Origin of the sequence: Arthrobacter sp. CAN_A1 (assembly GCF_015751665.1) — a bacterium.
In the GTDB taxonomy this organism is placed as follows: Bacteria; Actinomycetota; Actinomycetes; order Actinomycetales; family Micrococcaceae; genus Arthrobacter_D.
On record NZ_JADOUR010000008.1, the window covers coordinates 54,936 to 112,216 of the forward strand.

The 57,281-nt window shown below is 65.4% G+C and carries 54 protein-coding genes (2 of these 54 cut by a window edge); 32 read left to right on the forward strand and 22 right to left on the reverse strand.

The genetic code is table 11. The features are described from left to right. Positions 1 to 1,365 carry the 3' portion of a 30S ribosomal protein S1 gene (rpsA, locus tag IWX62_RS10760; protein WP_196841417.1) on the forward strand. It extends 138 nt beyond the left edge of the window, so only the last 1,365 of its 1,503 coding nucleotides appear in the window; its start codon lies beyond the left edge, outside the window; the stop codon is at positions 1,363 to 1,365. Between the two features lie 96 nt (positions 1,366 to 1,461). On the opposite strand, the gene IWX62_RS10765 is transcribed toward rpsA, so the two are convergent. Continuing rightward, positions 1,462 to 2,589 (reverse strand): class I SAM-dependent methyltransferase, encoded by a 1,128-nt coding sequence (locus IWX62_RS10765; protein WP_196841418.1) that lies wholly within the window; start codon positions 2,587 to 2,589, stop codon positions 1,462 to 1,464. Then, a complete protein-coding gene (locus tag IWX62_RS10770; RefSeq protein ID WP_196841419.1) occupies positions 2,582 to 3,253 on the reverse strand; it encodes an IMPACT family protein in 672 nt (223 codons plus the stop codon). The genes IWX62_RS10765 and IWX62_RS10770 overlap by 8 nt, the downstream gene beginning before the upstream one ends. Positions 3,254 to 3,316: 63 nt before the next feature. Between IWX62_RS10770 and coaE the strand changes: the two genes are divergently transcribed. The 3 genes from coaE to IWX62_RS10785 all read left to right on the forward strand — a co-directional run bounded on the left by coaE (position 3,317) and on the right by IWX62_RS10785 (position 7,952). Further along, a complete protein-coding gene (gene coaE / locus IWX62_RS10775) occupies positions 3,317 to 4,534 on the forward strand; it encodes a dephospho-CoA kinase (RefSeq protein ID WP_196841420.1) in 1,218 nt (405 codons plus the stop codon). A gap of 51 nt (positions 4,535 to 4,585) precedes the next feature. Continuing rightward, positions 4,586 to 6,664, forward strand: coding sequence for an excinuclease ABC subunit UvrB (gene uvrB / locus IWX62_RS10780; protein WP_196841421.1), 2,079 nt, complete (start codon positions 4,586 to 4,588; stop codon positions 6,662 to 6,664). Between the two features lie 238 nt (positions 6,665 to 6,902). Beyond that, complete coding sequence (locus IWX62_RS10785) at positions 6,903 to 7,952, forward strand: TerC family protein (protein WP_196841422.1); 1,050 nt, start codon at positions 6,903 to 6,905, stop codon at positions 7,950 to 7,952. A 78-nt stretch (positions 7,953 to 8,030) separates the two neighbouring features. Here IWX62_RS10785 and IWX62_RS10790 read toward each other — a convergent pair whose 3' ends face one another. The 3 genes from IWX62_RS10790 to IWX62_RS10800 form a co-directional block, all read right to left on the reverse strand. Next, positions 8,031 to 9,362, reverse strand: coding sequence for an alpha/beta fold hydrolase (locus tag IWX62_RS10790; protein WP_196841423.1), 1,332 nt, complete (start codon positions 9,360 to 9,362; stop codon positions 8,031 to 8,033). Next, positions 9,359 to 9,841, reverse strand: coding sequence for a GNAT family N-acetyltransferase (locus IWX62_RS10795; protein WP_196841424.1), 483 nt, complete (start codon positions 9,839 to 9,841; stop codon positions 9,359 to 9,361). The genes IWX62_RS10790 and IWX62_RS10795 overlap by 4 nt, the downstream gene beginning before the upstream one ends. A gap of 160 nt (positions 9,842 to 10,001) precedes the next feature. After that, positions 10,002 to 12,524, reverse strand: coding sequence for a DEAD/DEAH box helicase (locus IWX62_RS10800; RefSeq protein WP_196841425.1), 2,523 nt, complete (start codon positions 12,522 to 12,524; stop codon positions 10,002 to 10,004). A 49-nt stretch (positions 12,525 to 12,573) separates the two neighbouring features. Here IWX62_RS10800 and IWX62_RS10805 point away from each other — a divergent pair, with 49 nt between their 5' ends. After that, positions 12,574 to 13,359, forward strand: coding sequence for a trans-aconitate 2-methyltransferase (locus IWX62_RS10805; RefSeq protein ID WP_196841426.1), 786 nt, complete (start codon positions 12,574 to 12,576; stop codon positions 13,357 to 13,359). Positions 13,360 to 13,599: 240 nt separating this feature from the next. Here IWX62_RS10805 and IWX62_RS10810 read toward each other — a convergent pair whose 3' ends face one another. Next, on the reverse strand, positions 13,600 to 14,238 hold the full coding sequence (locus tag IWX62_RS10810; RefSeq protein WP_196841427.1) for an MBL fold metallo-hydrolase: 639 nt from the start codon (positions 14,236 to 14,238) through the stop codon (positions 13,600 to 13,602). Between the two features lie 135 nt (positions 14,239 to 14,373). Here IWX62_RS10810 and IWX62_RS10815 point away from each other — a divergent pair, with 135 nt between their 5' ends. From IWX62_RS10815 to IWX62_RS10880, 14 genes are all read left to right on the forward strand, one after another. Beyond that, complete coding sequence (locus IWX62_RS10815) at positions 14,374 to 14,769, forward strand: GntR family transcriptional regulator (protein ID WP_196841428.1); 396 nt, start codon at positions 14,374 to 14,376, stop codon at positions 14,767 to 14,769. An 85-nt stretch (positions 14,770 to 14,854) separates the two neighbouring features. Continuing rightward, positions 14,855 to 17,755, forward strand: a complete 2,901-nt coding sequence (gene uvrA, locus IWX62_RS10820; protein ID WP_196841429.1) for an excinuclease ABC subunit UvrA — start codon at positions 14,855 to 14,857, stop codon at positions 17,753 to 17,755. Positions 17,756 to 17,846: 91 nt separating this feature from the next. Beyond that, positions 17,847 to 18,521, forward strand: coding sequence for an HAD hydrolase-like protein (locus tag IWX62_RS10825; protein WP_196841430.1), 675 nt, complete (start codon positions 17,847 to 17,849; stop codon positions 18,519 to 18,521). Continuing rightward, entirely contained in the window at positions 18,508 to 19,176 is a 669-nt protein-coding gene (locus tag IWX62_RS10830) for a lysophospholipid acyltransferase family protein (RefSeq protein WP_196841431.1), read from the forward strand. Before IWX62_RS10825 ends, IWX62_RS10830 begins: the two co-directional genes overlap by 14 nt. Continuing rightward, positions 19,176 to 21,191, forward strand: coding sequence for an excinuclease ABC subunit UvrC (gene uvrC, locus IWX62_RS10835; protein ID WP_196841432.1), 2,016 nt, complete (start codon positions 19,176 to 19,178; stop codon positions 21,189 to 21,191). Before IWX62_RS10830 ends, uvrC begins: the two co-directional genes overlap by 1 nt. Before the next feature lie 64 nt (positions 21,192 to 21,255). Further along, positions 21,256 to 22,158 carry an RNase adapter RapZ gene (rapZ, locus tag IWX62_RS10840; protein ID WP_196841433.1) on the forward strand — a complete coding sequence of 301 codons (903 nt, stop codon included), beginning with the start codon at positions 21,256 to 21,258 and terminating at the stop codon, positions 22,156 to 22,158. Next, positions 22,158 to 23,192 carry a gluconeogenesis factor YvcK family protein gene (locus IWX62_RS10845; RefSeq protein ID WP_196841434.1) on the forward strand — a complete coding sequence of 345 codons (1,035 nt, stop codon included), beginning with the start codon at positions 22,158 to 22,160 and terminating at the stop codon, positions 23,190 to 23,192. The genes rapZ and IWX62_RS10845 overlap by 1 nt, the downstream gene beginning before the upstream one ends. A 19-nt stretch (positions 23,193 to 23,211) precedes the next feature. Then, on the forward strand, positions 23,212 to 24,192 hold the full coding sequence (whiA, locus tag IWX62_RS10850; protein ID WP_196841435.1) for a DNA-binding protein WhiA: 981 nt from the start codon (positions 23,212 to 23,214) through the stop codon (positions 24,190 to 24,192). Positions 24,193 to 24,328: 136 nt separating this feature from the next. After that, a complete protein-coding gene (locus IWX62_RS10855) occupies positions 24,329 to 24,955 on the forward strand; it encodes a superoxide dismutase (RefSeq protein ID WP_171585115.1) in 627 nt (208 codons plus the stop codon). 96 nt (positions 24,956 to 25,051) lie between these two features. Beyond that, on the forward strand, positions 25,052 to 26,062 hold the full coding sequence (gene gap, locus IWX62_RS10860; protein WP_196841436.1) for a type I glyceraldehyde-3-phosphate dehydrogenase: 1,011 nt from the start codon (positions 25,052 to 25,054) through the stop codon (positions 26,060 to 26,062). Positions 26,063 to 26,078: 16 nt separating this feature from the next. Next, entirely contained in the window at positions 26,079 to 27,323 is a 1,245-nt protein-coding gene (locus tag IWX62_RS10865) for a phosphoglycerate kinase (RefSeq protein WP_196841437.1), read from the forward strand. Positions 27,324 to 27,332: 9 nt separating this feature from the next. Further along, complete coding sequence (tpiA, locus tag IWX62_RS10870; RefSeq protein ID WP_196841438.1) at positions 27,333 to 28,148, forward strand: triose-phosphate isomerase; 816 nt, start codon at positions 27,333 to 27,335, stop codon at positions 28,146 to 28,148. 54 nt (positions 28,149 to 28,202) lie between these two features. Continuing rightward, on the forward strand, positions 28,203 to 28,448 hold the full coding sequence (gene secG, locus IWX62_RS10875) for a preprotein translocase subunit SecG (protein ID WP_196841439.1): 246 nt from the start codon (positions 28,203 to 28,205) through the stop codon (positions 28,446 to 28,448). A gap of 97 nt (positions 28,449 to 28,545) precedes the next feature. Next, positions 28,546 to 28,941 (forward strand): RNA polymerase-binding protein RbpA, encoded by a 396-nt coding sequence (locus tag IWX62_RS10880; RefSeq protein ID WP_196841440.1) that lies wholly within the window; start codon positions 28,546 to 28,548, stop codon positions 28,939 to 28,941. A 42-nt stretch (positions 28,942 to 28,983) separates the two neighbouring features. Here the strand turns inward: IWX62_RS10880 and pgl are convergent, their stop codons facing one another. From pgl to tkt, 6 genes are read right to left on the reverse strand one after another with little or no spacing between them, the layout of a single operon-like run. Further along, the gene (gene pgl / locus IWX62_RS10885) at positions 28,984 to 29,817 is read right to left on the reverse strand and encodes a 6-phosphogluconolactonase (RefSeq protein WP_196841441.1); all 834 of its coding nucleotides are present in this window, start codon (positions 29,815 to 29,817) and stop codon (positions 28,984 to 28,986) included. Further along, positions 29,807 to 30,748: a glucose-6-phosphate dehydrogenase assembly protein OpcA gene (locus tag IWX62_RS10890; protein WP_196841442.1), complete on the reverse strand. Its 942-nt coding sequence runs from the start codon at positions 30,746 to 30,748 to the stop codon at positions 29,807 to 29,809. The genes pgl and IWX62_RS10890 overlap by 11 nt, the downstream gene beginning before the upstream one ends. Next, the gene (gene zwf, locus IWX62_RS10895) at positions 30,745 to 32,289 is read right to left on the reverse strand and encodes a glucose-6-phosphate dehydrogenase (RefSeq protein ID WP_196841443.1); all 1,545 of its coding nucleotides are present in this window, start codon (positions 32,287 to 32,289) and stop codon (positions 30,745 to 30,747) included. Before zwf ends, IWX62_RS10890 begins: the two co-directional genes overlap by 4 nt. Further along, positions 32,289 to 33,944, reverse strand: a complete 1,656-nt coding sequence (locus tag IWX62_RS10900) for a glucose-6-phosphate isomerase (RefSeq protein WP_196841444.1) — start codon at positions 33,942 to 33,944, stop codon at positions 32,289 to 32,291. Before IWX62_RS10900 ends, zwf begins: the two co-directional genes overlap by 1 nt. Before the next feature lie 6 nt (positions 33,945 to 33,950). Continuing rightward, positions 33,951 to 35,063, reverse strand: coding sequence for a transaldolase (gene tal, locus IWX62_RS10905; protein WP_196841445.1), 1,113 nt, complete (start codon positions 35,061 to 35,063; stop codon positions 33,951 to 33,953). A gap of 26 nt (positions 35,064 to 35,089) precedes the next feature. After that, complete coding sequence (gene tkt / locus IWX62_RS10910) at positions 35,090 to 37,270, reverse strand: transketolase (RefSeq protein ID WP_196841446.1); 2,181 nt, start codon at positions 37,268 to 37,270, stop codon at positions 35,090 to 35,092. Positions 37,271 to 37,616: 346 nt separating this feature from the next. On the opposite strand from tkt, the gene IWX62_RS10915 reads away from it, so the two are divergent. Both IWX62_RS10915 and IWX62_RS10920 read left to right on the forward strand, forming a co-directional pair. Then, positions 37,617 to 38,561 carry a heme o synthase gene (locus IWX62_RS10915; protein ID WP_196841447.1) on the forward strand — a complete coding sequence of 315 codons (945 nt, stop codon included), beginning with the start codon at positions 37,617 to 37,619 and terminating at the stop codon, positions 38,559 to 38,561. Positions 38,562 to 38,627: 66 nt separating this feature from the next. Then, positions 38,628 to 39,533, forward strand: coding sequence for a dihydrodipicolinate synthase family protein (locus tag IWX62_RS10920; protein WP_196841448.1), 906 nt, complete (start codon positions 38,628 to 38,630; stop codon positions 39,531 to 39,533). Here the strand turns inward: IWX62_RS10920 and IWX62_RS10925 are convergent. The 3 genes from IWX62_RS10925 to IWX62_RS10935 are packed head-to-tail and all read right to left on the reverse strand — an operon-like array spanning position 39,517 to position 42,217. Further along, entirely contained in the window at positions 39,517 to 40,521 is a 1,005-nt protein-coding gene (locus IWX62_RS10925; protein ID WP_196841449.1) for a COX15/CtaA family protein, read from the reverse strand. The two genes, IWX62_RS10920 and IWX62_RS10925, sit on opposite strands and share 17 nt — an antisense overlap. Positions 40,522 to 40,526: 5 nt before the next feature. Continuing rightward, on the reverse strand, positions 40,527 to 41,270 hold the full coding sequence (locus IWX62_RS10930) for an ABC transporter permease (RefSeq protein WP_196841450.1): 744 nt from the start codon (positions 41,268 to 41,270) through the stop codon (positions 40,527 to 40,529). Beyond that, the gene (locus tag IWX62_RS10935; RefSeq protein WP_196841451.1) at positions 41,267 to 42,217 is read right to left on the reverse strand and encodes an ABC transporter ATP-binding protein; all 951 of its coding nucleotides are present in this window, start codon (positions 42,215 to 42,217) and stop codon (positions 41,267 to 41,269) included. The genes IWX62_RS10930 and IWX62_RS10935 overlap by 4 nt, the downstream gene beginning before the upstream one ends. A 171-nt stretch (positions 42,218 to 42,388) precedes the next feature. On the opposite strand from IWX62_RS10935, the gene IWX62_RS10940 reads away from it, so the two are divergent. From IWX62_RS10940 to IWX62_RS10965, 6 genes are all read left to right on the forward strand, one after another. Then, entirely contained in the window at positions 42,389 to 43,180 is a 792-nt protein-coding gene (locus tag IWX62_RS10940; RefSeq protein WP_196841452.1) for a helix-turn-helix transcriptional regulator, read from the forward strand. A gap of 11 nt (positions 43,181 to 43,191) precedes the next feature. Then, complete coding sequence (sufB, locus tag IWX62_RS10945) at positions 43,192 to 44,667, forward strand: Fe-S cluster assembly protein SufB (RefSeq protein ID WP_196841453.1); 1,476 nt, start codon at positions 43,192 to 43,194, stop codon at positions 44,665 to 44,667. 2 nt (positions 44,668 to 44,669) lie between these two features. After that, positions 44,670 to 45,935: a Fe-S cluster assembly protein SufD gene (sufD, locus tag IWX62_RS10950; RefSeq protein ID WP_196841454.1), complete on the forward strand. Its 1,266-nt coding sequence runs from the start codon at positions 44,670 to 44,672 to the stop codon at positions 45,933 to 45,935. Beyond that, on the forward strand, positions 45,935 to 46,294 hold the full coding sequence (locus IWX62_RS10955) for a non-heme iron oxygenase ferredoxin subunit (protein WP_019483810.1): 360 nt from the start codon (positions 45,935 to 45,937) through the stop codon (positions 46,292 to 46,294). The genes sufD and IWX62_RS10955 overlap by 1 nt, the downstream gene beginning before the upstream one ends. A gap of 80 nt (positions 46,295 to 46,374) precedes the next feature. Next, positions 46,375 to 47,163, forward strand: a complete 789-nt coding sequence (gene sufC / locus IWX62_RS10960) for a Fe-S cluster assembly ATPase SufC (protein ID WP_196841455.1) — start codon at positions 46,375 to 46,377, stop codon at positions 47,161 to 47,163. 47 nt (positions 47,164 to 47,210) lie between these two features. Next, a complete protein-coding gene (locus tag IWX62_RS10965; RefSeq protein WP_196841456.1) occupies positions 47,211 to 47,540 on the forward strand; it encodes a metal-sulfur cluster assembly factor in 330 nt (109 codons plus the stop codon). 101 nt (positions 47,541 to 47,641) lie between these two features. Here the strand turns inward: IWX62_RS10965 and IWX62_RS10970 are convergent, their stop codons facing one another. Genes IWX62_RS10970 through IWX62_RS10980 form a run of 3 tightly spaced genes read right to left on the reverse strand, consistent with a single transcriptional unit; the run spans position 47,642 to position 49,690 of the window. Further along, positions 47,642 to 48,298, reverse strand: a complete 657-nt coding sequence (locus IWX62_RS10970) for an energy-coupling factor transporter transmembrane component T family protein (protein ID WP_196841457.1) — start codon at positions 48,296 to 48,298, stop codon at positions 47,642 to 47,644. Next, positions 48,295 to 49,008 carry an energy-coupling factor ABC transporter ATP-binding protein gene (locus tag IWX62_RS10975; RefSeq protein WP_196841458.1) on the reverse strand — a complete coding sequence of 238 codons (714 nt, stop codon included), beginning with the start codon at positions 49,006 to 49,008 and terminating at the stop codon, positions 48,295 to 48,297. Before IWX62_RS10975 ends, IWX62_RS10970 begins: the two co-directional genes overlap by 4 nt. A 22-nt stretch (positions 49,009 to 49,030) precedes the next feature. Further along, the gene (locus tag IWX62_RS10980; RefSeq protein WP_196841459.1) at positions 49,031 to 49,690 is read right to left on the reverse strand and encodes a biotin transporter BioY; all 660 of its coding nucleotides are present in this window, start codon (positions 49,688 to 49,690) and stop codon (positions 49,031 to 49,033) included. A gap of 152 nt (positions 49,691 to 49,842) precedes the next feature. Here IWX62_RS10980 and IWX62_RS10985 point away from each other — a divergent pair, with 152 nt between their 5' ends. Continuing rightward, positions 49,843 to 51,441, forward strand: a complete 1,599-nt coding sequence (locus IWX62_RS10985; RefSeq protein ID WP_196841460.1) for an ABC-F family ATP-binding cassette domain-containing protein — start codon at positions 49,843 to 49,845, stop codon at positions 51,439 to 51,441. On the opposite strand, the gene IWX62_RS10990 is transcribed toward IWX62_RS10985, so the two are convergent. From IWX62_RS10990 to IWX62_RS11000, 3 genes are read right to left on the reverse strand one after another with little or no spacing between them, the layout of a single operon-like run. Next, positions 51,438 to 52,274, reverse strand: a complete 837-nt coding sequence (locus tag IWX62_RS10990; RefSeq protein WP_196841461.1) for an SURF1 family cytochrome oxidase biogenesis protein — start codon at positions 52,272 to 52,274, stop codon at positions 51,438 to 51,440. The genes IWX62_RS10985 and IWX62_RS10990 overlap by 4 nt on opposite strands. After that, positions 52,275 to 52,547 (reverse strand): hypothetical protein, encoded by a 273-nt coding sequence (locus IWX62_RS10995; RefSeq protein ID WP_333483369.1) that lies wholly within the window; start codon positions 52,545 to 52,547, stop codon positions 52,275 to 52,277. Continuing rightward, entirely contained in the window at positions 52,544 to 53,017 is a 474-nt protein-coding gene (locus tag IWX62_RS11000; RefSeq protein ID WP_196841462.1) for a DUF3099 domain-containing protein, read from the reverse strand. The genes IWX62_RS10995 and IWX62_RS11000 overlap by 4 nt, the downstream gene beginning before the upstream one ends. Positions 53,018 to 53,151: 134 nt before the next feature. On the opposite strand from IWX62_RS11000, the gene IWX62_RS11005 reads away from it, so the two are divergent. Then, the gene (locus IWX62_RS11005; protein ID WP_196841463.1) at positions 53,152 to 53,889 is read left to right on the forward strand and encodes a beta-ketoacyl-ACP reductase; all 738 of its coding nucleotides are present in this window, start codon (positions 53,152 to 53,154) and stop codon (positions 53,887 to 53,889) included. A 64-nt stretch (positions 53,890 to 53,953) separates the two neighbouring features. After that, positions 53,954 to 54,697, forward strand: a complete 744-nt coding sequence (locus IWX62_RS11010; protein ID WP_196841464.1) for an SDR family oxidoreductase — start codon at positions 53,954 to 53,956, stop codon at positions 54,695 to 54,697. 161 nt (positions 54,698 to 54,858) lie between these two features. On the opposite strand, the gene serB is transcribed toward IWX62_RS11010, so the two are convergent. Further along, positions 54,859 to 55,740, reverse strand: coding sequence for a phosphoserine phosphatase SerB (gene serB, locus IWX62_RS11015; RefSeq protein WP_196841465.1), 882 nt, complete (start codon positions 55,738 to 55,740; stop codon positions 54,859 to 54,861). A gap of 175 nt (positions 55,741 to 55,915) precedes the next feature. Between serB and IWX62_RS11020 the strand changes: the two genes are divergently transcribed. Beyond that, positions 55,916 to 56,707, forward strand: a complete 792-nt coding sequence (locus IWX62_RS11020) for an ABC transporter ATP-binding protein (protein WP_196841466.1) — start codon at positions 55,916 to 55,918, stop codon at positions 56,705 to 56,707. A gap of 18 nt (positions 56,708 to 56,725) precedes the next feature. Next, positions 56,726 to 57,281: the 5' portion of a sulfite exporter TauE/SafE family protein gene (locus IWX62_RS11025; protein ID WP_196841467.1), read on the forward strand. The gene runs 224 nt beyond the window's last position; the window shows 556 of its 780 coding nt (coding positions 1–556); the start codon lies at positions 56,726 to 56,728; its stop codon lies beyond the right edge, outside the window.

Consider the following 57,281-nt stretch of genomic DNA (forward strand, 5'->3'; position numbering starts at 1 on the left):
GTCAAGGTTGACCGCGACGAAGTTCTGCTCGACATCGGTTACAAGACCGAGGGTGTCATCCCTTCCCGTGAGCTCTCCATCAAGCACGACGTTGATCCCGGAGACGTTGTCTCCGTTGGCGATCTCGTCGAAGCCCTGGTGCTCACCAAGGAGGACAAAGAAGGCCGACTGATCCTGTCCAAGAAGCGCGCTCAGTACGAGCGTGCCTGGGGCGATATCGAGAAGGTCAAGGAAGAAGACGGCGTCGTCACCGGTACGGTCATCGAAGTTGTCAAGGGTGGACTCATCCTTGACATCGGCCTCCGCGGCTTCCTGCCTGCGTCCTTGGTTGAGATGCGTCGTGTACGCGATCTTGCTCCATACATCGGTCAGAAGATCGAAGCGAAAATTATTGAGCTGGACAAGAACCGCAACAACGTGGTTCTGTCCCGCCGTGCCTGGCTTGAGCAGACCCAGTCCGAGGTGCGTTCCACGTTCCTCAACAAGCTGGAAAAGGGCCAGGTTCGTCCCGGCGTTGTCTCCTCGATCGTCAACTTCGGTGCCTTCGTGGACCTGGGCGGCGTCGACGGCCTCGTTCACGTCTCCGAGCTGTCCTGGAAGCACATCGACCACCCATCCGAGGTTGTCGAAGTTGGCCAGGAAGTCACCGTTGAGGTCCTCGAGGTTGACCTGGACCGCGAGCGGGTTTCACTGTCACTCAAGGCCACCCAGGAAGATCCATGGCAGACCTTCGCCCGCACCCACGCCCTCGGGCAGGTTGTTCCGGGTAAGGTCACCAAGCTGGTTCCTTTCGGTGCGTTCGTTCGCGTCGAAGACGGCATCGAAGGCCTGGTTCACATCTCCGAGCTGGCGGTCCGCCACGTGGAGCTGGCAGAGCAGGTTGTCTCGGTTGGAGACGAGCTGTTCGTCAAGGTCATCGACATCGACCTCGAGCGTCGCCGGATCTCCCTCTCCCTCAAGCAGGCCAACGAGGGCGTGGACGCCGACAGCACCGAGTTCGACCCGGCCCTGTACGGTATGGCTGCCGAGTACGACGAAGAAGGCAACTACAAGTACCCTGAGGGCTTCGATCCTGAGTCCAACGAGTGGCTTGAGGGCTACGACTCTCAGCGCGCTACCTGGGAAGCTCAGTACGCTGAAGCCCAGTCACGCTGGGAAGCCCACAAGAAGCAGGTTGTCCAGCACGCATCTGACGATGCAGCTGCAGCCAACGAGCCTGTTGAGTCCAGCTCCACGAGCTACTCCTCAGAGCCAGCAGCTACTGAAAGCACCACCAGCGGCAGCAGCAACAGCAACGTCGGCACGGGTACGCTCGCGTCAGACGAGGCACTTGCTGCCCTGCGCGAAAAGCTGACCGGCAACTAGGTCACGCACTAGCACCCGAAAAGGCCCCCACCATGCTGGTGGGGGCCTTTTTGTGTCTATCCGCGATCAGTGGGAGGGCTAGTCGGGGACCGCCGCTCAGCGCCCGGTGGACACCGTGACGGTGAATTTCGGGTTCCGGGCGGCCTGACGAGTGGGTCCAACCAGGGTGGTCAACGGTGTCCTGTACTGCAGGTGGCTGTTCCACACGGTCCACAGTTCACCGCCCGGGGCGAGCACCCGGCCGGCATCGGCGAACAGCTTCAGGGCGATCCCCGAGTGGACGGTCCCCTCCAGGTGGAAGGGCGGGTTCAGGATAATCAGATCAGCCGACGACGACGCCCTGGATGACAGAGCGTCGTCGCGCACGACCTTAATCCGGTCACCCACGCCATTGGCGTCCGCTGTGGCCCGCGAGGATGCCACAGCTGACGCCGACTGGTCAGTCGCCAGCACCTCCAGTGAGGGGCGGGTCAACGCGAGATAGGCCGCTATGGTTCCGTTCCCCGACCCGAGGTCAACCGCCTGGCCAGCCTCCCGGGCACCGGCGAGGGCAGGCAGCAGATACCGGGTCCCGGCGTCGAGCTTCGCACCGCCGAACGTGGTGCCGAAGGCCTTCAGGATGAGGGGGTCGGGGAGCCCGACGTCGTGCGCCTCCCCGACCGGGAAGCCGCTGGTCGGTGTGACACGGGGGGCGGCGGCCGTCAGGATCCGTGACTTCTGCCGGGCCAGCCCCGCCGACACCGTGCCGAAGTGGCGGGCCAGGACCCCGTTCATCGCCGTGGTCATGTGTTTGACCCGGCCGCCTGCGAACACGGTGACGTCCGGGCTGGCGAAGTGGGCGATCGTCCAGGCCATCTCATCGAGTGCGGCCAGTGACCGGGGGAGCTGCAGCAAGATGACGCGTGCGCCGGCCAGCAGGTCTCCGCCCAAGGGGTGGTGGGTGAAGCTGTGGGAAAGTCCGGCGGACTCGGCGTTGGCGGAGAGGGCCAGCTCGCCGGACAGCGGGTCCTGGTGGGTGCGGGTGGCACGCGCACCGTGCAGTGCAGCGGCTCCGAGGGTGAGTGCCCCGTAATGGTCGCCGATGACGACGACGCCCTCCGGGTCTGCGCTGATCGCAGCGGCCGCGGTGTCCAGGAGGAGCCGATCAGTGGCGTCGAACGCGAAGAGGTTCGCGGCCTCGACGTCGGGAGCCCGCCGAAGGTTGTCGAAGGAAAAGTCAGTCACAATCCACCCATTTCAGGTCGTGTAGTTGAGCGCCGGATTTCCCGGCGGTGAGTGATGCGAGCCGGGCGGTGAAAGCCTCGACCGATGCGGTCCCCGCGTCCACAGCCACCTGGATCAGGACCCGGTCCGCAAGATAGTCGGTTCCCACCACCTCGATGCCGGTGTTCCGCAGGTCATTCTCGACCCGGCCGGCATCAGCATGGTCAACAGTGACCGCCAACCGTTGCAGCAGGCGCCGCCGGATCAGGGGAGCCGAATCCAGCACACGCGACGCAGCGTCCGAGTAGGCACGTACCAGCCCGCCAGCGCCGAGGAGTACCCCGCCGAAGTAGCGGACCACCACCACCGCCACGTCGCTCAGGTTGGTCTCCCCACCTGCGGTCTCGCGTTTGAGGATGGCGTCGAGCATCGGGCTACCGGCGGTGCCGGAGGGTTCGCCGTCGTCGTTGGCCCGCTGGATCAGCCGGTCCGGGCCGAGCACCACCGCACTGCAATGGTGCCGGGCGTCGTGAAATTCACGGCGGAGGTCGGTCAGGAATGTGCGGGCGTCATCCTCGCTGCTGATTCCCCGGGCGACAGCAATAAAACGGGATCGACGCACCTCCGTGTCGTTGCGGTGCTCGCCCCTGACCGTCGTATACCCGGTCACCCCACTGTCGCTCACCGGGCCAAGTCTAGTCGGCGGGGGCTCCCGCAGGCGGGCGGTGGGCGGGTTAGGGTGGTGGACATGCTCAGAATTGGTCTGACCGGCGGGATCGCCGCCGGGAAATCACTCGTCGCCTCCCGGTTGAGGGAGCTCGGAGCGGTCCTGGTCGACGCCGATGTACTGGCCCGGGAGGCGGTTGGTCCGGGGTCCGCCGGACTGGCCGCGGTCGCAGCCGAGTTCGGCGAGGAGGTGCTGCTCCCGGATGGCAGCCTGAACCGGCCGGCGCTGGCCTCGGCGATCTTCGGAAAACCGGCCCGCCGGATGACCCTGAACTCCATCGTTCATCCCCTGGTGCGGGATCGGGCCCGCCAGCTAGCCGACGACGCGCCGCGGGCCGCCGTCGTCGTGCAGGACATTCCGCTCCTCGTGGAGACGGGCCAGCAGCACCAGTTCCACCTTGTCCTTGTTGTCGATGCGCCGGATGCCGTCCGGATCGAGCGGCTGACTTCCCTTCGGGGCATGAGCGACGCTGACGCCCGGTCCCGGATCGCCGCGCAGGCCACACGGGCCGAGCGGGTGGCTGCCGCCGACGTCGTCTTGGTCAACGAGGGCACACCCGGGGAACTGCTGGGTGAGGTGGACCGGCTCTGGGAGCAGCGGCTGGTCCCCTTCAACGACAACCTGCTGCGCGGTGTGCGGGCCGCCCGGCTGGGAGGGCCTCGCCTTCTGCCGGCTCAGGCCGACTGGCCGGCGCAGGCCGAACGGATCATGGGCAGGCTAGAGTTGGCCGACCGGCTGGTGGTGGCGGTTGACCACATCGGGTCGACGGCGGTGCCGGGGCTGCCCGCGAAAGACGTCATCGATCTGCAGGTAACCGTGGTGGATATTGACGACGCCGACGCGATCGCCGGCGCGCTGCTCGCCGCCGGCTTCCCCCTGGTTGAGGGAATCGTCAGCGATGAGTCCAAACCAGGTTCCCCTGACCGGGCCCAGTGGGTCAAGCGCCTCCATGCCAATGCGGATCCGGGACGCCCGGTAAACCTTCATGTGAGAGTCGAAGGTTCGCCGGGATGGCGGTACGCGCTGTCCTTCAGGGACTGGCTCCGCGCCGATCCCACCGCAGCAGCGCTGTATCTCGCCGAGAAGGAGCGCTGCGCGGCACTGCATGCCGACGATCAGACGTCCGCCGGATATGCCTCCTGCAAGGAACACTGGTTCACTGTGGTGGCGGACCCGCTACTGGAACAGTGGATAGCCGACTCGGGGTGGAAGCCGCGGCCGTCTTCCGCCGTCGGCTAAGTCACCGCATTCAGGACGCTAATTGTCCGGGGGAGGGTCTACCGTATTTATATGAGCCTTGCGCAGCAGATTAACCGGGTCGTCGCGCCCTTTGAAGTAATCAGCGAGTTCAACCCTGCCGGGGATCAACCGGCAGCCATCGCGGAACTCAGTGAACGCATCAAGGGTGGCGAGAAGGACGTGGTCCTGCTCGGCGCCACCGGCACCGGCAAGAGCGCGACGACGGCGTGGCTGATCGAACAGGTGCAACGCCCCACCCTGGTGATGGTGCAGAACAAGACTCTCGCCGCCCAGCTCGCCAACGAATTCCGCGAACTGATGCCGAACAACGCAGTCGAGTATTTCGTCTCCTACTACGACTACTACCAGCCGGAAGCCTACGTCCCCCAGACCGACACCTTCATCGAGAAGGATTCCTCGGTCAACGAGGAGGTCGAACGGCTCCGCCACTCGGCGACCAATGCGTTACTCACCCGCCGCGACGTGATCGTGGTCGCCACCGTGTCCTGCATCTACGGTCTGGGCACCCCCGAGGAGTATGTGGCGGGCATGGTCACCCTGGAGACCGGCCAGCAGATGAACCGTGATGACCTGCTCCGGAAGTTCGTCTCCATGCAGTACACCCGCAACGACATCGACTTCCATCGCGGCACTTTCAGGGTCCGCGGCGACACGGTCGAGATCATCCCCATGTACGAGGAGCTTGCGCTTCGCATCGAGTTCTTCGGTGACGAGGTCGAGAAGATCTACACGCTCCACCCGCTCACTGGTGAGATTGTGCGTGAAGAGACCGAGATGTACGTGTTCCCGGCGTCGCACTATGTCGCTGGCCCGGAACGCATGGACCGGGCGGTGAAGCAGATCGAGGACGAACTGCAGGTGCGCCTGGCGGAGCTGGAGTCGCAGAACAAGCTCGTCGAAGCCCAGCGCCTGAGAATGCGCACCACCTATGACCTGGAAATGATGCAGCAGATGGGGTTCTGCAACGGCATCGAGAACTATTCGCGGCACATTGACGGCCGGGGGGCCGGCTCCGCGTCGCACTGCCTGCTCGACTACTTCCCAGATGATTTCCTGCTGGTGGTCGACGAGTCACACGTGACCATTCCGCAGATCGGCGCCATGTATGAAGGCGACATGTCACGGAAACGGACCCTCGTGGACCACGGCTTCCGGCTGCCGTCCGCCATGGATAACCGGCCGCTGAAGTGGGACGAGTTCCTGGAGCGGATCGGGCAGACCGTTTACTTGTCGGCCACACCGGGCAAGTATGAGCTGGGGAAATCGGACGGTTTTGTTCAGCAGATCATCCGCCCTACCGGCCTGATTGACCCCGAGGTGGTCATCAAGCCGAGCAAGGGCCAGATCGACGATCTGCTGGGGGAGATCCGCACCCGGGTGGAACGTAACGAACGCGTCCTGGTCACCACGCTGACCAAGCGGATGGCCGAGGACCTCACCGGGTACCTCCTCGAACACGGGGTCAAGGTGGAGTACCTGCACTCCGATGTGGATACCCTGCGCAGGGTGGAGCTGCTCCGCGAGCTGCGGCTCGGGACTTTCGACGTCCTGGTGGGCATCAACCTGCTCCGCGAGGGCCTGGACCTACCCGAGGTGTCCCTGGTGAGCATTCTCGACGCCGACAAGGAGGGTTTCCTGCGCAGCGCCACTTCCCTGATCCAGACCATCGGCCGTGCGGCCCGAAATGTTTCCGGTGAGGTCCACATGTACGCGGACCGGATCACCGATTCGATGGCGAAGGCCATCGACGAAACCAACCGGCGTCGTGAAATCCAGGTGGCCTACAACCTCAAACACGGTGTTGACCCCCAGCCGTTGCGTAAGCGGATCGCCGACATCACCGATTCGATCGCGCAGGAAGATGCCGACACGCGGGCGCTGCTTGAGGAGTCTGGCAAGAAGCGCAAGGGTAAGGGCAGCGCAATGATCCGCCACGATGGTCTTGCGGCGGTACCTGCCGAGGATCTGACGGATCTGATCACCCAGTTGACCGACCAGATGCATTCCGCGGCCGCTGACCTGCATTTCGAACTTGCTGCGCGGCTGCGCGACGAGGTGGGCGACCTCAAGAAGGAGCTTCGGCAGATGCAAACGGCCGGTCACGCCTAGGTCGTCGTCACCCACTGTGGTCCGGCGTGCCTACCCTTGGAGTGGGGCACGCCGGGCGCGGATCATTTCCCGATCGGGCGGATCCGCCGGTAGGATAAGCCGGACGTAGGGGAGTATCCCGAAGCGCTACGTACGTCAACACGCAGAACACAGCTGTTCTGCCGTGCGTAGCGACCGTTGGCCAGTGGCACCGGTGGAGAGACTTGCGGAATCCGCTGCACCCTCCGAAAGGTCCCTCATGCCCGAACCCACACTCGAACTGCCACTGGCATTCGAAATCGGCACATTCATTGTGCTCGGTCTCATCCTGCTCTTCGACCTGCTCCTGGTGGTCAAACGCCCGCATGAGCCCTCCATGAAGGAGGCCGGGTTGTGGGTCACCTTCTATGTCTCGCTCGCGCTGATCTTCGCCGTCCTCATGTTCATCTTCACCGGCCCGGATTACGGCGGACAGTTCGTGGCCGGCTGGGTTACCGAATACAGCCTGAGCATTGACAACCTCTTCGTGTTCATCATCATCATGGCGCGGTTCTCGGTGCCACGGAAGTACCAGCAGGAAGTGCTGATGGTGGGCATCATCATTGCTCTCGTCCTGCGCGGAATCTTCATCCTGTTGGGCGCTGCACTGATCAGCAACTTCAGCTGGATCTTCTACATCTTCGGCGTCTTCCTCCTCTACACGGCCTACCAGCAGGCCAAGGACAGCGGCGAAGACGAGGAGCACGGCAGCGAAAACAAGCTCATCGGCAGGCTGCGGAACGTGCTGCCCATGACTGACAAGTACGACGGCAACAAGATCCGCACCCTGGTGGACGGCAAGAAAGTCTTCACCCCGATGCTGATCGTTTTCGTCACGATCGGCCTCACCGACCTGCTCTTCGCCGTCGACTCGATTCCCGCGATCTTCGGCCTGACCGAGAGTGCGTTCATCGTCTTCACGGCCAACATCTTCGCCCTGATGGGCCTGCGCCAGCTGTACTTCCTGCTGGGCGGCCTGATGACGCGTTTGATCTACCTGAAGCACGCCCTCTCAGTCATTCTGGCGTTCATCGGTATCAAACTCATCCTCCACGCCATGCATGAGAACGAGCTGCCCTTCATCAACGGTGGCCAGCACATCGAATGGGCGCCGATCATCCCGACGTTCCTCTCCCTGGGGATCATCCTCGGCATCATCGTCATTGCTGTCGTCGCCAGCCTGCTCAGCCCCAAAGCCAAGCAGGCAGCCATCGACGCACAGCTGGAAGAGGACTCCCGGAAGGCCCGCGCGGCCGACGTCGAGAGCTAACCTTTTCCTGCATCTCAGCGCGCCACGCCCGGCCCGCCAGTCCCGGATATCCCCGGTTACTGGCGGGCCGGGTTCGTGTCAGCCCTGGCCAGACCCGCCGGTCATGCCGAGCAGCCGGTTGAAGATCGCCTCGCCGTCGTCGGAGATCCCGTCGTGGTGGAAGTCGGCTGTCTCCCAGGCCTGCAGGCCCTTGACGGCGCGGGCGGTCTCCATCGACAGGTCGTGATCCACGTAGATGTCGTCCCGGTAGACGGCAGCCGCGGCGGGCACCGTGTTGCGGGCGAGCTGGGCGGTGTCGTAAAGGCTGGCCCAGTCGGCTTTCTCGGCCAGGATTCCGGCGACGTCGCGGAGTGGTACGAGCGCCGGATCCTGGTCGAAGTACCACGGGTACACCATTTCGCCGGTGAGCAGCGGCTCCTCAGCGCTCGGGAGGAACTGCGGGTAGTCGGCCAGAACCCGGTCGGCCGACCAGGCGGACGCCGCCCCCTGGCAGTAGATGGACTCGTGCAGCAGGGCGTAGAGCGGGTTCGAGGATCGACTGACCTGGGCCCAGACGGCGTCCAAAAACACCGGGGAGAGCCGCGGGCCATCGACCGTGCTGACAAACGCGTCTTCCAGGAGGTAATGCAGCGCGTCGACACGGGTGTTGCCGCCCAGGAACGAACCGATCATCTGCAGGCGCCCCACGGTGAGGCGTTCACCAGTAGGAAGCCGCTCGTCAACTGTTTCAACGTGCCGGGCAATCCGGGTCAGCAGGGCCCGGTCGCCTGGATAGCGGCCGAAATACTCGCGGTTTCGCGCTTCCACCAGGCGGTAAGTCGCCGTGTAGACCTGGTCCGGCGAGCCACCGAGCGGCGCCAGTCCGCCCGTAATCAGCACCCGGGCCATCCCCTCGGGCGCGAGGGAAAGATAAGTCAGTGCGCAGAATCCGCCGAAACTCTGCCCAAACACCGTCCAGGGGCCTCCGACCAGTTGGCGGCGGATCAGTTCAGCGTCGGCCACGATCGAGTCCGCCCGGAAGTGGGTGAGGTAGTCGGCCTGAGCCGTCGCGTCACCGCGCAGGGGGAGCGTCACAGCATCAGCCGGGGTGGAGAGCCCGGTGCCGCGCTGATCCAGCATCAGGATCCTGAAGTGTTTGGCCGCCGCCTTCATCCAGCCGCCGAGTTGGGTGACCCGGCTGCCGCGACCACCGGGGCCGCCCTGCAGGAACAGGAGCCAGGGCAACCCGGCGGCGTCGTCGTCGTGGTCCAGCGAACTGTACTCGCGGGCGAAGACGGTGATGGTCTCGCCCCCGGGCTCGGCATGGTTCAGCGGGACGGTGAAATGGTGACCGGTGGTGCGCGCCCCATGCATCAGGTGCGTTTGCCCGCGGCGGTGGGGGACGACGCCGGGGGCCGGTTGGCCGGTCATGCTGGCGTTCCAGCGGCAACGGTCGCGAGGGCGGGGCCGGTCAGGCGGTAGGTGGTCCACTCGTCCTGTGGCAGTGCACCGAGGCTGTCGTAGAAGCTGATCGAGGGGGCGTTCCAGTTCAGGACCGACCATTCGACCCGGGCATAGCCGCGTTCAGCGGCGATACGTGCGAGGTTCTGCAGGAGCGCCTTGCCGTGGCCTTCGCCCCGGGCTTCAGGTCTCACGTACAGGTCCTCCAGGTAGATCCCGTTGACCCCCTCCCACGTTGAGTAGTTGAGGAACCAGAGGGCGAAACCCTGGATGGCGCCGTCGGACTCGGCGACGTGAGCGAAAACGCTCGGCGAGTCTCCGAAGAGGGCCCGGTGGAGCTGTTCCTGAGTGTTCCTGACGGCGTCAGGTTCCTTCTCGTAAATGGCAAGGTCATGGATGAGCTGGAGGATGGTGGCTACATCGTCGGGGCGAGCGTCGCGGATAGTCATGCAACCAACCCTATCCACTCACCACCTGCCGGCGTGGGAAGTGCTCCGGCGCCGCGGAACACCCCTCCCCGAACCGTCAGCTCTGGCGGCTCAGAACCCTCCCGGTCCACCAGAGCTCACCACTCGGCGGAGGGGTTAGGGGCCGCGATCGGCGGAGGGGTTAGGGGGCCCCGACGCCGGTCACGGTCACCACGGCGGTGCCGGCCTCGTCGGACGCTGCCAGGTCGATGACCGCGTTGATGCCCCAGTCGTGGTTGCCGAACGGGTCCTTGAAGATCTGCCGGACCCTCCAGCTGCCGGGCAGCTTCTCGATGATCAGCAGCGCTGGCCCGCGGGCCTCGGGCCCGTCGTCGATGTCCTCGTAGTCGCCGAAATAGCCGTCGAGGGCCTCCGTCCAGCGGTCAGCATCCCAGCCGGACCCGCCATCCAGGACGCCTAGCGCCACGTCATCCTCATCGGCGAAGAGCTTGACCCGCTGGAACATTTCGTTGCGGACCATCACGCGGAACGCCCGCTCGTTGGAGGTCACCGAGTCGGGTTCCGGCGGCAGCTCAAGGGCGGTCCCGCTGTCGGCGCGGCCTCCCGCGGCCAGCAGCTCCCATTCCTCGAGTAGGCTCGAATCGACCTGGCGGATCAGTTCGCCGAGCCACTCGATGATGTCGGTGAGGTCCTCCCGCAGCGCCTCGGTCGGGACGGTCTGGCGCAACGCCTTGTAACAGTCGGCGAGATAGCGCAGCAGGATGCCCTCGGACCGGGTGAGCGAGTAGTAGGCAATGTACTCGCCGAAGTTCATGGCCCGCTCGTACATGTCCCGGACCACCGACTTGGGGGTCAGCTCGAAGTCGCCCAGCCAGGGGGCGCCGCTACGGTAGACGTCGAACGCCTGGAACAGCAGTTCCGCCATCGGCTGCGGATAGGTGACTTCCTCAAGGAGTGCCATCCGCTGGTCGTACTCGACGCCGTCGACCTTCATGGCGCCGATCGCCTCGCCGCGCGCCTTCTTCTCCTGGGCGTTGAGGACCTGACGGGGCTTCTCAAGAGTCGCTTCGATCACCGAGACGACGTCGAGCGCGTACGCGGGGCTCTCGGGGTCGAGCAGTTCGAGGCTGGCCAGCGCAAACGGGGAGAGCGGCTGGTTGAGGGCGAAGTTGGCCTGCAGGTGCACCTTCAGCCGGATGCTCCGGCCGTCGGCGTCGGGTTCGGGGAGCTGCTCGACAATACCCGCGGTCACCAGCGACCGGTAGATGCCGATGGCTTTGCGGGTCAGTTGCAGCTGGGATGCCCGGGTCTCATGGTTTTCGTTCAGCAGCCGCTGAGCCGCAGAGAACGGGTTGCCTGGCCGTTCCAGCAGGTTGAGGAGCATCGAGTGGCTGACGGCGAAGCTCGAGGTGAGCGGCTCGGGGGTGCCGGCGGCCAGCCGCTCGTACGTTGGTTTACCCCACGACACAAACCCGGTGGGCGGTTTCTTCCTGACCACCTGGCGGAGCTTCTTCTGGTCATCGCCGAACTTCCCCACAGCCTTCGCCATGGCCCTGGTGTTCTCGACCACGTGATCGGGTGCCTGCACGACGACGGTCCCCGCCGTGTCATAGCCGGCCCGCCCCGCCCGGCCCGCGATCTGGTGGAATTCGCGGGCGTTGAGCAGCCGGGTGCGGACGCCGTCGTACTTGCTGAGTGCGGTTAGAAGCACTGTGCGGATGGGGACGTTGATGCCGACGCCGAGAGTGTCGGTGCCGCAGATGACCTTGAGCAGACCCGCCTGGGCGAGCTGCTCCACCAGTCGACGGTATTTGGGGAGCATCCCGGCGTGGTGAACCCCGATCCCGTGCCGGACCAGCCGGTTCAGGGTCTTGCCGAACCCCGAGGAGAACCTGAAGGTCGCGATGAGGTCGGCGATCCTGTCCTTCTCTTCACGGGAGCAGACGTTCACGCTCATCAGGTTCTGCGCGCGCTCGATCGCTTCCGCCTGGCTGAAGTGCACCACGTAGACGGGTGCCTGCCGGGTGCTGAGAAGTTCCTCAAGGGATTCCTGGACCGTGGTTTCCACGTAGTAGAAGTGCAGCGGGATGGGCCGTTCGGCGCTGCTGATGGTGGTGCTCTGCCGGCCGGTGCGCTCGGTCAGCTCATCCTCGAAGCGGGTCATGTCGCCGAGTGTTGCCGACATCAGGAGGAACTGGGCCTGGGGGAGCTCGAGCAGGGGGACCTGCCAGGCCCACCCGCGCTGGGGGTCGGAGTAGAAGTGGAACTCGTCCATGATGACGGTGCCGACGTCGGCCCGCGCACCTTCACGGAGGGCAATATTCGCCAGGATTTCAGCGGTGCAGCAAATGATCGGGGCATCCTGGTTGACACCCGAATCGCCGGTAATCATGCCGACGTTCTCGGCCCCGAAGGTCTCGCAGAGGGCGAAGAACTTTTCGGAGACGAGAGCCTTGATGGGTGCCGTGTAGTAGCTGCGCTTGCCGCGGGCAATGGCATCGAAATGAGCGGCGACGGCTACCAGCGACTTTCCCGATCCGGTGGGCGTCGCGAGGATCACGTTGTTACCCGACACCAGTTCCAGTACCGCTTCGTCCTGCGCCGGGTACAGGTTCATCCCCTCGCTCGTCGTCCACTCGAGGAACGCGCTATAAACGTCGTCGGGCTGGTCGGTGCCTGCGGGGAGGTGTTCCTGAATTCTCATAGGGCTCCAGCCTATCCGTAGCCGCCCCCGCGCTCGATACTCTGGGGTCATGCGATGGGATCCCACACTGTATTCACTATTCGCCGATCACCGGGGCAGACCATTCCTCGATCTGGTCGGCCGGATCAACCACCCGGCGCCGCGCGTCGTCGTCGATCTGGGGTGCGGGCCAGGCGATCTGACCCGGCTGCTGGCCGACCGCTGGCCCGAGGCCCAGGTGCTGGGTCTCGATTCCTCACCCGAGATGGTCGATCGCGCGAACGACTCTCCGGACCTGCCGGCCAACCTCCGGTTTGAGGTCGGCGATGTGCGGGACTGGCTGCCAGCGTCCGACGTCGACGTCGTCACCACCAACGCGGTACTTCAGTGGGTGCCGGGGCAGGCAGAACTGGTGCAGTCCTGGGCGCGTGCGCTGCGGCCGGGTGCGTGGCTGGCGTTGCAGGTGCCCGGTAATTTCGGCTCGCCGGCGCACACGCTCATGCGGGAACTCGCCGGATCGGCGGCCTGGCGGGACAAACTTCGGGGAGTACTCCGCCACACCGACGTCGTTTCCGACCCCTCGAACTACCTCAGGTCGCTCGGCGGGGAAGGGATGAGCACCGACGTGTGGGAGACCACCTACCAACATGTGCTCACCGGCCCGGATCCCGTGCTGGAGTGGTTGAAGGGTACGGGTCTGCGGCCGGTGCTTCACGCCCTGTCCGACGACGACGGCGGCGCCTTCGTCGAGCAGTACGCGGCCCTGCTGCGCGGCGCCTATCCGGAGGAGCCGTGGGGGACAGTCTTCGGCTTCCGGCGGATCTTCGCCGTCGGCGTCAAGAAGCCAGCGAACTAGGGCTCGCTCCGGATCGGACCCACCCGTCGGGCATTCCGGACCGGCACCAGGGACCGGCCCCACGGACAGTCTTCCCAGGGTTGGCCAACCATTTGTGCAGCTGTGGTGGGTCTCCCCAATCTTTTGTGCAGTTGTGGCGAGTCAGAGCGTGTCCCACCCGCCACAACTGCACAAAAAGTTCAGTCACCACGGCAGCAGGAGATGCCCACCCGCCACAAGTGCGCCGATGTAGGCGCGCTGCTACCAGCCGCGGGCACGCCACTCGTCGAGGTGGGGCCGCTCGGCACCGAGAGTGGTGCCCTTGCCGTGGCCCGGGTGCACGATGGTGTCGTCCGGCAGGTAGTCGAAGATCCGCTCCGACACGTCGTTCAGCAGTGACTCGAACCGGGCCGCGTCGCCCTGGGTGTTCCCCACGCCGCCGGGGAACAGGGAGTCGCCGGTGAACAGGTGCGCCGGGCCATGCGGGTCGCGGTACAGAAGGGCAACACTTCCCGGCGTGTGCCCACGGAGCTTGATCGCCTCGAGGTCAAAGCCCTCGAAGTTGCCGATGTCACCGTGATTGAGCGCCACATCGGTGGATACGACAATGTCCGGAACGTCCTCGGCACCGGCGGCGGTGCGCGCTTTGGTCCGCGCGACGACGTCGGCCAGCGCCCGCACATGGTCCCAATGCGAGTGGGTGGTGACAATCAGCGCCAGCGTCGGCTCGCCTATAGTGTCAGCAGCACCCTCAGCGAGGAGCTGCAGGATGGCCTCTGCGTCGTCGGCGGCGTCGATCAGGACCTGGGCGCCGGTGGTCTTCGAGGTGAGCAGATACACGTTGTTGTCCATCTCGCTGACGGATAGTGAGCGGATGGTCAGCTCCTGGAGATTATGCATGGCCCCAGTGTAGGCACGCCGGGAACCCTGAGGAACTGTCGGGCCCCAGGGAGGCGTGGAACAATGTGGATCAGTGGTCCGGCCGAGGGATGGCCGGACGGATACGACTGAACAGACAGCGACCGGAAGGCCACAGTGAATCCTGGCGCAACAGGCAGCTCCGATGTCACCAGTTGGCTGCGCATTGACCAGGCAAGTTCAGTCCCTCCCTATGAACAGCTTCGGGTCCAGATCCTCGACGCCGCCAACAACGGCTCCCTTCCCGTCGGCACCCGGTTGCCTCCGGTGCGGACCCTGGCCGGTCATCTGGGGGTAGCGGTCAACACCGTTGCCCGGGCCTACCGGGAACTCGAACAGGCGAACATTGTGGTCACCCGGTCGCGGGCCGGAACGGTGGTGGCTGCAGCCGGGGATGAGGCCAGGCAGCGCGCCGCCGCAGCCGCCGACGGCTATGCCGACGTGATCAAGGCCAACGGCCTCACCGAGGACGAAGCGGTGGCGTATCTGAGGGCTGCGCTGCGCCGTCGGTGAACATCGGGGCACAACGCGCCGACGACACGCTGAAAAAACATCAATCGAATATGTATTCGAACGGCGTTTCAATTAGAGTAGGAAGGTGTCTATTGCAACCTCGCTCGAATCCGAGTTTTCCGACCCTCAACTGCCGCAGGACCTTTCGCGCCTGATCGTCAAGGGGGCGCGCGAACACAACCTGCGCAACGTCGACCTTGACCTGCCGCGGGACGCGATGATCGTCTTCACCGGGCTCTCCGGGTCGGGTAAATCCTCCCTCGCGTTCGACACTATTTTCGCCGAGGGCCAGCGCCGTTATGTGGAGTCCCTGTCCGCCTACGCCAGGCAGTTCCTCGGCCAGGTGGACAAGCCGGATGTGGACTTCATTGAGGGACTGTCCCCGGCGGTGTCCATCGACCAGAAGTCGACCAACAAGAACCCCCGGTCAACGGTCGGGACAATCACCGAGATCTACGACTACATGCGCCTCCTGTGGGCCCGCGTCGGCCGCCCGCACTGCCCCACCTGTGGCGAGCCGGTAGCCAAGCAGACCCCCCAGCAGATTGTCGACCAGTTGCTCGAACTGGAGGAAGGCACCCGCTTCCAGATCCTCGCCCCGGTGGTCCGCGGCCGCAAGGGTGAGTTCGTCGACCTGTTCCAGGAGCTGACGGCCAAGGGATACGCGCGCGCACGGGTCGACGGCGACGTCGTCCAGCTCTCGGATCCGCCCAAGCTGGGCAAGCAGTACAAGCACACTATCGAAGTGATCGTCGACCGCCTGGTGGTCAAGGACGGCATCAGCCAACGGTTGACCGACTCGGTGGAAACGGCTCTCAAGCTGGCCGACGGCCGGGTGCTCGCCGATTTCGTTGATCTCCCCGAGAAGGACAGCAAACGTCTCAGGGCCTTCTCCGAACATCTGGCCTGCCCCAACGAACACCCCCTGGCCATCGACGAGATTGAGCCCCGCTCGTTCTCGTTCAACAACCCCTTCGGTGCGTGCCCGGCGTGCACCGGCATCGGCACCAAGCTCGAGGTTGATGAGGAGCTGGTGGTCCCCAACCCGGACCTAACCCTCGCCGAGGGTGCCATTGCCCCTTGGTCGCTGGGCACCGCAACCCTCGAATACTGGACCCGGCTCCTTGAGGGGCTCTCCAAAGAGCTCAACTTCAGGATGGATGTGCCGTGGCGCAAGCTCCCGGACCGTGCCCGCGAGGCCGCCCTGCACGGCAAGGACCACAAGGTGGTGGTGCAGTACAAGAACAGGTTCGGACGCGAACGCAAGTACAGCACCGGATTTGAAGGAGCCGTACAGTACATCCACCGCAAGCACCTCGAAACGGAATCGGATCACGCGCGGGACCGCTACGAGGAGTACATGCGGCAGATCCCCTGCCCGTCCTGTGGGGGAGCCCGGCTGAATCCAGCCTCGCTGTCGGTGCTGATCAACGGTAAATCCATCGCATCGGTCGCCGCCATGCCGATGCGCGACTGCAGCGACTTCCTCAACAACCTGGTGTTGACCGGTCGAGAGGCGCAGATTGCCGCCCAGGTCCTCAAGGAGATTCAGGCCCGCCTCCAGTTCCTCCTCGACGTCGGGCTGGAATACCTCAACCTCGAACGCGCCTCCGGGACCCTCTCCGGCGGGGAGGCACAGCGCATCCGCCTTGCCACCCAGATCGGTTCGGGCCTGGTGGGCGTGCTCTACGTCCTCGACGAGCCGTCGATCGGGCTGCACCAGCGCGACAACCGCCGGCTGATCGAGACTCTGGCCCGGCTGCGCAACCTCGGGAACACGCTGATCGTCGTGGAGCATGATGAGGACACCATCCAGGAAGCCGACTGGATCGTGGACATCGGTCCCGGCGCTGGAGAGCACGGCGGCGAGGTGGTGCATTCCGGCCTCCTCGAGGACCTGCTCACCAACGAGCGCTCCATCACCGGCGATTACCTGTCGGGGCGCCGGAAAATCGAGATCCCGAAGAAGCGTCGGAAGATTGACAAGTCCCGGCAACTGAAGGTGGTTGGTGCCCGCGAGCACAACCTGACCTCCTTCGACATCGCCTTCCCGCTGGGCGTCCTGACCGCCGTCACCGGCGTCAGCGGATCGGGCAAGTCGACGCTGGTCAATGAGATCCTCTACAAGGTCCTGGCCAACAAGCTCAACGGCGCCAAGCAGGTCGCCGGGCGGCATAAGCGGATCGACGGGCTCGAGCACCTCGACAAGGTGGTCCACGTCGATCAGAGCCCGATCGGGCGAACCCCCCGATCCAACCCCGCGACCTACACCGGCGTTTTCGACAACATCAGGAAGCTCTTCGCCGAGACCACCGAGGCGAAGGTCCGCGGCTACCTCCCGGGCCGGTTCTCCTTCAACGTGAAGGGCGGCCGCTGCGAAGCATGCTCCGGGGACGGCACCCTGAAGATCGAAATGAACTTCCTGCCGGATGTCTACGTACCGTGCGAGGTCTGCCACGGGCAGCGTTATAACCGTGAGACGCTCGAGGTCCACTACAAGGGCAAGACCATCGCCGATGTGCTGAACATGCCGATCGAGGAAGGCGCCGAGTTCTTCGCGGCGTTCAGCCCCATCGCACGGCACCTCACCACCCTGGTCGATGTCGGTCTCGGGTATGTCCGGCTGGGACAGCCTGCCACTACCCTGTCCGGCGGTGAGGCGCAGCGGGTGAAGCTGGCCAGCGAACTGCAGAAGCGGTCCAACGGCCGCAGCATCTATGTGCTCGACGAACCGACCACCGGCCTGCACTTCGAGGACATCAGGAAGCTTCTGCTCGTCCTGCAGGGACTGGTCGACAAGGGCAACACCGTGATCACCATCGAGCACAACCTCGACGTGATCAAGAGTGCGGACTGGGTGATCGACCTCGGGCCCGACGGCGGATCCGGCGGCGGGCAGATCATCGCAACTGGCACCCCGGAACAGGTTGCCAAGTCGACGACCAGCTACACCGGAACGTTCCTCGCCGAGACCCTCGGACGCTAGGCGGGCCCCGATATATTCCATCGGAGGAATGCAGTTTTCTCGCGGGCACCGGCTGTGGGAAACTTGGCCGGTGATAAATTACCGTCTGCTCGTGCTCTTTGACCTCGATGGAACTCTCGTCGACCCCGCAGGCGCCATCACCGGTGGAATCGTCGCATCGCTGGAGGCCCACGGGCTGGCGCGTCCCTCGGAAGAGGGGTTGCGGGCCATGGTCGGGCCTCCGCTGGCCACCTCGCTCCGCAGCATCGGGGGTGTCCCCGGGCATCTGGTGGACTCGGTCATCGCCCACTACCGGGACGGGTATCGCAGCCACGGGATGGCCGGCAGCAAACCGTACCCGGGGGTTATCGGCGTCGTCGAGGCGCTGAAAGCGGACGGTCACCTGGTGGCCGTTGCCACCCAGAAGCCGCAAGGCCTCGCCCGCGAGTTGCTGCGCGTCCAGGGTATGGACGCCCTGTTCGGATCCGTCCACGGGTCATCCGACCAGGAACGGTCGCCTGGGCCCGCAGGGAAAACACCGATCATCGCCGCCGCCCTGGCGGCGTATGAGGGCGGGTACGACGGCGCCATCATGGTCGGCGACAGGTCCCACGACATATCCGGAGCAGCAGCCAACGGCCTGGACTGCATCCCTGTCACCTGGGGGTTCGGGTCAGCCGAGGAATTCACTGTGGCAGGAGCCACCGAACCGGCGGACTCGGCTGAACAGTTGATGGAACTGATCCTGACACGGGTGCCGCGTGAGGTGGGTCATGGGAATCTATGACCTCACCCGAAGCAGCACCCGCGGGCTGATCGCGGGACTGTGCCGTCCCACCGTTGAAGGCCTCGCCAACGTACCTGCTGACGGTCCGCTAATCGTCGCAGCCAATCACCTGTCATTTCTTGACAGCGTGCTGATCCAGGCTCTCATGCCGCGGCCGGTGGCCTTCTTCGCCAAAGCCGAGTACTTCACCGGCCGGGGCCTCAAGGGGAAGGCCATGCGCTCCTTTTTCGAGGGCGTCGGCTCGATCCCCGTCGAGCGGGGCCAGCAGGCAGCGAGCGTCCAGGCCCTCAAAACACTTCACGAACTGCTGGAAGGTGGCAACGGCATCGGCATCTACCCCGAGGGCACCAGGTCCCGGGACGGGCTGCTCTACCGGGGGCGGACCGGCGTCGGTTGGCTCGCCCTGACCACTGGAGCACCAGTCCTGCCCGTCGGATTGATCGGCACGGAAAACCTGCAGCCAGCCGGACAGAAACGCATCAAACCCCAACACTTCACCATGAAGATCGGCGTGCCCCTGTACTTCGAGAAGACCGGGCCTGGACATTCACTGCCGGCGCGCCGGCATGCCACCGACACCATCATGGACTCCATTGCGGCCCTGAGCGGTCAACAGCGTTCCACCAGTTATAACCAGAGTCCGGTGCTTGAGTAATGGCCGACCCCCGCAGCTACCGGCCCAAGACCGGCGAAATTCCCCTCGACCCCGGCGTCTACCGGTTCAGGGACGAGCATTCTCGCGTGGTCTACGTCGGGAAGGCCAAGAACCTCCGGTCCCGATTGAACTCCTACTTCGCCAACCCGCAGGGCTTGCTGCCCCGGACCCGGGCCATGGTGTTCACTGCAGCGAGCGTTGAGTGGACCGTGGTGGGCAGTGAGCTTGAGGCCCTGCAGCTCGAATACACCTGGATCAAGGAATTTAACCCCAGGTTCAACGTCATGTTCCGTGACGACAAGTCCTACCCCTACCTGGCCGTCACGATGGGGGAGAAGTACCCCAGGGTTCAGGTGATGCGGGGGGACCGCCGGAAGGACACCCGCTATTTCGGGCCGTTCTACCCGGCCAAGGCGATCCGCGAAACGGTCGACACCCTGCTTCGGGTCTTTCCCGTGCGAACCTGCAGCAGTGGGGTCTTCAAACGGGCCGAACGTACCGGCCGTCCCTGCCTCCTCGGCTACATCGACAAATGCTCGGCACCCTGCGTGGGGCGGATCACCCCCGAGGATCACCGGGACCTCGCTGCTCAGTTCTGCGACTTCATGGGCGGCCAGGCGACCCGGTTCATCGTCGATCTTGAGAAGAAGATGACCGCTGCCGTCGCCGAACTCGACTATGAGTCTGCCGCGAGGATCCGGGACGATATCGCTGCCCTGAAACGCGTGTTCGAACGCAACACCGTGGTGCTTTCGGAGGACACCGACGCCGACATCTTCGCGCTCAAGGAAGACGAGCTCGAGGCAGCGGTCCAGGTCTTCCACGTCCGCGGCGGCCGGATCCGCGGCCAGCGCGGCTGGATGGTGGAGAAGGTCGAGGACATGAGCACGGCAGACCTGGTGGAACACCTCCTGCAGCAGGTCTACGGCGACGGCAGCAGCAGCAACAACCAGATTCCGCGCGAAGTCCTCGTGCCGGAACTCCCCAGCAACGCAGAGGAGATGTCAGTCTGGCTCGCCGGTCTCCGCGGCGCCCGGGTGGACCTGCGGGTGCCCCGCCGCGGCGACAAGGCAACCCTACTCGGAACGGTGGAGCAGAACGCCGCGGACGCGCTCCGGCTCCACAAGAGCCGCCGCGCCGGTGACCTCACCACCCGCTCCGCAGCCCTCCAGGAGCTACAGGAAGCCCTCGACCTGCCGCAGCCTCTGATGCGCATCGAATGTTTTGACATTTCCCACGTCCAGGGCACCAACGTGGTGGCCTCCATGGTCGTGGTCGAAGACGGGCTGCCCCGGAAGGCGGACTACCGCAGGTTCTCCATCACGGGGGACGCGGCCCGCGATGACACCGCTTCGATGTACGACGTGATTCAGCGCCGGTTCCGCAACTACCTCGCCGAGAAGACCGGTCCGGTGCCGCGCGACACCACGGACGCCAGCACCGGCGACGACGGCGGCGCGGCTGGCCCGCTGGCCGACACCACCACCGCCGCGCCCCGCCAAAAATTCGCCTACCCGCCCAACCTGGTAGTGGTCGACGGCGGCCAACCGCAGGTGCACGCCGCAGCGCGGGCGCTGAAGGACCTCGGCATTGACGACGTCTTCGTGATCGGCCTCGCCAAACGACTCGAGGAAGTGTGGCTGCCCGACAGCGACTTCCCGGTCATCCTGCCCCGCGCCTCGGAGGGACTCTTCCTGCTGCAGCGGATCCGGGACGAGGCGCACCGGTTCGCCATCGCCTTCCACCGGCAGAAACGCGGCAAGTCGATGACCGCGTCAGCGCTCGACGCGGTCCCGGGCCTCGGCCCCGCCAAAAAGAAGGCCATCCTGAGCCACTTCGGGTCAGTCAAAAAGATCCGTGCGGCAACCATCGAGGAGCTGCAGGCCGTGCCCGGTGTGGGTCCCTCGCTCGCCGACGCGCTGCACCGCACCCTGGCGACGGCGGGACCCGACGGGGCCGCCGACGCACCAGCACCAGCGGTGAATATGGCCACCGGCGAAATCCTCGAGACTTAGTTAGGGTAGGGGGTGGGGAAAGACCTGTTTGAGCCACCACCAACCGCCAGGATGGAACACGCACATGACTGAGGGCGACGACAGCCTTACTCCGATCAAACCTGCGGAATCGGAACTGCTGGTGGTGACCGGTATGTCCGGCGCCGGCCGAAGCACGGCAGCCAATGCGCTGGAGGATCACGGCTGGTACGTGGTCGAAAACCTGCCACCCCAGATGCTGGGTACTCTCACCGAGTTGGTGGCCCGGATGCCGCAATCCATCCCGAAACTCGCGGTCGTCGTCGACGTCCGCAGCCAGGAACTGTTCCACGACATCCGTGGCTCACTGCAGGCGTTGCGCACGTCGGGTGTGAACTACCGGGTCCTCTTCCTCGACGCCGCCGACGACACGCTGGTGCGGCGGTTCGAACAGGGCCGCCGGCCCCACCCGCTTCAGGACGAGGGACGGATCCTCGACGGCATCGCCGCCGAACGGGAAGTGCTGAAGGAACTCAAAGAGGCGTCCGATTTGGTGGTCGACACCTCGGAACTGAACGTCCACGCCCTCGCGACGACCATTACCGAACTGTTCTCCGAGTCCGGCCCGATCGTGCTGCGCATCAACGTGATGAGCTTCGGCTTCAAGTACGGCCTGCCCGTCGATTCCAACTACGTCGCAGACGTCAGGTTCATACCCAATCCGCACTGGGTGCCCGTGCTGCGCCCACAGACCGGACTTGACCAGCCGGTCCGCGACTATGTGCTGGGAGCCACCGGCGCCGCGGACTTCATCAACCGGTACGTCCACGCCCTGGAACCCGTCCTGGAAGGGTACCGGCGCGAGAACAAGCATTACGCCACCATCGCGATCGGCTGCACCGGCGGCAAACACCGGTCCGTTGCCGTCACCGAGGAGATTGCCAAGCGGCTCGCCCAGCAGCCGCGCCTGCAGGTCACCGCGCACCACCGTGATCTGGGCAGGGAATAGTGGCCATTCTCACGGGGTCCCTGCCCATGCTGCCGGCAGCGGCAGCGAACCGGCGCGGGTCAGGACCGCAGGAGAACGCGCCCTCGGTGGTGGCGCTGGGCGGCGGGCACGGCCTGTCGTCATCGCTCTCCGCCCTGCGGCTGCTCACCTCCGAGCTGACAGCCGTGGTAACGGTTGCCGACGACGGCGGGTCTTCTGGCAAGCTCCGCAAGGAACTCGGCGTGCTTCCCCCCGGTGACCTGCGGATGGCCCTTGCGGCCCTGTGCGATGACACCGACTGGGGCCGCACCTGGCGCGACGTGATGCAGCACCGGTTCACCTCGCGGCACGGGGAGGAGGGATCGCTGGACAACCATGCGCTCGGCAACCTGCTGATCGTCACCCTGTGGGAGCTGCTGGGTGATCCCGTGGCCGGCCTGCAGTGGGCCGGGGCGCTCCTGGGCGCGCGGGGCCGGGTCCTTCCCATGGCCAGCGTCCCGCTGACCATCGAGGGCGATGTGCTCTCGGAGGTGGACGGCACCCTGCGGCTACGGACCGTCAGCGGACAATCGCAGCTCGCCGTCGCCGGCAGCGCCGGGAACGTCAATAACGTGCGCCTGCTCCCGGCCGGAGCGCCGGCCTGCGTCGACGCGCTCACCGCTGTGGAACTGGCCGATTGGGTGATCCTCGGACCTGGCTCCTGGTACACCTCAGTCCTCCCGCACCTGCTCCTCCCTGAGCTGCGGGACGCCCTGTGCAGCACCACCGCCAAACGATGCCTGACCATGAATCTCAGCAATGAGACCAAGGAAACCGTTGGCATGTCAGCAGTGGATCATCTGGAGGTGATCAGGCGGTACGCGCCGGAGTTCACCGTGGACGTGGTGATCGCCGACCCCGCGGTGATCGGTGACCACCGCGCCGAGTTCGTTGCCGCCGTCGCCGAGATGGGGGGCCGTGCCGTGTTGGGTAAAGTAGGCTCTTCAACGGGCAAACCTGTTCATGATCCGCTGCGGCTCGCAACCGCGTTTCATGACATGTTTGGTGAAAACTAATCGATCTGAGGGTGTATTTGTGGCGCTGACTGCGGACGTAAAAGAGGAGCTGTCGCACCTCTCTGTCAAGAAGTCATCGGTTCGCAAAGCCGAGGTCTCCGCTCTGCTGCGTTTCGCCGGCGGACTGCACATCATCTCCGGCCGGATTGTCATCGAAGCCGAGGTTGACCTTGCCTCCACGGCCCGGCGGCTGCGGACCACGATCGCCGAAGTGTACGGGCATAACAGCGAGATTATTGTCGTCTCCGGCGGCGGCCTGCGCCGTGGCAACCGCTATGTGGTGCGGGTGGTGCGCGACGGCGAATCCCTCGCCCGCCAGACGGGGTTGCTCGACAACCGCGGCCGGCCGGTGCGCGGCCTGCCCTCCGCCGTCGTCAACGGTTCGACCGCCGACGCTGAAGCGGTGTGGCGCGGCGCCTTCCTGGCGCACGGTTCCCTGACCGAACCGGGCCGGTCCTCCTCCCTGGAGGTCACCTGCCCCGGACCGGAGTCAGCCCTGGCCCTCGTCGGTGCGGCACGCCGCCTCGGCATCGCTGCCAAGGCCCGCGAGGTGAGGGGAGTGGACCGGGTGGTGATCCGCGACGGCGACACCATCGCCGCCCTGCTCACCCGGATGGGCGCCCACGACGCGCTCATGGTGTGGGAGGAACGCCGGATGCGCAAAGAGGTGCGGGCCACGGCCAACCGGCTGGCCAACTTCGACGACGCCAACCTGCGGCGGTCCGCCCAGGCAGCTGTCGCCGCCGGCGCCCGGGTGGAACGCGCCCTGGAGATCCTCGGCGAGGGTGTTCCTGATCACCTCAAGTACGCGGGCGAACTGAGGGTGGCCCACAAGCAGGCAAGCCTCGATGAACTCGGCGGATTGGCCAACCCTCCCATGACCAAGGACGCCATCGCCGGGCGGATCAGGCGCCTGCTGGCGATGGCCGACAAGCGGGCCATCGAGATCGACATCCCGGGAACCGAAGCCAATGTGACAGCCGACATGTTGGACGAGTGAATCTCTGCATAGGATGGAAGAGGCATGGCAACACCACCGACACCGGCGGTGAACCATGCGGTATTGAACCAACTACGGTGTCTGACCGCGTGCGGTGCACAATCACCCACGGTGGCAGACCAACCTGGAGGAATTCGTGAGCGAGTACGTACTGCCCGAACTGAACTACGATTACGCTGCACTGGAGCCGCACATCTCCGCGCGCATCATGGAGCTCCACCACAGCAAGCACCACGCTGCCTACGTCAAGGGCGCCAACGATGCCATGGCCCAGCTGGCCGAGGCCCGCGAAAAGGGCGACTTCGGTAACATTTCGAAGCTCTCCAAGGACCTGGCCTTCCACACCGGCGGCCACATCAACCACTCAGTCTTCTGGAACAACCTGTCACCGGACGGCGGCGACTCCCCTGAAGGAGAGCTTGCTGCTGCCATCGATGATGCTTTCGGCTCGTTCGACAAGTTCCGCGCCCAGTTCAGCGCGGCTGCCCTCGCACTGCAGGGCTCCGGCTGGGCCTTCCTCGCCTACGAACCCATCGGCGGGAACCTCGTTATTGAACAGCTTTACGATCAGCAGGGCAACGTCGCAGTAGGCACCACCCCACTGCTGATGCTGGACATGTGGGAGCACGCCTTCTACCTGGACTACGTCAACGTCAAGGCTGACTACGTCAAGGCGTTCTGGAACATCGTGAACTGGGCCGACGTCGCCAAGCGCTTCGCCGCGGCCCGCACCTCGGCCACGTCACTGATCGTCGTCGGCTAGCACAGCAGGCACAGCGCCCTCACGGGCGTACCCGGGACGCCGCCCCGCGGCGGCGTCCCGGCCCCACCCCCATTACAGTTCAAGGAGATAGAACAAGTGACTACTCGTGTAGGAATCAACGGCTTCGGTCGAATCGGGCGTAATTTCTTTCGCGCCGCACTGGAACAGGGTGCTGACCTGGAAATTGTTGCTGTCAACGACCTGACCAGCCCCGAGGCCCTGGCCCACCTCCTGAAGTACGACTCCGTCACCGGACGGCTCGCCGCGACGGTTGAGGTCAAGGACGGAAACATCGTGGTGGACGGCAAGTCCATCCGGGTGCTCGCCGAGCGTGACCCCGCCAACCTGCCGTGGAAGGACCTGGAGGTGGACATCGTCATCGAATCCACCGGTTTCTTCACCAAGGCAGCCGCAGCGCGCAAGCACATCGACGCCGGTGCGAAGAAGGTCATCATTTCCGCGCCAGCCTCCGACGAGGACATCACTGTGGTTCTCGGCGTGAACGACGATCTGTACGATCCCGAGAACCACCACATCATCTCCAACGCCTCCTGCACCACCAACTGCCTCGGGCCGCTGGCGAAGGTGCTCAACGACAGCTTCGGGATCGAGCGTGGCCTGATGACCACTATCCACGCCTACACCGCGGACCAGAACCTGCAGGACGGCCCGCACAACGACCTGCGCCGTGCCCGCGCCGCCGCCATCAACATGGTTCCCACCTCAACCGGTGCAGCAAAGGCCATCGGCCTGGTCCTCCCCGAGTTGAAGGGAAAGCTGGACGGCTACGCCATCCGCGTACCGGTACCCACCGGTTCGGCCACCGACCTGACCGTGACCGTGTCACGCGAAGTAACCGTCGACGAGGTCAACGCCGCGTACCAGGCTGCCGCGGCCGAGGGGAAGCTGAAGGGCTACCTCTCGTACACCGACGCACCGATCGTGTCCTCGGACATCGTCGGCGACCCCGCCTCATCGATCTTCGACTCGGGTCTGACTAAGGTCATCGGCAACCAGGTCAAGGTTGTCGCCTGGTACGACAACGAGTGGGGCTACTCGAACCGCCTCGTTGACCTGACGTCAATCGTCGCCTCCAAGCTCTCCTAGCACCGAAGGATCGACAGTGGCCTCCTCCCTTGATGACCTCCTGAGCACCGGCGTCCGTGGACGCACGGTCCTGGTGCGGTCAGACCTGAATGTCCCGCTCGACACCGCGGGCGAAAGCCCACGGGTGACCGACGACGGCCGGCTTCGGGCCTCCCTGCCAGTGCTGCGGAAGTTGACCGGGGAGGGGGCCGCAGTGATTGTGATGGCTCACCTCGGGCGCCCGAAGGGCACCCCCGATGAGCGGTACTCGTTGAAGCCCGCTGTGGACCGGCTCGCGGAACTGGCGGACTTTCCCGTCGCTCTGGCGGCTGACACGACGGGGGAGGACGCCCGGGAGCGTGCCGCCGCCCTCGCCGGCGGCAGCGTCCTGGTCCTTGAGAACGTAAGGTTCGATGCCCGGGAAACCAGCAAGGACGACGGCGAACGCCAGGCCTTGGCCGCCGAGCTGGCCGCGCTGACCGGGGACAACGGAGCCTATGTGGACGATGCTTTCGGCGCCGTCCACCGGAAACATGCGAGCGTCTTCGACATCGCGTCGCTCCTTCCGTCCTACCAGGGCGACCTAGTGAAGACCGAGGTGGACGTGCTGCAACGCCTCACAAGCGAACCGGTCGCTCCCTTCGTGGTGGTGCTCGGCGGCTCGAAGGTGTCCGACAAGCTCGCCGTCATCGAAAACCTGCTGGGGACCGCTGACCGGATCCTGGTCGGCGGCGGCATGGTCTTCACCTTCCTCGCGGCCCAGGGCCATCCGGTCGGCGCAAGCCTGCTGGAAGAGGACCAGATCGACGTCGTCAAGGGGTACCTGAAGCGCGCCGAGCAGGCAGGGACCGAGTTCGTCCTGCCGACCGACATTGTGGTGGCTGAACGGTTCGCCGCCGACGCCGCCCATGAGACGGTTTCAGCGGACGCCATGGAGGGAAGTCCGTTCGGCGCCGGAGGACTGGGACTCGACATCGGACCGGCCTCGGGGGCTGCCTTCGCGGACTCGATCGCTACCGCCGGAACGGTCTTCTGGAACGGCCCGATGGGCGTGTTCGAGTTCGACGCGTTCGCCGGTGGCACCAGAACCGTAGCCCAGGCGTTGACCGAGGCCACGGCACGCGGCGCGCTCACCGTGGTGGGAGGCGGCGACTCAGCAGCAGCCGTCCGGTCGCTCGGTTTCACCGACGATCAGTTTGGCCATATTTCGACCGGCGGAGGTGCCAGCCTCGAGTACCTCGAAGGCAAGGAACTCCCCGGACTGACAGCCCTCGGGCAGTAGGAGCAGCACATGACTTCCTCGACCAACGGCACGTACGACCGCCGTCCCCTGATCGCCGGCAACTGGAAGATGAACCTGGACCATGTCCAGGGGATCACCCTTCTCCAGAAGCTCGCCTGGACCCTCGACGACGCGGGGCACGACTACCAGCGCGCAGAAGTGGCGGTCTTCCCTCCGTTCACCGACCTCCGCGGGGTGCAGACCCTCGTCCGGGGTGACGACCTGCAGGTCGTGTACGGGGGCCAGGACCTTTCCCCCCACGATTCGGGCGCCTACACCGGCGACATCTCGGGCCAGTTCCTCAAGAAGCTCGACTGCAGCTACGTGCTGGTCGGCCACTCGGAGCGACGGGCCATCCACCAGGAGGGTGATGAACTCCTGAACAGCAAGGTGCAGGCCGCTTTCAGGCACACCCTGACCCCCATCCTCTGTGTGGGGGAAGGGCTCGAGGTCCGTCAGGCCAACAACCACGTTGAGCACACCCTGGGCCAGTTGCGCGGCGGTATCGCAGGGTTGGGAGCCGAACAGGTCGCAGACCTGGTGGTTGCCTACGAACCGGTTTGGGCCATCGGCACGGGCGAAGTCGCCGGGCCGGAAGACGCACAGGAAATGTGCGCGGCCCTGCGCGCCGAACTCACCTCGCTCTACGACGCGGAGACTGCCGGAAAGGTCAGGATGCTCTACGGCGGATCGGTCAAGGCCGCCAATGCCGGCTCGATCCTGAAGGGCCGGGACGTCGACGGCCTGCTGGTCGGCGGCGCCAGCCTGGACGCTGCCGAGTTTGCTAGTATTGTCAGGTTCGAACATCTCCTGGTCACCGATTAGGCACTGATCCGACTCCGGTCGATCGCGCACGTCGGTTACCCCTGAAAGGCCACTGTGGACATTCTCCGTATCATCTTGCTGGTGCTCCTTGGCGTCACCAGCTTGCTGCTCACCCTTCTCATCCTGTTGCACAAGGGCCGCGGCGGTGGCATGTCTGACATGTTCGGTGGCGGCATGACCACCAGCATGGGTTCGTCGGGCGTTGCGGAACGGAACCTCAACCGGTTCACCGTTGCCCTCGGCCTCGCCTGGGGCGTCGTTATCGTCTCCCTCGGCCTGATCCAACGGTTCGCCGAGTAACACTTCCTGCTTAATCTCCCGCGTTAACCACCATGTTCCCGGTACTGCATTGGGCGTAGACTGACCCTGTTGTCGGAGCCTAGTCCAGGAGCAATCCATGGTTAACGCGGGAAACGCATTTAAAGGCACTCGGGTGGGAACTGATTCATACGGGGGAATGGCCGGTTGGCAAGCCGAGTCCGGGCGAAGACCCGCTGTTGTGGATCGCACCGTGGTGAGCTATTGGTGCGTCGAGAACCACGAGACGAAACCGACCTTCGCCAAGCTGCACGACGACGAGATTCCCGAGGTATGGGAGTGCGGGCGATGCGGCCGTGCGGCTGGCAGGCTCCCGGGGGTGGAACCCTTGGTGGACGGCGTTGAACCCTTCAAAAGCCACCTCCAGTACGCCAAGGAACGGCGCACCGAGGAGGAAGCAGCCAACGTGCTGGAACAGGCTCTCCGCAACCTGCGGGAGCGCCGATCCGGGCTCAGAGGCGGACTGGCCTCCTAAACCGTTCCAGCCAGGCCGTTCCCCCGGCCTGCTGAACGGCCCCTACCTGCTGTCCTCGTCGCCTTCATCGTCGCTGTCATCGCCGGCGATGAGGCGACCGGGCAGTTGAGCCGCTGCTTCCTGGTCGATCAGCCACAAGGTCTTGCGGCGGCCACGTGCCCCCGCGGCTGGCACCTGGACAGGCCCGGCTCCGGCCAGGGCAAGCCCCACGGCGCCGGCCTTGTCCTGGCCACCGGCGGCGATCCAGATTTCCTCGGCCGAGTTGAGCGCCTCAAGGGTGAGCGAAATCCTGAGCGCCGGCGGCTTCGGGGCACCCGACACGCCCACCACTGTCTGGTCCCTGGTCCGGATTCCCTGCATCTCGGGGAACAGGGACGCGATGTGGGCATCGGGTCCAACCCCCAGCAGCAACACGTCGAACCGGGGGAGACGTGGGTCCTGCCCGTCGTCGTCGTCCGACTGGGCCTGCTCCGCCTCGGCGGCGTCCTGCAACCGTGCAGCGTAGTCGGCGGCAGCTGCGTCCTGATCGGGGAAGTCGTCGCTCGAACCAAACTCGTGGACCTGGGAGTCGGCCAGGCCGAGCTTGCCAAGGAGGGCTTCGCGCGCCTGGACCGCATTCCGTTCGGGGTCGCTCGAGCTGAGAAAGCGTTCGTCGCCCCACCAGAAATCGACCCTGCTCCAGTCCACAGCCGAGCAGGCCGGGGACTCGGCGACCGCGGCGAGGGCCGCCGTGCCCAGCGAACCGCCGGTCAGCACCACGGTGGCTGACCCGCGTTCGTTTTGGATATCGACGAGCCGGGTAATCAACCGTGCAGCGACAGTTGCTGCGAGCAGGGCTGAATCGGGGTGGATACTGACTTTGGGGTCAGCGTTCACTGGGACGCACACTCCTTAGATTGGTCCGGGCAAGCCCCTGCAACATGACCTCGCCGAATACCTCATCCGGGTCAAGACGGCGGAGCTCTTCTGCGAGACAGTCTTGCAGGCTGCGCCGTGGCAAGGAAATCCTTTGCACGGGTTGTCCCGGCTGGTAGAGCTCGGCGACGGCCAGATGGGGCCGGTTCAGTTCCACGTCACCAGCGGGACGGGACAGGCGCACCCGGCGGAGCCCGGTTCCGGCCGGTCCGGCGGCGATGGTGACGGGGGCGTCGAGGGCGAGGGTGAGCCACGCCGCGAGCAGCACAGTGCTGGGCGAATCCTCGGCACCTTCGACGGTGACCGAGGTGATGGGGGAATCGTCGATCTGATCGAGGACAGCCGCCAACTGGATCCGCCAGTTCGTCAGGCGGGTCCAGGCGAGGTCGGTGTCACCGGCGGCGTATGTGTCCCTGATGGTGAAGAGCGCGGCGACCGGGTCGGGTTCGTTGGCCGTGTCGGTGATCCGGCGGTGAGCGATACTCCCGATGGAGGTCTTGGCTGCGTTTGCCGGCGCGCCGTGTGGCCACCAGGCGACGATGGGAGCGTCGGGGAGCAGCAGGGCGGACACGAGGGACTCATTTTCCTCGGCGAGCTGGCCGTACCCGTTGAGGACAATCACTTCCGAGGCGCCGGCGTCACCGCCGACGCGGATCTGGGCGTCCAGCCGGGTGTCCTCGTCCTCCGAGCAGAGGGCCAGGACGATGATCCGGCAGGGGTGTTCCCGGCTCGCAAGGTTGGCGGCGAGGATGGCTTCCTCCTCGTTGCCCGAGCTGGTCACCACCACCAGGGTGAGAACGCGGCCGAGCGCGACGACGCCGCCCTTGTCCCGCAGCGTCATGATTTCCTTGGACACCTTCGACGTGGTGGTGTCCGGCAGTTCAACGATCATGGCCTGCGCCACGTCCTTCCATCACGGGCGAGGAGCTCATCAGCCGAGGCGGGGCCCCAGCTTCCCGGCACATACTTGTCCGGCTGGTCGCCGAGGCTGGCCCAGTATTCCTCAAACGGGTCGAGAATCTTCCAGGACAACTCGACTTCCTCGTGCCGGGGGAACAACGGCGGTTCACCGAGCAGCACATCGAGGATCAACCGTTCATAGGCCTCAGGGCTGGATTCGGTGAACGAATGACCGTAACCGAAGTCCATGGTGACGTCCCTGACTTCCATCTGGGTGCCGGGGACCTTGGATCCGAACCGGATGGTGGCGCCCTCATCGGGCTGCACCCTGATGACCACGGCGTTCTGGCCGAAGTCGTCTTCGCCGTGATCCCGGAACAAGAGGTTGGGTGCGCGTTTGAAGACGACGGCGATCTCGGTCACCCGCCGTCCGAGCCGCTTTCCCGCTCTTAGATAGAACGGCACTCCGCTCCACCGGCGGGTGTGGATGTCCAGGCGAAGGGCGGCGAAGCTCTCCGAGGTGGAGTGGGCAGGAATGCCCTCCTCCTCCAGGAAACCCTTCACCAGTTCGCCACCCTGCCAGCCGGCGTCGTACTGACCGCGGGCCGAGGAAGTGGACAGGTCATCCGGCAGTTTGACCGCCGCGAGGACTTTCTCCTTTTCCGCCCGCAGGTCATTGGCGTTGAAGGAGATCGGTTCCTCCATGGCCGTCAGCGCAAGGAGTTGCAGGAGGTGGTTCTGGATGACGTCACGGGCAGCGCCGACGCCGTCGTAGTATCCTGCCCGGCTGCCGATACCAATGTCCTCGGCCATGGTGATCTGGACGTGGTCAACATAGTTGGCGTTCCACAGGGGTTCGAACAACTGGTTGGCGAACCGCAGTGCCAGGATGTTCTGGACCGTTTCCTTGCCGAGGTAGTGGTCAATCCTGAACACGGCGTCCGGCGGGAAGACCTGTTCAACGATGGCGTTGAGTTCCCGGGCGGACTGCAGGTTGTGGCCAAAGGGCTTCTCGATGACCACCCGGCGCCACTGGCCCTCGCCCGGCTGAGCCAGACCGTGTTCGGAGAGCTTCTGGCAGACCAGTTCGAAGTCCTTCGGCGGGATGGACAGGTAAAAGGCGTGGTTGCCACGGGTGCCGCGGCTGGAATCGAGTTCCTCCAGGGTGGCTTCGAGCCGGCCGAAGGCGTCGTCGTCGTCGAAATTGCCCTGCACAAACCGGATCCCGGCGGAGAATTGTTCCCATACCGTTTCGTCGAACGGGGTGCGCGAGTACTGGGTGACGGCGTCGCGCACCTCCTCGACGAACCGTTCGTCATCCCACTCCCGGCGGCCGAACCCGATCAGCGCGAAGCTGGGAGGGAGCAGTCCCCGGTTGGCGAGGTCGTAGACCGCCGGCATGAGTTTCTTGCGGGCAAGGTCGCCCGTGACGCCGAAGAGCACCAGCGAGGACGGCCCGGCAATCCGGCTGAGCCGCCGGTCCCGGGGGTCCCTCAGCGGGTTGGCTGACCGTCCCTCTGCGGAATCCTGCACTATGCGTTACCGCTTTCATCGGTGGCTCGCTGGCCGGCGGTCCCGCCCAGCAGGTGAGTGATGACCTGGGTGAGCTGGTCGATCCCCGCAGCGCGGTCGGCCAGGTGCAGGCGGAGGACCGGGCGGCCCTTGCCGGCAAGGACCTGCGCGTCCCCTGCCGCCTGGGCAGTGATCAGCTCGCCGAAGGTGAACGGCCGGTCCGGGATGGCCAGATCATCGGCTGCCGCGCCGGTGATGGAGAGGTACACGCCCTGCGCTGGCCCGCCCTTGTGGAATTGGCCGGTGGAGTGGAGGAAGCGCGGTCCCCAGCCGAAGGTGACGGGCCGGCCGGTCAGTGATGCGAGGGGCGACCTGACACCCTCCAGCGACGCCTGCGCTGACCGGTCCAGGTAGGCCTGGACGGAGAGGTAGCCGTTCGGGTCGAGGGTTGCGAAAAGGTTCTGCAGCGCATCGCCGAGCGTGCTGGCGTCGCCGAGGAGTTCGCTGTCGCCGCGGACTTCCACGGCGCCGTCAACGAAGTTCGCTGGAGTTGTCTCGGGCTGCGCGTCGAGGAGTCCCCGGGCCGCAACCTTCGCCGCCTCGACGTCTGGCTGGTCAAACGGGTTGATGCCCAGCAGGCGTCCGGCCACCGCCGTGGCGAATTCCCACACCAGGAGCTGGCTGCCCAGGCTACCGCTGACGGTGACCTGGTGTCCGGTCGGCTCGATGTCCGCGTCCGGTGCGGTCAGCCGGACGGCGAGGACGTCGTCGTCGGCGGCAAGAATTTCCGGCGCACCTTCTTCGGCGACCACCGGGAGGACCCCGGTGCCCAGCTTGCCGGTGGACTCGGCGATGAGCTGTTCGGCCCAGTCCGCGAGGCCGGGGATCCCCGACGCTTCGTCAGCGAAGACAATCTTGTCGCGCAGGGGAGAGGTGGCGCCCAGCACAGCACCGAGCCGCAGCCCGATGTTGGTGGGATCGTCCTCGCCCAGGAATTCTGCCGTCTCCTCGGCGTCGTCAAGCAGCGCGTCAAGGTCGACGCCGGCGAGACCCGAGGGGACCAGGCCAAAGGCGGTGAGCGCCGAGTACCGGCCGCCGACGTTCGGGTCGGCGTTGAACACCGCACGGTAACCCGCTTCGCGTGCCGAGACGTCCAGTGGCGACCCGGGATCGGTGACGATGACCACGCGGGTGAGCGGGTCGATGCCGGCCGCAGTGAACGCCGCCTCGAACATCCGTCGCTGCGAGTCAGTCTCCACCGTCGAACCCGACTTCGACGACACCACAACGGCTGTCTCGGCGAGCCGGTCCTCGACGGTCCGGCGCACCTGGTCAGGGTCGGTTGAATCGAGCACTGTCAGTTCGACTCCGGCCGTCTGGGTGATCACCTCGGGTGCCAGGGAGGAGCCGCCCATCCCGCAGAGGACGATCCGGCTGACGCCGTCTGCGTGCAGGGTGGCGCGCAGGTCCATGATGCTCGGCACGAGGCTGCGGGAGGCATCGATCAGACCGACCCAGCCCAGGCGGACCGCTGCCTCCGCCTCGGCGTCCGGACCCCACAGGGTGGAGTCCTTGGCCATCAACCGTGATGCGACCCGATCCTCGACGAGGGTACCGGTGACACGGTCGATGGCTTCGAGGGCGGCGCCGGCCGCTGCAAGCGTCATGGAGCTCATTTTTCCTTAACCCCTTGCCGAATCCAGTGCGGTCTGAACTGTTTCGAGGAGCTCTTCCCAGCTCACCACGAACTTGTCCAGGCCTTCAACCTCCAGTTGCTCAACGACCTCGACGTAGGAGATGCCGATGTTCTCGAGGGCGTTGAGTACCGAGTTGGCGTCGTCGTAGGTCCCGGTGATGGTGTCGCCGGTGATGACGCCGTGGTCGGCGGTGGCTTCGAGGGTCTTCTCCGGCATGGTGTTCACCACACCGGGGGCCACCAGTTCGGTGACGTACAGGGTGTCCGGCAGGTTGGGATCCTTGACTCCGGTGGAGGCCCAGAGTGGTCGCTGACGCCGGGCTCCGGCGGCGGCGAGGACCTCCCACCGTTCCGTGTCGAAGAGCTCGTCGTACACCTGGTAGGCGAGCCGTGCGTTGGCGAGCCCGGCCTTGCCCTTCAGCGCGGTTGCCTCATCGGTGCCGATGGCGTCAAGGCGCTTGTCGATCTCGCTGTCCACGCGGGACACGAAGAAGGAAGCCACCGAGTGGATGGTGGAGAGGTCGTGCCCGTTTTCCTTCGCCTGTTCGATGCCCAGCATGAAGGCGTTGATAACGGCCCGGTAGCGTTCCAGCGAGAAGATGAGCGTGACGTTGACGCTGATCCCCTCGGCGATGGTCGCGGCGATCGCCTCAAGGCCCTCGACCGTGGCAGGAATCTTGATCAGGACGTTGGACCGCTGCACCTTGGCGTGGAGGCGCTTCGCTTCGGCGATGGTGCCCTCGGTGTCTTTCGACAGGCGCGGGTCAACCTCGATCGAGACGCGGCCGTCGACGCCGCCCGTGCTCTTCGCGGCGGCAGCGAAAATGTCGCAGGCCTGGGCCACGTCGTGGGTGGTGATGTCAAAGACTGCGTCGTTAACCGGGGTGTTGGCGGCAGCGAGGGCCTCGACCTGCGTGGCGTAGGATTCGCCCTTCTGCAGGGCTGCGGCGAAGATGCTCGGGTTGGTGGTTACACCCACCACGTTGCGGTCTTCGATCAGGTGCTTGAATGCTCCCGAGTTGATGCGCTCCCGTGAGAGGTCGTCGAGCCAGATGGATACGCCTGCGGCTGAGAGGTCTGCCGTGGGGGTGGAAGTCATAGGTAGTCTCCTTGAATTGTCGACGATTACTGCTGGTCGCCGGTTTCGGATGATGAGGGACCGGACCAGGCCGGTGTGCCGTTGGGCGCGCGGTGGTTTCCGGCGACGGCGATGGAGTCGCGGGCGGCCTGGACCACCGCGTCGGCGGTAATCCCGAACTCGGTGAACAGCCGCTTGTAATCCGCTGAGGCCCCGAAGTGTTCGAGCGACACTGACCTGCCGGCGTCGCCAATCAGTTCACGCCAGCCCAACGCCACGCCGGCCTCCACGGAGACCCTCGCTGTGATGTCTCCGGGAAGGACCGATTCACGGTACGCCTCGTCCTGCCGGTTGAACCACTCAAGGCTGGGCATGGAGACCACGCGGGCGTTGATGCCCTCCGTCTGCAGGGTGGCGCGTGCCTCGACCGCCAGCTGCACCTCGGACCCGGTGCCGATCAGGATGACGTCGGGGGTTCCGCTGGCCGCTTCGGCCAGGACATAAGCGCCCCTGGCGGTGCCCTCGGCTGAGCCGAAGGTCTCGCCGTCGGCGGCTCCGGTTCCACGCGCATAGGTGGGGATGTTCTGCCGGGTCAGGACTATGCCCGCTGGGTTCCCGGTGTTCTCCAGGATGGTGCGCCAGGCGACAGCCACCTCGTTCGCGTCACCGGGGCGGACGACGTCGAGTCCCGGGATCGCTCGCAGTGCCGCCAGCTGCTCCACCGGCTGGTGGGTGGGGCCGTCCTCGCCGAGACCGATGGAATCATGGGTCCAGACGTAAATGGAGGGGACGCCCATCAGGGCACCCAGCCGGATGGCTGGCCGCTGGTAGTCGCTGAAGATCAGGAACGTCCCGGAGAAGGCCCGCGTGCTGCTGTGCATGACGATGCCGTTGACGATCGCCGCCGCCGCATGCTCGCGGATGCCGAAGTGCAGGACCCTGCCGTAGGGGTTGCCCTGCCAGGTGTCGGTCTGCTTGCCGGCGGGGATGAACGACGGGGACCCTTCGATGGTCGTGTTGTTCGATTCCGCCAGGTCGGCGGAGCCGCCCCACAACTCGGGGAGGACAGGGCCGATGGCGGACAGCACCTTGCCCGACGCTGCCCGGGTGGAGACGTCCTTGCCTGCTTCGAAGGTGGGCAGGGCGTCGTCCCAGTTGTCGGGGAGGGTCCGCGACGCGATCCGGTCCAGGAGCGTGGCGTTGGCCGGGTTAGCCTGCCGCCAGGCGCTGAATGACTCTTCCCAGTCGGCGCGGAGAGCCTGCCCGCGGTCGGTGACCTGCCGGGCATGCTCGAGCACCTCGGGGGCGACGTCGAAGTGCTTGGCCGGATCGAGGCCGAGGGTCTCCTTCAGGGCAGCCACCTCGTCGGCGCCCAGCGCCGACCCGTGGATCTTGCCGGTGTTCTGCTTGGTCGGCGCTGGCCAGCCGATGATGGTCCGCAGGGACACGATGGAGGGCTTGCCGGTCTCGTCCCGTGCCGCGGTCAGCGCCCGGTACAGCTCCTCGATGTCCTCGACGTACTCGCCGGTTTTGGTCCAGTCGACACGCTGGACGTGCCAGCCGTACGCCTCGTAACGGCCCAGCACGTTCTCAGTGAAAGCGATGTCGGTGTCGTCTTCGATGGAGATGTGGTTCTCGTCGTAGAGCACCACGAGGTTGCCGAGCTCCTGGTGCCCGGCCAGGGACGAAGCCTCAGCCGTGACGCCTTCCTGGAGGTCGCCGTCGGATGCAATGACCCAGACGGTGTGGTCGAACGGGCTTTCCCCGGCCGCCGCGTCGGGGTCCATCATGCCGCGCATGCGGCGCTGCGCGAACGCGAAGCCGACTGCGGAGGCCAGGCCCTGGCCGAGGGGACCGGTGGTGATTTCGACGCCGGCAGTGTGGCGGTACTCGGGGTGCCCGGGAGTCTTGGAGCCCCAGGTGCGCAGGGACTTCAGGTCCTCCAGTTCAAGGCCATATCCGGAAAGGAAAAGCTGGATGTACAGGGTCAGTGAGGTGTGGCCCGGTGACAGGACGAAGCGGTCGCGTCCCGTCCATTCAGGCTGGGAGGGGTCGTGCCTGACCAGTTTCTGGAACAGCAGGTAGGCGGCGGGGGCCAGGCTCATCGCCGTGCCGGGATGACCGTTACCCACCTTCTCCACAGCGTCCGCCGCCAGCACGCGGACAGTGTCCACCGCGCGGTTATCCAGGTCGGTCCAGGTCAGTTCTTGCGTATCAAGCTGCGGCACGAAACCTCAGCCCCTCTCTGTGCTCCACGACCAGCGCCGCGGCGCCCGCGTAGGACTGGCGATTGCCGTCTTTGCGCACCGAACCAGCTGGCCGTTCACCGTTGTAAAGTCTGCATTCTGGCTACCCGCCCCCGCGTCCGCCGGCGTCTAGCAGCAGATACGGGCTGGGCATTACCATCACCCTATCGCTTTGGGCTGTTTTTCAAATTCAAAGTCCACATCGTGACGTGACGAGTCACCCGGGGCGGACGGCGGCCGGAATTTCTACACGCCGTAAAATCTGTGGGGGAGGGGACGGTATGATGAGAGAGGACTTTCCCCCCAGCAGAAACGGCAGTGTTACCTCGTGAAGACCGAGCAGGATCCGCGCCTCGCCAGCACTACGGGCACCAGTACGGGTTTCAAACGCAAAGCCAAGGCTTATCTTGCCCTGACCAAGCCTCGAGTCATCGAGCTATTGCTGGTCACCACCCTTCCCACCATGATCTTCGCCCAGGGCGGTTTGCCCGGGGTCTGGCTGATCATTTCCACCATGGTGGGTGGCGCCCTAGCCGCAGGAAGCGCCGGCTCCTTCAACTGCTATATCGACCGGGATATCGACAAGGTGATGCACCGGACGGAGAAGCGGCCCCTGGTGACCGGCGAGGTGACCCCCCGTGAAGCTCTGATCTTCTCCTGGGTGCTCGGCGTCGCGGCCATCACTGTCCTCTGGTTCGGCGCTAACCCGTTGGCTGCCGGTCTCGGCGTGGCAGCGATCTTCTTCTACGTCGTCGTGTACTCGCTGATCCTCAAGCGCCGCACCCCGCAGAACATTGTCTGGGGCGGTGTCGCAGGGTGCATGCCCGTGCTGATCGCCTGGGCTGCGGTCACCAACACGGTGGAGTGGCCCGCCATCGTCCTCTTCCTCATCATTTTCCTGTGGACGCCGCCACACTACTGGCCGCTGTCCATGAAATACAGCGACGACTACAACGCGGCGAAGGTCCCCATGCTGGGAGCCATCGCTGGGGCCCGGGTCGTCTCCGTCCAGGTGGTCCTCTACGCCTACGCCACCGTCGCCTGCTCCCTGCTCCTGATCCCGGTGGGCGGAGCCGGTTGGGTGTTCACCGTTGCAGCTGTCGCGGCGGGGATCTGGTTCCTGTCCGAAACGCACAAGCTGCACACCTCGGCCGTCCGGGGCACTGTCACCGACAAGGGCTCCATGAAGGTCTTCCACGGCTCGATCAGCTACCTCACCGTCGTGTTCCTGGCGCTGGCCATCGACCCATTCATCGGCGGCCCGGTCTTCTAGCCGCCCGCCGTCGGCTCCTGTTGTCGGTGGCTGCCTGACCTCAGGGAGTGCGGCTAGCATGAGCACATGGTGTTCAACGGTCTTATCGCGTACCCGGTCACTCCCTTCCATGAGAACGGTGACGTCAACTATCCAGAGCTCACGTCGCTGGTGTCGTCACTGGCGTCGTCGGGGGTCGACACCATTGCGGTTCTTGGCTCGTCGGGAAGTTTTGCCTACCTGAGTGTCGCTGAACGCTCGAAGGTCGCGGCAACAGCCGTTGACGCCGCCCAGCAGGCCGGCAGCGGGGTCCCCGTGGTGGTGGGCATCAGTTCGGTCGGTACCCGGGAAGTACTCGACGCCGCCCGCGACGCTGAGCGCGCCGGCGCCGCTGGAGTGGTGCTGTCGCCCGTGTCCTACGTTCCGCTGAACAATGACGAGGTTGCCGCGCAGACGGCCGCCGTGTGCGATGTGACGTCCTTGCCTATCTGCCTCTACAACAACCCCGGCACCACCCAGTTCCACTACGACCTGGAGCTGGTCGCCGAACTCCTCGCCCTGCCCAACGTGCAGGCGTTCAAGGACACCGCCGCGGACGTGGTCGGGTTCCGGCAACGCTACGACCGGCTTCGGTCGCTGACCGACCAGCCGTTCAGCCATGGGCTCAGTGGTGACTTGCTGATCGCGTCGGGAGAGGTGGCCGCCGATGCCTGGCACACCGGTCCGGCGGCGCTGCTCCCACTGGCGTACACCGAGTTCCGGGCGGCAGTGCTCGCCGGGGATGCGGCACGGATCGACGAGTCGCGGCGGCTTTTGCTGCCGGTGGTGCAGGCGGTCCTGCGGTTGCGGAAACTGAGCGGCCTCCATTCCCTCGCGAAGGCCTGCGGTGTCGACGCCGGCGAGCCGCGGCTGCCGGTGCTACCCGTCCCCGGCAGCGAACAGCGCGACCTCGCCCGACTGGTTGATGCCCTTGAGGTTACCGGCCGTCTCTGAGGGCGGCGTGTCCAGAAGAAGTGGACAAGCCGTTCTCCGGCTCCGGTGATACCCGGTCCTGGCGGTTGACTGCCAGGTACAGGGCGTTGGCCATCGCAGCGGTCAGCACCGATGCACCCAGCATGTGCAGCGCCACCAGCGCGACCGGCAGGTGCAGGAAGTGCTGGAGGTAGCCGATCGCTCCCTGCGCCAGAACCACAGCAGCGAGGAGGACCACCGCCTGCCGCAGCCGGGGTGCAGCCGACTCCCGGTACACGAGCACCAGCGAGACGACGACGGTGAGGACCAGTAGGTAGACGGGCGCCGCATGGATCCGGGTCATCAGGTCGGGGTCGAGGTTGTTCCGGGCCGCACCGGCGTCGCCGGCGTGGGGTCCGGAACCGGTGACAATGACACCGAGGAAGACGGTGACCGCGGTGAGCGCTGCCGCGGCGGTCAGGATCTGGCGCAGTAGCCGAGATCCGAGGGGAGCGTCTGAGCTCGACGCCTGGCCGGTGGTGAGCCTGACCCGGTTGACCAGGACGGTGGCCAGCACAATCAGGACCATCGACACGATGAAGTGCCAGCCCACCACCCACGGGTTGAGCTGCGTCAGGACGGTGATGCCGCCGAGGATGGCCTGGGCCGGGATGCCAGCGGCGAGGGCAAGGGCGAGCCGGAACAGGTCTTTGCGTTCCTTGCGCATGTTCCAGAGGGACACCACCATGGCGATGGCGATGGCGGTCAGCACGAAGGTCAGCATCCGGTTGCCGAACTCGATCACCCCGTGGATGCCCATCTCCGGGGTGTTGACGATCGAGGTGGAGGTGCACCTCGGCCATTCGGGGCAGCCCAGACCTGAAGCGGTCAGCCGGACGGCGCCGCCGGTCACCACAATCATGATCTGGGAGACCAGGGAAGCGATCGCCAGCCCGCGGACCAGCCGGGTGGTGGTGTGCGGCAGCTTCGCGGTGATGCGGCGCCAGCCGGTGGGTGCGGTCTGTGTCATGTGTGCTAACTCCATTTGAACCAGCGAATGGCGGCGAGGCTGGACAGGACAGCCCATCCCGCCAGGATGAGGAACGCAGGAAGGTTGAATGCCCCATCGATGAGCGCCGACCGTAATCCGTCACCCAGCGCCGACGACGGCAGGAGGTCGACGAACGGGCGGATCGACTCGGGCAGCAGGGTACCCGGGAGGACAATTCCGCCGGCAACCGCCAGCAGAATCCACACCAGGTTGGTGACCGCGAGGGTGGCCTCGGGGCGCAGGGTCCCGGCCACGAGAAGACCGAGGCCGGTGAACGCGGCGGCGCCGATGATGAGCTGGGCCAGCCCGATCAGCAGTCCTGTCGGGTCGGGGCGCCATCCCAGCAGGGCGGCCGCGCAACCGATCACCACCAGCTGAACCGCCAGGACCACGACGACGCCGAGGGCCTTGCCGAAGATCAGGCCCGGTTTGCCCAGGGGAGTGGTGGAAAGGAAACGCAGCACCCCGTAGCGGCGGTCGAAGCCGGTGGCGATGCCCTGGCCGGTAAACGCAGTGGACATGGCGCACAGGGCGATGATACCCGGGGTGGCCGCGTCGATCCTGCTTCCCGCCAGGCCGTCGAGGAACGGCGTGAGCACCAGCACCACGAGGCCGAGCAGCGGCAGCGCAATCGCGAGGACCAGCTGTTCTCCATTGCGGAGCATGGACAGCGCCTCATAACGGCCCTGCAGGAGGATGCGCCTGGCTAACGGTGCGGCAGTACTCATCGGATCTCCCTGCCGGAAATGTCAAGGAACACGTCTTCAAGGGACCGCGGTTCCATGGTGATGGAGACAGGCAGGATTCCCTCCTGTTCCCACCATCGTGCCATCGAGGTCAGATCTGCCGGAGTGAAGCAGCCTGCCACCGAGTACCGGCCCGGCTCGGTTTCGCGAAAGGTCAGGGCCGGGAACGAGTCGGCGGGGAGGGTGAGGCTGGGGGCGGCCTGGAAACGGAGGTCGCGGTAGGTGTCGCCGGCGTCGTCGGCTGTCAGGTCGGCTACGGTGCCGTGCGTCACTGTGCGCCCGGCGTCGAGGATATAGACGTAGTCGGCAAGCTTTTGGGCGTCGTCGAGCAGGTGGGTGGTGAGAATGATCGCCAGCCCCTCGGCACGCAGTTCACGGATCAGCTCGAATACGATGGTGCGCGACTGGGGGTCCAGTCCGGCGCTGGGTTCGTCGAGGAAGAGGACCTCGGGGTTGCCGATCAGGGCGCAGGCCAGCGCGAGCCGCTGCTTCTGTCCACCGGAGAGCCGCCGGATCCCGGTCGTGGCATAGGAGGTGATGCCCAGCCGGTCGGCGAGTTCGGCCACCGGCCGGGGCGAACCGTACATCGCTGCCACATGGTTCAGGAGCGCCAGCGGCCGGGCCGACGGCGGGAGCCCGCCTTCCTGCAGCATCACTCCCACCCTGCTGCGGAGTGCCGCGCCGGCATTGAACGGGTTCTCCCCGAGTAGCCGGACTGTCCCACTATTGGGGCGCTGCAACCCCTGGGCGCATTCGAGGGTGGTGGTCTTTCCCGCACCGTTGGCGCCCAGGAGCGCCGTCACCTGTCCGGGGTAGGCTCGAAGGTGGACGCCGTCGAGCACCCTGACCATTTTGCCGTCGAGTGCGGAAACGGGTCCAAAGTCCTTGACGAGCGCAGTAACTTCCAGCGCGGGAGAGGGGTTTGGCACTCAATTATTCTACGGCATGTAGTAGGTGCATCCTCCCTTGACGGGCGGGCGCTGGGTAGCCTCACCTTACTGGCAGTGGGGAACAGATTAGGACATGATTGTGTTGTCTATTCAGTGGACGCAGAACTTCTGTGGACGCAGAACTGTGGCCCGGAATCCGGAGGAGGCGACATGAGCCAGTCATACCCAACCAGTACCGTTCCGGCTGATGCACGCCCGGCCGACGTGTTCCGCCCCCATGAGGCCGAAGACCGGACCCGCAGCAAGGTGCTCGCCGCAGTGCTTGAGCACGGCCCCGTCAGCGCTGCCGAACTGGGCGAGCGGCTGGGATTCACTCCCGCGGCAGTGCGGCGCCACCTCGACGCCCTCTCCCGCAAACAGCTCATTGAAGTCAAACTCGTCGGTAACCCCTCATCGGGTGCCGGCCGGCCCGCACGCCGCTACGTGCTCAGCCAGCGGGGGCAGACCGAGTTGGGGACCGATTACCTGTCGATCGCCAAGGCCGCCCTGGCCCAGCTGCAGGACGTGGCGGGCCCGGACGCCGTCGAGCAGTTCGCCCGGACCCGGTTTGCCGAGATGGAAACCCGCTACCGTCCCCTAGTGGAAGCCGCCGGCGCGGATCTTGAAGACCGTGCCAAGGCGCTGGCCAGCGCCCTCACCGCTGACGGATTTGTCGGGTCCACCACTGTCGTGGGCCGAAACGCCCCCAACGCAGCCATGCTGGCCGTCCAACTCTGCCAGGGCCACTGCCCGGTGCAGGAGCTGGCCGCTGAATTCCCCTCCTTCTGCGACCAGGAGACCGAAGTGTTTTCCCGGCTGCTCGGCGTCGACGTGCGGCGGCTTTCAACGCTCGCCCGCGGCGGTCACGTCTGCACCACCCATATTCCTGTGGGCCGGGTCACTCCGGCCCCCGCCGGGGTAGACACCCCCGGGACCGAACCGACCGTATCCATCCATCAGTAAGAAAGGCCGTGATGACGGATCAAGTAGACCAGAAGACAATGGCTGAGCCAGCCGTTCCTGAGGCAGTTATCAGCGACATCCTGGAGCGCAACCCCGAGCTCGAAGGCATCGGTAACTACGCTTTCGGCTGGTCCGACAAGAACGACGCCGGCGCCAACGCCAAGCGGGGTCTCAGCGAAGAGGTGGTCCGTGACATCTCGTCGAAGAAGGACGAGCCCGAGTGGATGCTTGATCTGCGCCTGAAAGGCCTCAAGTACTTCGACCGGAAGCCCATGCCCGCCTGGGGCGCCGACCTGTCCGGCATCGACTTCGACAACATCAAGTACTTCGTGCGGTCCACCGAGAAGCAGGCTGGCAGCTGGGAAGAACTCCCCGAAGACATCAAGAACACCTATGAGAAGCTGGGCATCCCCGAGGCCGAGCGTAACCGCCTGGTCTCCGGCGTCGCAGCCCAGTACGAGTCCGAGGTGGTCTACCACCAGATCAACGAGGAACTCGAACGCCAGGGTGTCATCTTCATGGACACCGACACCGCGCTGAAGGAACACCCCGAATTCTTCGAGGAATACTTCGGCTCCATCATCCCGGTGGGCGACAACAAATTCGCCTCGCTGAACACGGCCGTCTGGTCCGGTGGCTCGTTCGTCTACGTGCCGCCCGGCGTCCACGTCGAGATCCCGCTGCAGGCCTATTTCCGGATCAACACCGAGAACATGGGCCAGTTCGAACGCACCCTGATCATCGCTGATGAGGGTTCCTACGTGCACTACATCGAGGGCTGCACCGCCCCGATCTACACGTCGGACTCCCTGCACTCCGCGGTCGTCGAAATTGTGGTGAAGAAGGACGCCCGCGTCCGGTACACCACCATCCAGAACTGGTCGAACAACGTCTACAACCTGGTCACCAAGCGGGCCATCGCCCATGAGGGCGCCACCATGGAGTGGGTTGACGGCAACATCGGCTCGAAGGTCACCATGAAGTACCCGGCCGTCTACCTGGTGGGGGAGCACGCCAAGGGCGAAACCCTGTCCATCGCCTTCGCCGGCGAAGGCCAGCACCAGGACACCGGTTCGAAGATGGTCCACATCGCACCGAACACCAAGTCGTCGATCATCTCCAAGTCGGTAGCCCGGGGCGGTGGACGCGCCGCATACCGTGGGCTGGTCCAGGTCAGGGAGGGTGCCACCCACTCGGCCAACACGGTGCGTTGCGACGCACTGCTGGTCGACACCATCTCCCGGTCCGACACGTACCCGTATGTCGATATCCGTGAGGACGACGTCACCATGGGCCACGAGGCAACCGTCTCGCGGGTCAGCGAAGAGCAGCTGTTCTACCTGATGTCCCGCGGCATGCCCGAGGACGAGGCCATGGCGATGATCGTGCGTGGGTTCATTGAGCCCATCGCCCGTGAACTCCCCATGGAGTACGCGCTTGAACTGAACCGCCTGATCGAACTCCAGATGGAAGGGGCCGTGGGCTGACAATGGCTGAAGCTACCCAGTTGGACGCGCCAGCGTCCGCAGAAAAAATTGCCATTGATGGTTTCACCGAAGAGGGCGAAAACCTTTCCCCGTTCAACGAGGGAACCATCCAGCACGGCGCCAAGAAGCACAGCCACGGCGACGCCCCGGTCATCCCCGAGGCGTCCCGCGGCGAGCGGCTCAAGTCCTACAAGCTGGCCGACTTTGCGCCGCTGAACGGCCGCGAGGAAGACTGGCGGTTCACGCCGCTCAAGCGCCTCCGCGGGCTGCACAACCAGCCGCTGACCGGCCAGGGCCCCACGGTCGAGGTCACCGGTGCCGGCAACGTCACCGTCGAGACGGTGGGTCGCGACGACTCCCGCATTGGCTCCGCGTCGATCCCCGATGACCGGGTCTCGGCGGCAGCCTGGGAAGCGTTCACCGAGGCGACAGTGGTGACCATCCCGGTGGAAACCATCGCCGACGGAGACATCCACATCGCGATCAATGGCGTGGATGAGAGCCCTGCCGCGCAGCACCTGATCATTACGGCCGAGCGGTTCTCGAAGGCCGTGGTGGTCCTCGACCACCACGGCAAGACCACCCTTGCGCAGAACGTTGAGATCGTCGTCGGTGACGGCGCTGAACTCACCGTCGTCAGTGTCCAGGAATGGGACGACGACGCCGTCCACACCTCCACCCAGCAGGCGAAAATCGGCCGGAACGCGAAGTTCAAGCACGTGGTCGTCAGCCTGGGCGGAGACCTGGTGCGGATGACGCCGTCGTCCCTGTTCACCGGGCCGGGCTCCGAGGTGGAGATGTATGGACTGTACTTCGCCGACGCCGGGCAGCACCTTGAACAGCGCCTCCTGGTGGACCACGCCGTCCCCAACTGCAAATCCCGCGTCACGTACAAGGGCGCACTGCAGGGCCAGGACGCCCACACCGTCTGGGTGGGCGACGTGCTGATCCGCAAGGAAGCCGAGGGAACCGACACCTACGAAACCAACCGGAACCTGCTGCTCACCGACGGCACCCGCTCCGACTCGGTGCCCAACCTCGAGATCGAAACCGGTCTCATCGAGGGTGCCGGCCACGCCAGCGCCACCGGGCGGTTCGACGACGAGCACCTGTTCTACCTGATGGCCCGCGGCATCGACGAGAAGACCGCCCGCCGCCTGGTGGTCCGCGGTTTCCTCAACGAGGTCATCCAGCAGATCAAGGTGCCAGCGCTTGAGGAACGGCTGACCGACGCCGTCGAGCGGGAACTCGCGGCAGGAAACATCTGATGGCTGACGCACCGAAGGGCGAGCTGGTCTGCAATGTCAACGACATTGAGGTCCGGCAGGCCCTGCGCATCCTGATCGACGACTACCCGGTAGCCGTGGTGAAGGACTCCGAGGGCGCCATCCACGCGCTCGGGGACACCTGCTCGCACGCCGACATCTCCCTCTCCGAGGGTGACGTCGAGGGGTGCGTCATCGAGTGCTGGGGACACGGGTCGCAGTTCGACCTGCGCAGCGGCGCCCCGCTGCAGCTGCCGGCCTACGAACCGGTCCCCGTGTTTGCCCTGGAAATTCATGGCGACGAGGTCTACGTGGATATCACCACCGTCACCAACGGTGCTGCCGTCCCGGACCTCGGCTAACCACCACACACTTTTCGACTACTCAGCTCGACCACAGACTGCACACCCTGCCTGAGGCAGGGCGCGAAGGAGAACCACAGATGTCCACTCTTAAGATCACTGACCTCCACGTCAGCATTGAGACGGAGCAGGGGGTCAGGAAGCAGATCCTCAAAGGGGTCAGCCTGACCATCAACACCGGCGAGTCACACGCCATCATGGGACCCAACGGTTCCGGCAAGTCCACCCTCGCCTCCACGATCGCCGGTCACCCCCGGTACCTCGTGGACAGCGGAACTATCACCCTCGACGGTGAGGACGTTCTCGCCATGAGCGTCGACCAGCGTGCCCGCGCGGGTCTGTTCCTGGCCATGCAGTACCCGGTCGAGGTACCAGGCGTCACCATGACCAACTTCCTGCGCACCGCCAAGACGGCCCTGGACGGCAAGGCTCCGAGCCTGCGTCACTGGACCAAGGATGTCAAGGAAGCGATGTCGCAGTTGCGCATCGACGCCGACTTCGCCCAGCGCAACGTCAACGAGGGCTTCTCCGGTGGCGAGAAGAAGCGTGTCGAGATCCTTCAGCTCGAGCTCTTCAAGCCCCGCTTCGCCATCCTCGACGAAACCGATTCAGGTCTTGACGTCGACGCGCTGAAGGTGGTCTCCGAAGGCGTGAACCGCGAGCACTCCAAGGGTGGAATGGGTACCCTGTTGATCACTCACTACACGCGGATCCTGCGTTACATCAAGCCCGATTTCGTGCACGTGTTCGTCGACGGCAGGATCGCCGAGCAGGGCGGCCCTGAGCTGGCTGAACGCCTGGAGGCCGAGGGCTACGACCGCTTCGGAACCCCCGTTTCAGCTTCAGTTGACGCTCCAGCCGGCGCCTAGGTTCGCCAGCATTTGAGCTCGGTACCACTTCGAGAAGGTAGAGAACAATGAGTGAAGTGAATGCGGGACAGACCGCAATCGACGACGTCGAGGAAGCCCTCAAGGATGTGATTGACCCCGAGCTGGGCGTCAACATCGTTGACCTGGGTCTCCTCTACGGCCTGAAGTACGCCGACGACGGCGCCCTGCTGATCGACATGACGCTCACCACGGCGGCCTGCCCGCTGACCGACGTCATCGAGGAGCAGGTGGGTCAGTCACTGGACGGAGTCGTCGATGACTGGCGCCTGAACTGGGTGTGGATGCCGCCCTGGGGTCCGGAGAAAATCACCGAAGATGGTCGCGACCAGATGAGGGCCCTCGGGTTCAACATCTAGGCCCGTCCACCACCTAGGACGCCGCACTCGAAAGCGGCATTCGCAGCAGAAAACGGCAGCCGCGCCAGGTATATCTGGGGCGGCTGCTGTTTTCTGCTGCGCTAGCCGATTCGGGACGCGCCGGGAACGTCCTCGGGACTCGACTCCCCAAGGCCACGGGCGGCCAGGGCCTCACCGGTCTGGTGGGCGTAGGCGACAGCGCCGACGACGACGGGGATCACCAGGGCACGCGGGTTGCGTTCCAGGCCGCGGGCCTTTGCCGCGTCCCGGACGTCAGCCACCGAACCGACCAGGTAGGGCAGGCTCCTGACCATCAGGGCCAGCGTCAGGCCGAACCGTTCGGGGTCAGCTCCCACCCGCCGGAACGGAACGGCCAGGGCAACGAGGCCATCCAGCAGCCGCTGTCCCTCGGTGGTGAGCGTGAGCAGGCGTGCCGCCAGCAGGCACGTCGTAATGTTCCCGACCAGCTGTAATGCCGGCTGCGGGCCGTTCACGATCACCTGATACCCGCCGAGGATGACCAGCATCGGCCAGACCGGAGCCAGCGGCCGCCACAGGTGCACCGGCGGCAGCCGGGCGCCGAGAAGATAGCCGGCCACCACCAGCAGAAGGGCAGCGCCGGTGAGCGCCGGCGTGTTTACCAGCAGGACGCTGGTCGACAGGAGCAGGACGGCAAGGCCCTTCGTCCACAGGGGAGCCCGGTGGAGCAGGGAATCACCCTCCACATAGGTGCCGAGCAGGCTGGCGTGCCCCCTCACGGACTGGTATCCGGCAGCGGCGTCTCAAAGTGGAGGCCACGGTACCTGTCGATCGCCGCCCGGGGGGCGCCGTCGAACACCAGGCGACCGGCGTCGATCACCAGCACCCGGTCGCTGTCAGCAGCGAAGTCGAGGTCATGGGTGGTGAAAACCACCTGCTGGTCCAGCGTGCGGAACAGGCTACGGACCCGCCGCTCGTTGCGCAGGTCGAGGAGGGTGGTCGGCTCATCGGCAACGAGGATGGCGGGGTTGACGGCGAGCACGGTGGCCAGCGCCATCAGTTGCCGTTCCCCGCCCGAAAGGTCGTAGATGCTCTGATCGGCCCGCGGGGCAAGCCCGAAGCGATCAAGCACTGCCAGGGCAGCGGACCGCCGATCGGCGGGGTTGCGGATGGTGGCACGGAGGGACAGCTCTACATCCTCCCGGCCCGTCGGCATCACCAGTTGCGACAGGGGATCAGTGAAGACAAACCCGACGCGCTGCCTGACCGCCCGGCCCGCTTTCATGGTGTTGAGCCCGTCCACCAGGACGCGTCCGGCGGTCGGCGTGATCAGTCCGTTGATGAGCTTGAGCAGCGTCGACTTCCCCGACCCGTTGGCGCCGATCACGGCAATCCGGCGCTCGGAGAGGGTCAGGGTGAGCGGCTCAAGAATCTGGCGGGGCTGGCCGGGTCCGTCGACGCTCACTGCCGCGCCGTCGAAGTCGATCATCGTGGGAGCCGGCTTCCCTGGCTCAGCGGGTGGATGCGGGTGCCGGGGCAGCGGGCCGCTGGCGGCCGCCGATCAGCCGGGGGAACGCGCGATGCACGCTCAGCCCGATTGCCGCGGCCACAAGGTTCTTCAGCACGTCTCCGGGCAGGTAGATGGCGTCTGCCAGGACCGCGGTCACGAAGTCCAGCTTGCCGTTGATCATCAGCCCTGCGATTCCCAGCGGGTGGATAACCAGCAGGCTGCTGACCATGCAGGCTCCGAAAAGGGCGGCGTACCGGAACCGTCGCACCCGGGTTAGAACCAGGCGGGCCAGGAACCCCGCGACGACCGCAGCAAGTGGGAAGGCAATCAGGTACCCGGCGGACGGCCCAGCGAGCACTCCAACACCGCCGGTGAATCCGCTGAAGATCGGCAGCCCAGCCAACCCGACCAGCACATAGAGGGCGACGGCGGCTCCACCGCGCGCTGGACCGAGCACAATTCCGGTCACCATCACCGCGAGTGTCTGGAGCGTCACAGGCACCCCGAGCGGCCCGGCGGGGATAGCAGGTAGGATTGCTAGAGCGGCCACCATGGCCGCGAAGACCGCGATCAGCGAAAGATCCGTGGCATTCCAGCGGTGCCTGGTGTGGGTGGCATCATCCGCAGCGGCCGTCGCAGGAACCTGATTTTTCAGACGCATGGTGGCTCTTCCTGTTAGTTATCGACAACAGTGTGCCGTCACTTACTGAGATTAGTGCCAGCGGTTTCTATTTCGCTTGTAGGTTTCCTACAAATTTAGGCATCCAGCAACCATCCGATGTTGCGGACCCGTTCCATTGAAAGGCCACGGCATTGATTACCGTCTCGAACTTAGAGCTGCGCGCGGGAGCGCGCCTGCTTATGGATGCGGTGTCATTCCGTGTTGACCGCGGGGACAAGATTGGGCTGGTGGGCCGTAACGGCGCCGGCAAGACCACGCTGACCCGGGTCCTGGCCGGGGAGGGCCTGCCCGCCGGTGGCACCGTCACCAGGAAGGGTGAGATCGGGTACCTGCCCCAGGACCCGCGCACGCCGAACATGGAGCAGCTGGCGCGGGACAGGATCTTGTCCGCCCGGAACCTCGACGTCGTCGTCACCAAGCTGCGCGCCGCCCAGGAAGACATGGCGAGCGAGAACACCACGGTGCGCGATAAGGCGATGGCACGCTATGACCGGATCGAGGCTGAGTTCCTGGCGCACGGCGGGTACGCCGCGGAAGCCGAGGCAGCAGCCATTTCCTCGAACCTCGCCCTGCCGGACCGCATCCTCAACCAGCCACTGTCCACCCTGTCCGGTGGCCAGCGGCGGCGTGTCGAGCTGGCGCGGATCCTCTATTCGGGTGCTGAGACGATGCTCCTCGATGAGCCCACCAACCACCTCGACGCCGACTCCATCACCTGGCTGCGCGAGTTCCTGAAGAACCACCAGGGCGGCCTGATCGTGATCAGCCACGATGTGGACCTGCTGGAGGCGACGGTGAACAAGGTGTTCCATCTGGACGCCAACCGCGCCACCATCGACATCTACAACATTGGCTGGAAACGCTACCTGCAGCAGCGGGAGACTGACGAACGCGCCAGGAAGCGGGAGCGGGCCAATACCGAGAAGAAGGCCCAGGTCCTCATGGATCAGGCCAACAAGATGCGCGCCAAGGCCACCAAGGCGGTCGCCGCGCAGAATATGGCGAAGCGTGCCGAGCGGCTGCTGGGCGGTCTTGAGGCGGTCCGTGCACAGGATCGCGTCGCCGCCCTGCGGTTCCCGGAGCCGTCACCGTGTGGAAAGACTCCGATGACCGCCGAGGGACTCAGCAAGTCCTACGGTTCACTGGAAATTTTCACCGACGTCGACCTGGCCATCGACCGCGGATCGAAGGTAGTGATCCTCGGACTGAACGGTGCCGGGAAGACCACCCTGCTGCGGATGCTTGCCGGCGTCGACAAGCCCGACACGGGCGAGGTCATCCCCGGGCACGGCCTGAAGGTCGGCTACTACGCCCAGGAGCACGAAACCCTTGACACCGGGCGCACCGTGCTGGAGAACATGCGGTCGTCCGCCCCGGATATGAAGGATGCCGAAGTGCGCGGCGTCCTCGGTTCCTTCCTGTTCACCGGCGACGACGTCGACAAACCCGCCGGTGTGCTCTCCGGTGGCGAGAAGACCCGATTGGCCCTGGCAACGATCGTTGCGTCCTCAGCCAATGTGCTGCTGCTCGATGAACCGACCAACAACCTCGACCCGGCCAGCCGCGCCGAAATCCTTGGTGCGCTGCGCAACTACAGCGGCGCCGTCGTTCTGGTCAGCCACGATGAGGGTGCCGTCGAGGCGCTCAACCCCGAACGGGTGGTGTTGCTGCCCGACGGCGTCGAGGACCTGTGGAGCGACGACTACCTCGACCTGGTGACGATGGCCTAGAAGCCCCGCGCGTCGAGGTAGGCGTCTTCTTCTTCCTCGGCGGTGGGGCGGCGTTGTCTCCGGGCTGGCGCCGCCGACACGGTCCCGTTGGCTTCTGCAGCATCCTCGTCGTCGGACCGCTGCTGTTGCCGGGCAGCGTATCCGAAGCCCACGAACAGCAAACCGCCAAAGGCGAACCACTGCATCGAGTAGGACAGGTGAGGTCCGGCGTCCAGCGACGGCCGGGGAAAGATCTGCGGCGAAGTGGCAGGGGCCGGGCTTTCGGCTGACATCAGGCCATACGAGCCGTCCTGGACGTCATAATCGACCACCTCGGAGTAGCGGGCGAGGTTGATGGAGGCGATCTGCCCGTCCGGCGCGCCACGGTCGAGCTGCGGCTCGCCGGGTTTGATCCGGGCAGTTACCGTCACCTCGCCATCCGGTGGCTGGGGGAACGCGTCGGGGCGCCCCGCCTCGTCATTGCCGATGGGCAGCCACCCCCGGTTGATGATCACTGCCGACCCGTCAGCCAGTCGGAGCGGCACCAGCACCTCGTAGCCTGGCCGTCCGCTGAAGGGCCGGTTGCGCACCACCAGTTGGTTGGCCGTGTCGTAGGTGCCGGTCAGCTCGACGGGCAACCATTCCTCGGCGGGGTCAAACGACCGGAAATCCGCTGAGCCTGCCTCGTAGGGAACTGCCGGCTGGTCATAGTTGGCTTCGATCCGTTCGATCGTGTCGGCCAGCTGGTCACGGCGGTCCAGCTGCCACATTCCCAGGGCGCTGCACGCCATTGCCAGGACAGCGACCAGCGCCAACCAGCCCAGCCAGCGGGGCGAGAAGAGGAAACGGTACATCTAGGCGGTCTTCCCAGCTGCATCACCGTGGAGGGGAAGGGTTTCCTTCCACAGGCCACGGGTCTGGAGGTAGTCCTCCAACCAATCGCGGTGCTCCCCGCAAGCCACCCACACCTTCCGCCGGTCGGGCGTGTGGATCTTCGGGTTATTCCAGAGCAGCTGCCAGATAGCGGGTAATTTGCAGGCCTTGCGGGAGCAGACGGCGTCGGCCTCCCTGTCGGTCGGCTCCGGGGAGGCAGGGTTGAGCTGCTGCAACTGGTCGAGAAGGTTCATGCGGTGGGAAGGCCCTTGTCGTGATGAATGGTGTCATGGCGAATATCGTCGTCGGCGTCCTGGTGGTGGCCGGTAGCGCGGTGGGTGTCGCCACCGCTTCCGGTGACGGGGTCGTCGTCGATAATTTCGCCCTGCAGTATATCGTCAGCGGGCTCCGGCGATTCAGCCGGTCTCGGTGGCTCCAGCGCAGTGAGGGGGACATTGTCGATCAGCGATTGGCTGTGCGGGAGATCGCTGGTGTCGGACCCGCCATTGGCGAAGATGACCGCGAAATAGGGGAGCACCACGGCTCCGGCAATCATCACCCACTGCAGCCAGCCTTCAACGAAAAACACCAGAACGATGCAGACGAGCCTGATGCCCATCGAAATTGAATACTTGATCATCCGCCCGCGGATTTCATCGCTGTGCGGATTTCGTGCGTCGGTAATGCTATGTACGTCTGCGTTGTGCCGGATCTGCTTGCTCATCACACTCCAAGGGACCTCTCCATTGTCTCACCCAGTGACCTACTTGTTAAAAGCCTGGGAGGGTCCGAAGGTTCCCGGGCGCATTCTTGCAGTTCAGCGGGTGCCAGCTAGGATCGGCAGGGATACTTGAAGCAATGATTCTGGAGGAATCCGTGGCAGAGGCCCAGCAGGGACGCAGTGTTTTGGTAACCGGAGGCAACCGCGGCATTGGCCTTGCCATTGCGCGGGCGTTTGTGGAGAACGGCGACCGGGTGGCCATCACCTACCGCAGCGGGGAGGTCCCCGAGGGGCTCCTCGGGGTGAAAGCCGATGTGACGAGCGAGGAGCAGATCGATGCCGCCTTCACCGCCGTCGAGGAAGCCCACGGTCCGGTGGAGGTCCTGGTAGCCAACGCAGGCATGACCCGGGACACACTGCTGCTCAGGATGAGCGAATCGGACTTCACCGACGTGATTGACACCAACCTCACCGGCGCGTTCCGCGTGATCAAGCGGGCGTCGAAGGGAATGATCCGGCTCCGCAAGGGCCGCGTGGTCCTGATCTCCTCGGTGACCGGCCTGTACGGGGCACCGGGCCAGATCAACTATTCGGCGTCGAAGGCGGGCCTGATCGGCATCGCCAGGTCGCTCACCCGCGAGCTCGGTTCCCGGGGGATCACCGCCAACGTGGTGGCTCCTGGCTTCATCAATACGGACATGACTGCCGAACTGCCCGAGGACATGCGCAAGAACTACCTCGCCACGATCCCCGCACGGCGCTTCGCTGAGCCCACCGAGGTGGCCAACGTGGTGCGGTGGATTGCCAGCGACGAAGCCGCCTACATCTCCGGGGCGATCATCCCCGTTGACGGCGGCCTCGGCATGGGCCATTAGCGACACTGGCTGTCTAATCTCTACCTTTCATCACCAAGAGTTCACCGACTAAGAGGAGTACCCCATGGCTGCGCTGGATGGCACAACTGCAATCGTCACCGGATCATCACGCGGAATCGGGGCTGACGTCGCGAAACTGCTCGCCGACCAGGGTGCCGCCGTCGTCGTCAATTACCGCCAGAAGGCACCCCGTGCCGCGAAGGTGGTGGCGGGGATTGAGGCTGCAGGAGGGAAGGCGGTCGCTGTCGGGGCCGATCTGACCACCGCAGAGGGATCGGCGGCCCTGATCACGGCAGCAGTGGACTCCTTCGGGGGGCTGGGGCTGCTGGTCCTGAATGCGTCGGGCGGCATGGAGTCCGGTGTCGAGGAAGATTACGCGCTGAAGCTGAACCGCGACGCGCAGGTCAACATGCTGAAGGCGGCGATGGAGGTGATGCCAACGGGTTCCCGCGTGGTCTTCATCACCAGCCACCAGGCCCACTTCATCAACACCGTTCCCACCATGGAGGCCTATGAGGCGGTGGCCCGCAGCAAGCGCGCGGGTGAGGACGCCCTCCGCGAGCTGCTCCCGGAGCTGGAGGCCAAGGGCATCACGCTCGTCGTGGTGTCGGGTGACATGATCGAGGGAACCGTGACAGCGACCCTGCTGGACCGGGCCACCCCGGGCGCCATCGAAGCGCGTCGCGAGCAGGCCGGTCGGCTGTACTCGGTTGCGGAGTTCGCCGCCGAGATCGCGAAGATGGCCACCGCCGACGTTCCGAGCGGCCACACCGAGTATGTCGGCGGCTACGAGTACTTCACGAAGTAGCCCACCTTCACCCAACACCCCTGCGCCCCAACCCCTTTGGGTTGAGTCAGCAGATATGACGTGTTTCTGGCCGGAAACCGGTCATATCTGTTGACTCACCCCGGGGGTTTGACGCGACCCCCAGGGACTCGACCCCGGGGGATTGAGGCGGGGATTTGGGGTTAGTGGCGGGTAAAGTGCCTCACCACGTCCAGGAAAGGCAGGTCGACGGCGACGTCGGCTGCCTCCCGCACCGCTGGCTTCGCGTTGAACGCCACCCCGAGCCCTGCTGCCGCAAGCATGTCGAGATCGTTGGCGCCGTCGCCGACGGCGATGGTCCGCTCCATCGGCACGTTCGCCTCCTCGGACCAGTGCCGCAGCCAGCGTTCCTTGGCGGCGCGGTCCACCACCGGCCCAACCACCTCACCCGTCAGGTGTCCATTGCTGACGCCCAGCAGGTTCGCCTCGGCGTAGGTCAAGCCCAGATGCGCGGACATCGGGTCAAGCAGTTGGGAAAACCCGCCCGAAACGGCCGCCACGGCATGCCCAGCCGCCAGATAGGCCCGCACCAGGTCCTCCGCACCGTCGCTGAAGTCAATCGTCGCCCCCACCTCGGCGAGGACGCCCACCGGCAGCCCCTTGAGCACCGCCACCCGGGATCTGAGGCTCTGGGTAAAGTCAAGCTCTCCGCGCATCGCGGCGTCCGTGACAGCTGCCACCTCAGCTTCCTTCCCGGCGTGGGCGGCCAGCAGCTCGATGACTTCCTGGCGGATCAGTGTCGAATCGACATCCATGATCAGCAGCTTCCGCCCTTCACCGACCAGCGGGGGAGGGACGACGGCGCAGCCCAGACCGAGCGAAAGGTGGGGTTGCACTGCCTGCCGCAGGTCGGCGGCGCTGCCGTCGAAGGAGACGAACACCGTGGACGCCTGGAAGCGGGAGGTGCCCGCGTTTTCCAGTTCAACGATCCCGGCACCGGTGTTCTGGACGGCACCCTGGACGGCGATCAGGAAGTCATCGGGGAGTTGCACCCCGTAACTGACGACACCGAATTCCCTAGGCATATTCCTCCACTTTCACCATTCATCCCCACTTGCAGCACGGTCAGCGCCTTTCAGCCATTATCGCCGGGCACCGGTCGGCCCCCGAAATTGTTGTCCGGCTCCGCCGCCGCCCTCCCGCGCGCCGGACCACCACCGTTTCGCGTTTGCCCCGGTATTTGGCCTAATGTCTAGTGCTATGAGCGATGTTCTTGAGTTAGCTGGGGTAAGCCTCGTCCGGGGCGGCAAGACGCTGTTGGACAGTGTGGACTGGCAGGTCAAGGATGGCGAACGCTGGGTGATCATGGGCCCCAACGGCGCTGGCAAAACCACGCTGCTGCAGGTCGCCGGAGCACGTATCCACCCCACCCGGGGGGTTGCCGGCATTCTCGACGAAGTACTCGGCGCCGTTGACGTCTTCGAACTGCGGCCCCGCATCGGACTCGCCTCAGCCGCCCTCGCCTCCCAGATTCCCGAGCATGAGACAGTGCTGAACGTGGTCATCACCGCGTCGTACGGCGTGACTGGCCGGTGGCGTGAACAGTATGAAAAGCAGGACGCCCGGCGGGCGCTTGGTCTGCTCGATGCCTGGGGAATGTCCACCTTCATGAACCGACCGTTCTCCTCCCTGAGCGAGGGTGAACGGAAGCGCGTCCAGATCGCGCGTGCCCTGATGACCGATCCCGAACTTTTGCTCCTCGACGAGCCCGGTGCGGGTCTCGACCTGGCTGGCAGAGAAGACCTGATTACCCGGCTCGCTGCCCTGGCCCAGGATGAGGAAGCGCCGGTCATGATCCTGGTCACCCACCACCTCGAAGAGGTGCCACCAGGATTCACCCACGCCATGCTGCTGCGCGACGGCGGGGTGGTTGCCTCCGGCCCGATTGAAACAGTTTTCACGGAGGAGCACCTCAGCGCGGCCTTCGACGTACCCCTCGACGTGCGCCAGCAGGACGGTCGCTACACGGCGGTCGCCCGCTCCCGCGCGTAACGGCCGGGAAACCTGCCCGTGGATCTGCTGCAGGATGCCCTGATTTTCGTTGCCGGTCTGTGGGCTGGCGCCATCAACTCGATTGTCGGTTCAGGGACCCTGGTCACCTTTCCCGTGCTGCTGGCATTGGGGTTCGCCCCGGTCACCGCCACGATCAGCAACGCCATGGGCCTGATCGCCGGCGGTGTCTCGGGAACGTGGGGGTACCGGCGTGAACTCGCCGGTCTCCGCTCCACCATTCTTCGCCTGCTTCCCGCGTCGGTTCTGGGCGGCATCACCGGCGCCGCCCTGCTCCTCAACCTGCCCGAGCAGGTCTTTGAATTCGCGGCACCCGTTTTGATCGTCATTGCCCTGGGGTTTGTCATCTTCCAGCCGGCATTGCAGCGCCGGGTCCTCCTTCGCGCCGAGCGGAAACAATCCAGCCGATTCCACCCGCTGGGCCTCACGCTCCTCGTGTACCTGGCGGGCGTCTACGGGGGCTACTTCGTGGCGGCGCAGGGAATCCTGCTGGTAGGTATTCTCGGCATCTTCCTGCACGGAACCATCCAGAACGCCACCGCCGTCAAGAACCTGT

Bases quoted from the DNA above. Each gene is read 5' to 3' on its own strand.
- IWX62_RS11000 (WP_196841462.1), bottom strand. From the start codon at position 53,017: ATGAGCAAGCAGATCCGGCACAACGCAGACGTACATAGCATTACCGAC.
- IWX62_RS10830 (WP_196841431.1), top strand. From the start codon at position 18,508: ATGGGAATCTATGACCTCACCCGAAGCAGCACCCGCGGGCTGATCGCG.
- IWX62_RS10805 (WP_196841426.1), top strand. From the start codon at position 12,574: ATGCGATGGGATCCCACACTGTATTCACTATTCGCCGATCACCGGGGC.
- IWX62_RS10900 (WP_196841444.1), bottom strand. From the start codon at position 33,944: ATGAGCTCCATGACGCTTGCAGCGGCCGGCGCCGCCCTCGAAGCCATC.
- IWX62_RS10995 (WP_333483369.1), bottom strand. From the start codon at position 52,547: ATGAACCTTCTCGACCAGTTGCAGCAGCTCAACCCTGCCTCCCCGGAG.
- IWX62_RS10920 (WP_196841448.1), top strand. From the start codon at position 38,628: ATGGTGTTCAACGGTCTTATCGCGTACCCGGTCACTCCCTTCCATGAG.
- IWX62_RS11020 (WP_196841466.1), top strand. From the start codon at position 55,916: ATGAGCGATGTTCTTGAGTTAGCTGGGGTAAGCCTCGTCCGGGGCGGC.
- IWX62_RS10795 (WP_196841424.1), bottom strand. From the start codon at position 9,841: ATGACTATCCGCGACGCTCGCCCCGACGATGTAGCCACCATCCTCCAG.
- IWX62_RS10810 (WP_196841427.1), bottom strand. From the start codon at position 14,238: ATGCATAATCTCCAGGAGCTGACCATCCGCTCACTATCCGTCAGCGAG.
- IWX62_RS10930 (WP_196841450.1), bottom strand. From the start codon at position 41,270: ATGAGTACTGCCGCACCGTTAGCCAGGCGCATCCTCCTGCAGGGCCGT.
- IWX62_RS10955 (WP_019483810.1), top strand. From the start codon at position 45,935: ATGGCTGACGCACCGAAGGGCGAGCTGGTCTGCAATGTCAACGACATT.
- coaE (WP_196841420.1), top strand. From the start codon at position 3,317: ATGCTCAGAATTGGTCTGACCGGCGGGATCGCCGCCGGGAAATCACTC.
- IWX62_RS10925 (WP_196841449.1), bottom strand. From the start codon at position 40,521: ATGACACAGACCGCACCCACCGGCTGGCGCCGCATCACCGCGAAGCTG.
- IWX62_RS11005 (WP_196841463.1), top strand. From the start codon at position 53,152: ATGATTCTGGAGGAATCCGTGGCAGAGGCCCAGCAGGGACGCAGTGTT.
- IWX62_RS11010 (WP_196841464.1), top strand. From the start codon at position 53,954: ATGGCTGCGCTGGATGGCACAACTGCAATCGTCACCGGATCATCACGC.
- IWX62_RS10880 (WP_196841440.1), top strand. From the start codon at position 28,546: ATGGTTAACGCGGGAAACGCATTTAAAGGCACTCGGGTGGGAACTGAT.
- sufC (WP_196841455.1), top strand. From the start codon at position 46,375: ATGTCCACTCTTAAGATCACTGACCTCCACGTCAGCATTGAGACGGAG.
- IWX62_RS10990 (WP_196841461.1), bottom strand. From the start codon at position 52,274: ATGTACCGTTTCCTCTTCTCGCCCCGCTGGCTGGGCTGGTTGGCGCTG.
- IWX62_RS10790 (WP_196841423.1), bottom strand. From the start codon at position 9,362: ATGACCGGCCAACCGGCCCCCGGCGTCGTCCCCCACCGCCGCGGGCAA.
- IWX62_RS10940 (WP_196841452.1), top strand. From the start codon at position 42,389: ATGAGCCAGTCATACCCAACCAGTACCGTTCCGGCTGATGCACGCCCG.
- IWX62_RS10965 (WP_196841456.1), top strand. From the start codon at position 47,211: ATGAGTGAAGTGAATGCGGGACAGACCGCAATCGACGACGTCGAGGAA.
- serB (WP_196841465.1), bottom strand. From the start codon at position 55,740: ATGCCTAGGGAATTCGGTGTCGTCAGTTACGGGGTGCAACTCCCCGAT.
- tpiA (WP_196841438.1), top strand. From the start codon at position 27,333: ATGACTTCCTCGACCAACGGCACGTACGACCGCCGTCCCCTGATCGCC.
- tal (WP_196841445.1), bottom strand. From the start codon at position 35,063: ATGACTTCCACCCCCACGGCAGACCTCTCAGCCGCAGGCGTATCCATC.
- uvrB (WP_196841421.1), top strand. From the start codon at position 4,586: ATGAGCCTTGCGCAGCAGATTAACCGGGTCGTCGCGCCCTTTGAAGTA.
- rapZ (WP_196841433.1), top strand. From the start codon at position 21,256: ATGACTGAGGGCGACGACAGCCTTACTCCGATCAAACCTGCGGAATCG.
- sufB (WP_196841453.1), top strand. From the start codon at position 43,192: ATGACGGATCAAGTAGACCAGAAGACAATGGCTGAGCCAGCCGTTCCT.
- IWX62_RS10980 (WP_196841459.1), bottom strand. From the start codon at position 49,690: ATGCGTCTGAAAAATCAGGTTCCTGCGACGGCCGCTGCGGATGATGCC.
- uvrC (WP_196841432.1), top strand. From the start codon at position 19,176: ATGGCCGACCCCCGCAGCTACCGGCCCAAGACCGGCGAAATTCCCCTC.
- IWX62_RS10800 (WP_196841425.1), bottom strand. From the start codon at position 12,524: ATGAGAATTCAGGAACACCTCCCCGCAGGCACCGACCAGCCCGACGAC.
- IWX62_RS10785 (WP_196841422.1), top strand. From the start codon at position 6,903: ATGCCCGAACCCACACTCGAACTGCCACTGGCATTCGAAATCGGCACA.
- IWX62_RS10890 (WP_196841442.1), bottom strand. From the start codon at position 30,748: ATGATCGTTGAACTGCCGGACACCACCACGTCGAAGGTGTCCAAGGAA.
- IWX62_RS10975 (WP_196841458.1), bottom strand. From the start codon at position 49,008: ATGATCGACTTCGACGGCGCGGCAGTGAGCGTCGACGGACCCGGCCAG.
- sufD (WP_196841454.1), top strand. From the start codon at position 44,670: ATGGCTGAAGCTACCCAGTTGGACGCGCCAGCGTCCGCAGAAAAAATT.